The sequence below is a fragment of the Chryseobacterium sp. JAH genome (assembly GCF_001507335.1).
Taxonomy (GTDB): Bacteria; Bacteroidota; Bacteroidia; order Flavobacteriales; family Weeksellaceae; genus Chryseobacterium.
Map to the genome: position 1 here is coordinate 57,672 of NZ_LMAH01000006.1, position 57,671 is coordinate 115,342.

At 35.4% G+C, this 57,671-nt stretch carries 59 protein-coding genes and 1 tRNA gene (1 of these 60 only partly in view); 40 read left to right on the forward strand and 20 right to left on the reverse strand.

Annotation, left to right across the window (positions count from 1 at the left end; all coding sequences use genetic code 11):
• A protein-coding gene (locus AR685_RS12905; protein ID WP_059124827.1) for an alpha/beta fold hydrolase crosses the window boundary here: on the forward strand, positions 1–58 show its 3' end. It extends 632 nt beyond the left edge of the window; the window shows 58 of its 690 coding nt (coding positions 633–690); the start codon falls outside the window, past its left edge; the stop codon is at positions 56–58.
• Here the strand turns inward: AR685_RS12905 and upp are convergent, their stop codons facing one another.
• Both upp and der read right to left on the reverse strand, forming a co-directional pair.
• Complete coding sequence (upp, locus tag AR685_RS12910; protein WP_059124828.1) at positions 59–709, reverse strand: uracil phosphoribosyltransferase; 651 nt, start codon at positions 707–709, stop codon at positions 59–61. It abuts the gene before it with no gap.
• Between the two features lie 106 nt (positions 710–815).
• Positions 816–2,126 carry a ribosome biogenesis GTPase Der gene (der, locus tag AR685_RS12915; protein WP_047444519.1) on the reverse strand — a complete coding sequence of 437 codons (1,311 nt, stop codon included), beginning with the start codon at positions 2,124–2,126 and terminating at the stop codon, positions 816–818.
• 227 nt (positions 2,127–2,353) lie between these two features.
• Here der and AR685_RS12920 point away from each other — a divergent pair, with 227 nt between their 5' ends.
• The 4 genes from AR685_RS12920 to murA all read left to right on the forward strand — a co-directional run bounded on the left by AR685_RS12920 (position 2,354) and on the right by murA (position 5,332).
• Positions 2,354–2,818: a heme-binding domain-containing protein gene (locus AR685_RS12920; RefSeq protein WP_047444522.1), complete on the forward strand. Its 465-nt coding sequence runs from the start codon at positions 2,354–2,356 to the stop codon at positions 2,816–2,818.
• A gap of 7 nt (positions 2,819–2,825) precedes the next feature.
• Entirely contained in the window at positions 2,826–3,239 is a 414-nt protein-coding gene (locus AR685_RS12925) for a thiol-disulfide oxidoreductase DCC family protein (protein WP_059124829.1), read from the forward strand.
• Positions 3,240–3,356: 117 nt separating this feature from the next.
• On the forward strand, positions 3,357–4,025 hold the full coding sequence (locus tag AR685_RS12930; RefSeq protein WP_047444524.1) for a DUF4290 domain-containing protein: 669 nt from the start codon (positions 3,357–3,359) through the stop codon (positions 4,023–4,025).
• Positions 4,025–5,332 (forward strand): UDP-N-acetylglucosamine 1-carboxyvinyltransferase, encoded by a 1,308-nt coding sequence (gene murA / locus AR685_RS12935; protein WP_059124830.1) that lies wholly within the window; start codon positions 4,025–4,027, stop codon positions 5,330–5,332. The genes AR685_RS12930 and murA overlap by 1 nt, the downstream gene beginning before the upstream one ends.
• A 149-nt stretch (positions 5,333–5,481) precedes the next feature.
• Here murA and AR685_RS12940 read toward each other — a convergent pair whose 3' ends face one another.
• The 8 genes from AR685_RS12940 to AR685_RS12975 all read right to left on the reverse strand — a co-directional run bounded on the left by AR685_RS12940 (position 5,482) and on the right by AR685_RS12975 (position 14,292).
• On the reverse strand, positions 5,482–6,420 hold the full coding sequence (locus AR685_RS12940) for a DUF2207 family protein (RefSeq protein WP_059124831.1): 939 nt from the start codon (positions 6,418–6,420) through the stop codon (positions 5,482–5,484).
• 16 nt (positions 6,421–6,436) lie between these two features.
• A complete protein-coding gene (locus AR685_RS12945) occupies positions 6,437–7,474 on the reverse strand; it encodes a DUF2207 domain-containing protein (protein WP_059124832.1) in 1,038 nt (345 codons plus the stop codon).
• 11 nt (positions 7,475–7,485) lie between these two features.
• Positions 7,486–9,423 (reverse strand): DUF2207 domain-containing protein, encoded by a 1,938-nt coding sequence (locus tag AR685_RS12950; RefSeq protein ID WP_059124833.1) that lies wholly within the window; start codon positions 9,421–9,423, stop codon positions 7,486–7,488.
• A gap of 88 nt (positions 9,424–9,511) precedes the next feature.
• Positions 9,512–10,063 carry a LemA family protein gene (locus AR685_RS12955; protein ID WP_059124834.1) on the reverse strand — a complete coding sequence of 184 codons (552 nt, stop codon included), beginning with the start codon at positions 10,061–10,063 and terminating at the stop codon, positions 9,512–9,514.
• Between the two features lie 105 nt (positions 10,064–10,168).
• A complete protein-coding gene (locus AR685_RS12960) occupies positions 10,169–10,474 on the reverse strand; it encodes an NIL domain-containing protein (protein WP_047444542.1) in 306 nt (101 codons plus the stop codon).
• Positions 10,475–10,640: 166 nt separating this feature from the next.
• Positions 10,641–11,291, reverse strand: a complete 651-nt coding sequence (locus tag AR685_RS12965; RefSeq protein ID WP_047444545.1) for a YiiX/YebB-like N1pC/P60 family cysteine hydrolase — start codon at positions 11,289–11,291, stop codon at positions 10,641–10,643.
• The gene (locus AR685_RS12970) at positions 11,269–11,724 is read right to left on the reverse strand and encodes a DUF1801 domain-containing protein (RefSeq protein WP_047445215.1); all 456 of its coding nucleotides are present in this window, start codon (positions 11,722–11,724) and stop codon (positions 11,269–11,271) included. The genes AR685_RS12965 and AR685_RS12970 overlap by 23 nt, the downstream gene beginning before the upstream one ends.
• A 99-nt stretch (positions 11,725–11,823) precedes the next feature.
• A complete protein-coding gene (locus AR685_RS12975) occupies positions 11,824–14,292 on the reverse strand; it encodes a T9SS type A sorting domain-containing protein (RefSeq protein ID WP_165592818.1) in 2,469 nt (822 codons plus the stop codon).
• Between the two features lie 365 nt (positions 14,293–14,657).
• Here AR685_RS12975 and AR685_RS12980 point away from each other — a divergent pair, with 365 nt between their 5' ends.
• The 4 genes from AR685_RS12980 (at position 14,658) to proC (ending at position 18,360) form a co-directional block, all read left to right on the forward strand.
• Complete coding sequence (locus AR685_RS12980) at positions 14,658–15,863, forward strand: pyridoxal phosphate-dependent aminotransferase (RefSeq protein ID WP_059124836.1); 1,206 nt, start codon at positions 14,658–14,660, stop codon at positions 15,861–15,863.
• A gap of 15 nt (positions 15,864–15,878) precedes the next feature.
• Positions 15,879–16,361, forward strand: a complete 483-nt coding sequence (locus AR685_RS12985) for a hypothetical protein (RefSeq protein WP_059124837.1) — start codon at positions 15,879–15,881, stop codon at positions 16,359–16,361.
• 52 nt (positions 16,362–16,413) lie between these two features.
• Positions 16,414–17,451: a UDP-N-acetylmuramate dehydrogenase gene (gene murB / locus AR685_RS12990; protein ID WP_059124838.1), complete on the forward strand. Its 1,038-nt coding sequence runs from the start codon at positions 16,414–16,416 to the stop codon at positions 17,449–17,451.
• 105 nt (positions 17,452–17,556) lie between these two features.
• Positions 17,557–18,360, forward strand: a complete 804-nt coding sequence (proC, locus tag AR685_RS12995; protein WP_047444561.1) for a pyrroline-5-carboxylate reductase — start codon at positions 17,557–17,559, stop codon at positions 18,358–18,360.
• A 27-nt stretch (positions 18,361–18,387) separates the two neighbouring features.
• Here the strand turns inward: proC and AR685_RS13000 are convergent, their stop codons facing one another.
• Entirely contained in the window at positions 18,388–18,813 is a 426-nt protein-coding gene (locus tag AR685_RS13000; protein ID WP_317040577.1) for a VanZ family protein, read from the reverse strand.
• Positions 18,814–18,865: 52 nt separating this feature from the next.
• Between AR685_RS13000 and lnt the strand changes: the two genes are divergently transcribed.
• From lnt to AR685_RS13025, 6 genes are all read left to right on the forward strand, one after another.
• Complete coding sequence (gene lnt, locus AR685_RS13005; RefSeq protein WP_059124839.1) at positions 18,866–20,506, forward strand: apolipoprotein N-acyltransferase; 1,641 nt, start codon at positions 18,866–18,868, stop codon at positions 20,504–20,506.
• A 211-nt stretch (positions 20,507–20,717) separates the two neighbouring features.
• Positions 20,718–20,960 carry a 50S ribosomal protein L28 gene (gene rpmB / locus AR685_RS13010; protein ID WP_034760742.1) on the forward strand — a complete coding sequence of 81 codons (243 nt, stop codon included), beginning with the start codon at positions 20,718–20,720 and terminating at the stop codon, positions 20,958–20,960.
• 3 nt (positions 20,961–20,963) lie between these two features.
• Positions 20,964–21,146, forward strand: a complete 183-nt coding sequence (gene rpmG / locus AR685_RS13015) for a 50S ribosomal protein L33 (RefSeq protein WP_059124840.1) — start codon at positions 20,964–20,966, stop codon at positions 21,144–21,146.
• 19 nt (positions 21,147–21,165) lie between these two features.
• Entirely contained in the window at positions 21,166–21,318 is a 153-nt protein-coding gene (locus AR685_RS17880; protein ID WP_082002123.1) for a DUF4295 family protein, read from the forward strand.
• 106 nt (positions 21,319–21,424) lie between these two features.
• Complete coding sequence (gene ftsY / locus AR685_RS13020) at positions 21,425–22,378, forward strand: signal recognition particle-docking protein FtsY (RefSeq protein WP_047444575.1); 954 nt, start codon at positions 21,425–21,427, stop codon at positions 22,376–22,378.
• Between the two features lie 57 nt (positions 22,379–22,435).
• Positions 22,436–22,687 (forward strand): GlsB/YeaQ/YmgE family stress response membrane protein, encoded by a 252-nt coding sequence (locus AR685_RS13025; RefSeq protein ID WP_047444577.1) that lies wholly within the window; start codon positions 22,436–22,438, stop codon positions 22,685–22,687.
• A 67-nt stretch (positions 22,688–22,754) separates the two neighbouring features.
• Here the strand turns inward: AR685_RS13025 and sppA are convergent, their stop codons facing one another.
• On the reverse strand, positions 22,755–24,509 hold the full coding sequence (gene sppA / locus AR685_RS13030) for a signal peptide peptidase SppA (RefSeq protein WP_059124841.1): 1,755 nt from the start codon (positions 24,507–24,509) through the stop codon (positions 22,755–22,757).
• Positions 24,510–24,528: 19 nt separating this feature from the next.
• Here sppA and folK point away from each other — a divergent pair, with 19 nt between their 5' ends.
• The 5 genes from folK to fmt all read left to right on the forward strand — a co-directional run bounded on the left by folK (position 24,529) and on the right by fmt (position 30,551).
• Complete coding sequence (gene folK / locus AR685_RS13035) at positions 24,529–24,942, forward strand: 2-amino-4-hydroxy-6-hydroxymethyldihydropteridine diphosphokinase (protein WP_047444581.1); 414 nt, start codon at positions 24,529–24,531, stop codon at positions 24,940–24,942.
• A gap of 19 nt (positions 24,943–24,961) precedes the next feature.
• Positions 24,962–26,059 carry a flagellar motor protein MotB gene (locus tag AR685_RS13040; RefSeq protein ID WP_047444586.1) on the forward strand — a complete coding sequence of 366 codons (1,098 nt, stop codon included), beginning with the start codon at positions 24,962–24,964 and terminating at the stop codon, positions 26,057–26,059.
• Between the two features lie 51 nt (positions 26,060–26,110).
• Complete coding sequence (locus tag AR685_RS13045) at positions 26,111–27,556, forward strand: OmpA family protein (protein WP_047444588.1); 1,446 nt, start codon at positions 26,111–26,113, stop codon at positions 27,554–27,556.
• A gap of 75 nt (positions 27,557–27,631) precedes the next feature.
• Entirely contained in the window at positions 27,632–29,533 is a 1,902-nt protein-coding gene (locus AR685_RS13050; protein ID WP_059124842.1) for an ATP-dependent DNA helicase RecQ, read from the forward strand.
• Between the two features lie 70 nt (positions 29,534–29,603).
• Positions 29,604–30,551 carry a methionyl-tRNA formyltransferase gene (gene fmt / locus AR685_RS13055; protein WP_059124843.1) on the forward strand — a complete coding sequence of 316 codons (948 nt, stop codon included), beginning with the start codon at positions 29,604–29,606 and terminating at the stop codon, positions 30,549–30,551.
• A gap of 113 nt (positions 30,552–30,664) precedes the next feature.
• Here the strand turns inward: fmt and ribB are convergent, their stop codons facing one another.
• The 3 genes from ribB to AR685_RS13070 all read right to left on the reverse strand — a co-directional run bounded on the left by ribB (position 30,665) and on the right by AR685_RS13070 (position 35,583).
• Positions 30,665–31,786: a 3,4-dihydroxy-2-butanone-4-phosphate synthase gene (gene ribB, locus AR685_RS13060; RefSeq protein WP_059124844.1), complete on the reverse strand. Its 1,122-nt coding sequence runs from the start codon at positions 31,784–31,786 to the stop codon at positions 30,665–30,667.
• Positions 31,787–31,851: 65 nt separating this feature from the next.
• Positions 31,852–32,856, reverse strand: coding sequence for an LLM class flavin-dependent oxidoreductase (locus AR685_RS13065; protein ID WP_059124845.1), 1,005 nt, complete (start codon positions 32,854–32,856; stop codon positions 31,852–31,854).
• A gap of 597 nt (positions 32,857–33,453) precedes the next feature.
• Positions 33,454–35,583, reverse strand: a complete 2,130-nt coding sequence (locus AR685_RS13070) for a helix-turn-helix domain-containing protein (protein ID WP_059124846.1) — start codon at positions 35,581–35,583, stop codon at positions 33,454–33,456.
• Between the two features lie 64 nt (positions 35,584–35,647).
• Between AR685_RS13070 and AR685_RS13075 the strand changes: the two genes are divergently transcribed.
• The gene (locus AR685_RS13075) at positions 35,648–36,094 is read left to right on the forward strand and encodes a hypothetical protein (protein ID WP_047444602.1); all 447 of its coding nucleotides are present in this window, start codon (positions 35,648–35,650) and stop codon (positions 36,092–36,094) included.
• A 152-nt stretch (positions 36,095–36,246) separates the two neighbouring features.
• On the opposite strand, the gene AR685_RS13080 is transcribed toward AR685_RS13075, so the two are convergent.
• Positions 36,247–36,762 (reverse strand): gamma carbonic anhydrase family protein, encoded by a 516-nt coding sequence (locus AR685_RS13080; protein WP_059124847.1) that lies wholly within the window; start codon positions 36,760–36,762, stop codon positions 36,247–36,249.
• A 153-nt stretch (positions 36,763–36,915) separates the two neighbouring features.
• Here AR685_RS13080 and AR685_RS13085 point away from each other — a divergent pair, with 153 nt between their 5' ends.
• The 4 genes from AR685_RS13085 to AR685_RS13100 all read left to right on the forward strand — a co-directional run bounded on the left by AR685_RS13085 (position 36,916) and on the right by AR685_RS13100 (position 39,574).
• Positions 36,916–37,794 carry a NifU family protein gene (locus tag AR685_RS13085; RefSeq protein WP_047444605.1) on the forward strand — a complete coding sequence of 293 codons (879 nt, stop codon included), beginning with the start codon at positions 36,916–36,918 and terminating at the stop codon, positions 37,792–37,794.
• Between the two features lie 55 nt (positions 37,795–37,849).
• The gene (gene hemH / locus AR685_RS13090; protein ID WP_047444607.1) at positions 37,850–38,872 is read left to right on the forward strand and encodes a ferrochelatase; all 1,023 of its coding nucleotides are present in this window, start codon (positions 37,850–37,852) and stop codon (positions 38,870–38,872) included.
• A gap of 214 nt (positions 38,873–39,086) precedes the next feature.
• Positions 39,087–39,314: a hypothetical protein gene (locus AR685_RS13095; protein WP_047444608.1), complete on the forward strand. Its 228-nt coding sequence runs from the start codon at positions 39,087–39,089 to the stop codon at positions 39,312–39,314.
• On the forward strand, positions 39,314–39,574 hold the full coding sequence (locus tag AR685_RS13100) for a hypothetical protein (protein WP_059124848.1): 261 nt from the start codon (positions 39,314–39,316) through the stop codon (positions 39,572–39,574). The genes AR685_RS13095 and AR685_RS13100 overlap by 1 nt, the downstream gene beginning before the upstream one ends.
• Positions 39,575–39,847: 273 nt before the next feature.
• Here the strand turns inward: AR685_RS13100 and AR685_RS13105 are convergent, their stop codons facing one another.
• The gene (locus AR685_RS13105) at positions 39,848–41,059 is read right to left on the reverse strand and encodes a type IX secretion system plug protein domain-containing protein (RefSeq protein ID WP_059124849.1); all 1,212 of its coding nucleotides are present in this window, start codon (positions 41,057–41,059) and stop codon (positions 39,848–39,850) included.
• 61 nt (positions 41,060–41,120) lie between these two features.
• Between AR685_RS13105 and AR685_RS13110 the strand changes: the two genes are divergently transcribed.
• Both AR685_RS13110 and AR685_RS13115 read left to right on the forward strand, forming a co-directional pair.
• Entirely contained in the window at positions 41,121–41,759 is a 639-nt protein-coding gene (locus AR685_RS13110) for an MBL fold metallo-hydrolase (protein ID WP_059124850.1), read from the forward strand.
• 25 nt (positions 41,760–41,784) lie between these two features.
• On the forward strand, positions 41,785–42,372 hold the full coding sequence (locus AR685_RS13115) for a leucine-rich repeat domain-containing protein (protein ID WP_059124851.1): 588 nt from the start codon (positions 41,785–41,787) through the stop codon (positions 42,370–42,372).
• Positions 42,373–42,506: 134 nt separating this feature from the next.
• Here the strand turns inward: AR685_RS13115 and AR685_RS13120 are convergent, their stop codons facing one another.
• On the reverse strand, positions 42,507–43,061 hold the full coding sequence (locus AR685_RS13120; RefSeq protein WP_059124852.1) for a thioredoxin family protein: 555 nt from the start codon (positions 43,059–43,061) through the stop codon (positions 42,507–42,509).
• A 255-nt stretch (positions 43,062–43,316) separates the two neighbouring features.
• Here AR685_RS13120 and AR685_RS13125 point away from each other — a divergent pair, with 255 nt between their 5' ends.
• From AR685_RS13125 to AR685_RS13140, 4 genes are all read left to right on the forward strand, one after another.
• On the forward strand, positions 43,317–43,913 hold the full coding sequence (locus AR685_RS13125) for a TetR/AcrR family transcriptional regulator (RefSeq protein WP_047444619.1): 597 nt from the start codon (positions 43,317–43,319) through the stop codon (positions 43,911–43,913).
• 352 nt (positions 43,914–44,265) lie between these two features.
• Positions 44,266–45,426: an efflux RND transporter periplasmic adaptor subunit gene (locus AR685_RS13130; protein ID WP_047444621.1), complete on the forward strand. Its 1,161-nt coding sequence runs from the start codon at positions 44,266–44,268 to the stop codon at positions 45,424–45,426.
• 66 nt (positions 45,427–45,492) lie between these two features.
• Entirely contained in the window at positions 45,493–48,675 is a 3,183-nt protein-coding gene (locus tag AR685_RS13135) for an efflux RND transporter permease subunit (protein WP_059124853.1), read from the forward strand.
• Positions 48,676–48,836: 161 nt separating this feature from the next.
• Entirely contained in the window at positions 48,837–50,249 is a 1,413-nt protein-coding gene (locus tag AR685_RS13140) for an efflux transporter outer membrane subunit (protein ID WP_059124854.1), read from the forward strand.
• 372 nt (positions 50,250–50,621) lie between these two features.
• On the opposite strand, the gene miaA is transcribed toward AR685_RS13140, so the two are convergent.
• The gene (miaA, locus tag AR685_RS13145; protein WP_059124930.1) at positions 50,622–51,554 is read right to left on the reverse strand and encodes a tRNA (adenosine(37)-N6)-dimethylallyltransferase MiaA; all 933 of its coding nucleotides are present in this window, start codon (positions 51,552–51,554) and stop codon (positions 50,622–50,624) included.
• A 141-nt stretch (positions 51,555–51,695) separates the two neighbouring features.
• On the opposite strand from miaA, the gene AR685_RS13150 reads away from it, so the two are divergent.
• From AR685_RS13150 to AR685_RS13185, 9 genes are all read left to right on the forward strand, one after another.
• Positions 51,696–52,553 (forward strand): YicC family protein, encoded by an 858-nt coding sequence (locus AR685_RS13150; protein WP_059124855.1) that lies wholly within the window; start codon positions 51,696–51,698, stop codon positions 52,551–52,553.
• A 69-nt stretch (positions 52,554–52,622) separates the two neighbouring features.
• Positions 52,623–53,186, forward strand: a complete 564-nt coding sequence (gene gmk / locus AR685_RS13155) for a guanylate kinase (RefSeq protein ID WP_047444633.1) — start codon at positions 52,623–52,625, stop codon at positions 53,184–53,186.
• Positions 53,187–53,296: 110 nt separating this feature from the next.
• Positions 53,297–54,316: a quinolinate synthase NadA gene (gene nadA / locus AR685_RS13160; protein WP_059124931.1), complete on the forward strand. Its 1,020-nt coding sequence runs from the start codon at positions 53,297–53,299 to the stop codon at positions 54,314–54,316.
• Positions 54,317–54,369: 53 nt separating this feature from the next.
• Entirely contained in the window at positions 54,370–54,837 is a 468-nt protein-coding gene (locus tag AR685_RS13165; protein ID WP_059124856.1) for a hypothetical protein, read from the forward strand.
• 6 nt (positions 54,838–54,843) lie between these two features.
• On the forward strand, positions 54,844–55,227 hold the full coding sequence (gene folB / locus AR685_RS13170; RefSeq protein ID WP_047444637.1) for a dihydroneopterin aldolase: 384 nt from the start codon (positions 54,844–54,846) through the stop codon (positions 55,225–55,227).
• A gap of 25 nt (positions 55,228–55,252) precedes the next feature.
• Positions 55,253–56,614 (forward strand): DUF4403 family protein, encoded by a 1,362-nt coding sequence (locus tag AR685_RS13175; protein ID WP_059124857.1) that lies wholly within the window; start codon positions 55,253–55,255, stop codon positions 56,612–56,614.
• A gap of 30 nt (positions 56,615–56,644) precedes the next feature.
• Positions 56,645–57,019, forward strand: a complete 375-nt coding sequence (locus AR685_RS13180) for an RDD family protein (RefSeq protein WP_059124858.1) — start codon at positions 56,645–56,647, stop codon at positions 57,017–57,019.
• A complete protein-coding gene (locus AR685_RS18155) occupies positions 57,006–57,155 on the forward strand; it encodes a hypothetical protein (RefSeq protein WP_156122513.1) in 150 nt (49 codons plus the stop codon). The genes AR685_RS13180 and AR685_RS18155 overlap by 14 nt, the downstream gene beginning before the upstream one ends.
• Positions 57,156–57,204: 49 nt before the next feature.
• Positions 57,205–57,275, forward strand: a tRNA-Cys gene (locus AR685_RS13185).
• A 105-nt stretch (positions 57,276–57,380) separates the two neighbouring features.
• Here AR685_RS13185 and AR685_RS13190 read toward each other — a convergent pair.
• On the reverse strand, positions 57,381–57,671 hold the full coding sequence (locus AR685_RS13190; RefSeq protein WP_047444643.1) for a DUF3817 domain-containing protein: 291 nt from the start codon (positions 57,669–57,671) through the stop codon (positions 57,381–57,383).

Below are 57,671 nucleotides of genomic sequence, written 5' to 3' on the forward strand. Positions count from 1 at the left end.
AAAAGCGCAACCAGACTTATTACTCAATCTGATGCAAGATTTCTGGGATCTGCCTTAATTATCTCTGTAATTTTTCACCATAGCTCAAATCTCCTGCGTCTCCCAAACCTGGAGTGATGTAACCTTTTGCCGTTAAATTTTCATCAATAGCTCCCACCCAGATTTTAGCCTGTGGATATGCTTTTTCAATCGTTTCAACACCTTGTTTTGATGCGATTGCCACAACGATATGCAGTTGGGAAGGCGTTCCATTAGTCAATAAATCTTTGATAGCTTCGATCAGAGATGCGCCAGTTGCCAACATTGGATCCGCAACGATCAATGGTCTTCCATCGATATTAGGGCAGGTTAGATAATCCTGTTTAATGGAAAAATAATCGTTGGCATCATGCTTTCTGTAGGCTGCTACAAAACCACAATCAGCCTTGTCGAAGTAATTTAAAATTCCTTCAAATAAAGGAACTCCGGCTCTTAAAATCGTCGTAATAACTGGCTGAACGGCAATCTCCTGAACTTTTATTGTATCTAAAGGCGTTTGAATTTCTATTTCCTTTATTTCTAAATCTCTAGAGATTTCAAAAGCAGCAATTTCTCCGATGCGCTCCATATTTCTGCGGAATCTCATTCGGTCATGCTGAATTTCTACGTTTCGAAGCTCGTTAATCCATGAATTAACTAGGGAAAAAGTTTCAGAAAGCTCTACCGTCATAATTTTAATTATTCTTATAACAAAACTATGAAATATAAAATAAATCCCTTTCAGAAATTTTCTGAAAGGGATTTATTTTTATGATTTTAAATCGCAGTGAATACGATTATTTCTGTCTGAAATACACTTCAATCGGAACTCCGGTGAAACCAAATTCTTTTCTCAGCTGATTTTCTGTAAATCTTTTATATGCTTCTTTTACATACTGTGGTAGATTACAGAAGAATACAAATTGTGGCGACGGTGTCGGCAACTGTACACAATATTTAATTTTAATAAATTTACCCTTGTTTGCTGGCGGCGGAGTACGTTCGAAGATAGGAAGCATTACTTCATTCAATTTTGAAGTTTTGATTTTTTTCTTACGGTCTTCGTAAACTACCATGGCCATTTCTACAGCTTTCAGGATTCTCTGTTTCGTTAAAGCAGAAACAAAAAGAATTGGAATATCACTGAACTGCCCGATTTTCTCTTTGATAGACTGTTCGAAATCTCTGACGGTATTGGTTGTTTTATCTTCAATCAAATCCCATTTGTTCACAACGATGACGATCCCTTTTCTGTTTTTCTGAGCCAGACCGAAAATATTCATATCCTGAGATTCCCAACCTAAAGTTGCATCAACCATAATAATCACAACATCAGAAAACTCGATGGAACGAATGGATCTCATTACAGAATAGAATTCTAAATCTTCATTTACTTTAGATTTACGACGCATTCCGGCAGTATCCACCAACACAAATTCATGTCCGAATTTATTATAAAGTGTCTGAATACTGTCTCGTGTAGTACCTGCAACATCCGTTACGATGTTTCTTTCAGCATCAAGCAAAGCATTTGTCAAAGTAGATTTCCCTACGTTAGGACGACCTGCAATAGTAATTTTTGGAAGACCTTCAAAAGGGTCTTTATAATCTGTAGTCGGGAAGTCATTAATTACAGCATCAAGAATTTCTCCCGTTCCTGAACCTGTTGCAGATGACAACGTATAGTATTTTTCAATTCCTAACTGATAAAATTCTGTAGCGGCCAATTCTTCTTTTGAAGAGTCTACCTTATTAATTACATGATAAACCGGCTTGTTTGATCTCCTCAACATTTCGTGAATCTCGTAGTCGGTATCTGTAAGACCTTCTTCAACGTTCATCATAAAAATAATTGACGTTGCCTCATCAATAGCCAGCTGAACCTGTTTTGAAATTTCTTCCTGAAAAACGTCTTCACTGTTTACTTCATAACCACCTGTATCGATAACAGTAAAGTCTACACCACTCCAGTCAGATTTTCCGTAATGACGGTCTCTGGTAACACCCGAAGTAGAATCTACAATAGCTTCTCTTCTTTCAAGCAAACGGTTAAAAAGTGTGGATTTTCCTACGTTGGGACGCCCAACGATTGCAACAATATTTGACATAAAAAATGTTTAATAACCCTTGAGATGAACTCAGGATCAGATTATCAATGGGTTACTCCAACTATTGGAGCCCAATTTTTTTGCAAAGATAAGGTTTTAATATTTAATATTTAAATTCATTTATTCTAAATAGCTAATTAACAAATAAATACTCGATATTTTTTTCTAAATTTAAACCTTAGGCACGAGATGTGATTTACTTAATTATCTTTTTAAAATTGAGCTTTATGAAGAAAATACTTATTATTTTTTTGGTTGCGTTTGTTATCATTCAGTTTTTTCCGATTGACAAAACAAATCCACCCGTGAATGAAGGAATGGATTTTTTAAGAATTAAAGATACTCCTGAAAACACAGCTAATATGATTAGAACTTCGTGTTACGACTGTCATTCAAACGAAACGAAGTATCCTTGGTATTCGAGCATCGCACCATCATCCTGGTTTCTGAAAAACCATATCAATGAAGGGCGACAGCATTTAAACTTCTCTATCTTTGCGATGTACGAGCCCAAAAGACAGATTCATAAAATGGAAGAATGTATTGAGATGATCGAAAAGAGAGAAATGCCATTAGAGTCTTACTACATCGGTCACCAGAACGCCAAGTTGACTGATCAGCAAAGAAAAGAACTCATTACCTATTTCAAAAAACAAATAGAAGACACGCAAATAAAAAATGCAATAAAGTAATTAGATCATGGAAGAAAGATGGAAGGATAAACATATTGTATTTTTTGACGGCGAATGTGGCGTCTGCAACTTTTGGGTACAATGGATTTTGGAAAGAGACAGAAATGACCAGTTCATGTTTGCTTCACTACAATCAGAATTTGGACAAAAATTTCTTTCCGAAAGAGGTCTTGAGACTAAACAGTTTAATACCATGTATTTGTGGAAACCCAACTCTTATTATTTAATTAAATCACGAGCAGTTTTAAAAATTGCAGATTTGTTGGGCGGAATTTACAAGCTGTCTGTTGTCGGAAAACTGATGCCTACATTTTTAAGTGATAAAATTTATGACAAAATCTCTGAAAACAGAATGAAACTTTCTGCACAGAAATGCTTTCTGCCCGACCAGCATCAGAAAAAGAAATTTATTGAAGTTTAATTGGTTTGAATTTTGGTATTTGACAAAATAAGGAAAAGCTATAATTTTTAATTAAATTATGACAAACATTTAAGTTTTTCTGACGGTTTTTTTTATTAATCCATATATTTGCACATTATGGAATATAACACCCAAAGAACTCAGCTTAATATGCCGGAATACGGCAGAATCATACAACAGTTGGTTGAGCGTTGCAAAGAGCTTCCTACAAAAGAAGGAAGAAACGAAATGGCAATGGCAATCATTGATTTTATGGGTCAGAGAAACCCGCAACTACGAGACGAAGACAATTACAAACATAAACTTTGGGATCATCTATATATTTTGGCTAAACATGATCTCGACATTGATCCGGTATACCCTTTCCCAACAAAAGAAGAACTTGAGGAAAAACCAAAAAGAATGGAATACCCCAAACTTCAGGGTGACTTTAAATTTTATGGAAAAAGTATTCTTCAACTGATAGAAAAAGCAATTGAACTTGAACCAGGAGATGAAAAAGAAGCTCTGATTGAAGTGATTGCCAACAACATGAAGAAATCTTATAATGTTTACAACAAAGAACATGTGACCGATGATGTGATTTTCCGTCATCTGAAAGAACTATCATCCAACAGGCTTGATTTAACCAATATTGAATCTCTTGAAAAAAGTAAGATCTATTACGCAACCGCAAACCGGAACAATCTGAACAAGAACAATAATAACAGAAATCAAAGCAATACTAACAACAATATTAACAAAAGAAGATTCACAAATAACAACAATAATAAGAATAGAAGATAATGAGTGGGACATTTCAAATAAGAGGAGGAAAAAGACTGCAAGGTGAAATTACTCCACAAGGGGCAAAAAATGAAGCTCTCCAAATCTTATGCGCGGTTTTGTTAACGGATGAGGAAGTAAGAATAAAAAACATTCCGGATATTCATGATGTCAACAGATTGATTGAGATTTTAGGTGATTTTGGAGTTAAAGTGAATAAAAACGGTCATGGAGATTTTACTTTCAAAGCAGACAGCGTCAATTTTGATTACATTAAATCTGATGAATTTAAAAAAGACGGAGCTAGACTGAGAGGCTCAATTATGTTGATGGGACCTATGCTGGCTCGCTACGGTGAAGCATATATGCCAACCCCGGGTGGTGACAAAATCGGAAGAAGAAGGCTCGACACGCACTTCCAGGGATTGGTAGAATTGGGTGCCGAATTTCATTATGATGAGGAAGAATATTTCTATTCATTAAAAGCTAAAGAACTGAACGGAAAATTCATTCTTCTTGAAGAAGCTTCTGTAACAGGAACTGCCAATATTGTGATGGCAGCAGCTTTAGCAAAAGGAAAAACAAGAATTTACAACGCAGCATGTGAACCTTATCTTCAACAGCTTTGCAAAATGCTGAACAGAATGGGAGCCAACATTTCTGGAATTGGTTCGAATTTATTGACGATTGAAGGAGTTACTCACTTGAACGGAACAGAACACACAATGCTTCCGGACATGGTAGAAATCGGTTCTTGGATTGGTCTTGCAGCCATGACAAAATCTGAAATCACCATTAAAAATGTTAACTGGAACCAGCTTGGCGTTATTCCAAATACATTCAGAAAATTGGGAATCGAGCTTGAGCAAAGCGGTGATGACATCTACATCCCATCTCAGGAACATTATAAAATTCAGAAGTTTATCGACGGATCTATCCTTACGATTTCCGATGCGCCTTGGCCAGGATTCACACCAGATTTGTTATCAATCATTTTGGTAGTGGCTACACAGGCGAAAGGAAGTATTTTGGTACATCAAAAAATGTTTGAATCAAGATTATTTTTCGTAGATAAACTGATTGATATGGGAGCGCAAATTATCTTGTGCGACCCGCACAGAGCAACCGTAATCGGTTTGAATCAGGAATCACCACTCCGTGGAACAACGATGGTTTCACCAGACATCAGAGCCGGAAATGCACTTTTAATCGCAGCTCTTTCTGCAGAAGGAAAATCGATTATTCACAACATTGAGCAAATCGACCGAGGATATGAAAATATCGATGGAAGACTGAAAGCGATTGGAGCGGACATTGTGAGAATTTAATTAAAAAAGATGGAAGTGGGATGCTTGAAGATGGAAGTTTTTATTTAGTATTTAATTCCGAAACAGTTTTCCATTAAAATATAAAAAGCGTTCAGAAGTAATATTTCTGAACGCTTTTGTTTTTATTTAAGTTAATTTCAATGAAGTTGCTACCAGCCACCTCCGCCACCACCACCGCCGGAAGATCCTCCACCAGACGAACCGCTGGAGCCGGAACCTCCTGAGTAGGAAGAACTGCTTGAAGATCGTGATGATGAAGAAGATGAAGAAGAATAAGAAAAGCTACTCACAGGAGCAATGGTTGTTCCTTTCAATGTCGTGGTAAACGAATTGGCAAAACCATAATTGAAAGGGTTTTGAATTTCCCTATAAGGTTCGGCTGCATCAATTGTTTCCTGTAATTTATCCCTAAATCGTTTGCCCCAAATTCCTTCAACCCCGAAAACAATGGCGTAAGGAAGAAACTTCTCATACACATCGGAAGTCATTTCAGGAGGATTATGAAACTTTAATTGATTTTCTTCAGCTGCACCAAGGTACATTTTGAAACCTTCAATTTCAGATTTCATTTTTACCTTTTCAACACTTGGCTGATTAATAAAGTACCTGAATACAAATAGAGAAATAATTGCGAAAATTAAAAATTTAAAGCAATTAGAATCAAATGAAGAAATATCGTCAGAACCTATAAATGCTAAAAAAAACATAGGCATCATAATTGTTGATGCAAAAAATAAGACTACCAATACTGCCCATTTGTTTTTATCACTCCAGATCGCTACTAAAATCGCCGCAAAAACACCACCAAAGATCCCTAACGCAATTCCAACCCCAAGGACTGTAAATTCTTGAGTGATCAAAGAATTAATAACAAGTGTAAGAAAAAAACTCGCAAGAATAATCTTTAAAGCTTTGTAAATTAATTTACTATTTGAGTTTTTCTCAACAAAAATCTTATTCTCTTTGGAGATAAATTTTTCAAAATCTTCAACCGCATTTTTGAGTTTTGAATTGTAAGTACCATTAACGGAAACCTTTTCTTCTTTTCCAAAAAACTTTTTTAAAAGTAGCTTTTGATCACCCTGCAAAGCACTTTCGCTTTTATTAATTTTTTTTTAATGTGAATAATTTAGACAAATAAGTTTCCTTAATATCTTTCACCTCATCAATGTCAACAAAACCTTTTACAGATAGATCAACGAGATTTGCGGTCACCAAATTAGCATCAAATTGACCTTTATCAATATACCCTAAGGATGCAGGCGAGAGATCATTTGGCGCATTAAACTGTGGAATGACAATTGGTTTTTCAGGATCTTTTCCGTACTTCTTCCAATTATTATAATAGAAAAACAAAAGGTAAATTCCTGCTAAAAACAATGGTAAACTTTGCCAGTTTCTGCTAATCCATTTAGATAAACCGGAAGGCTCTTTTAAAACTCCAGCTTTGAAGCCAACAGCAACGGTAAGATTTTCGTGCGCATTTAAATCCTTAGCCTTAAAAACAATCTGTGTTGGAGATAATTTATCGTTGGTGCAGTTTTTATCTTTGCTTCCATGAACGCCTGTGTAGCAGGATTGTTGAAGAATATCTGCATTCTTTGGTAGATGAATCGTGGCACTAATTTGTTCTACCGGAAAAGACCAATCTGTGCCGTTCACATTCCAGTAAAACTCATCATACCCTTTGAAATGACCAATCTGATCCTGCGTTCGATAAACAATTTTGTAGGTGTAAAAACCCTCACTCAGCTGGTAATCTTTATCGCCAATATAAATATTAAAAACACCATTTTGCCTTTCGATGTGATAAGGCTCTTTTGTACCATCTTTTTCTACAGTAATTATTTTGTACGTAATCTTTTTCTTTCCATCATTGATATTTCTAATAGTTGGCAATGCACGGAAAATTCCCCGCCTGATTTCATAACCACGAGCATACACTTTGATGGTTTCTGTAACCGTAACATCAGCGTTTTCTACGATATTTATATCAGAATGAAAAGAAACAATTCTTTCACCATCTTCAATCCTATTATCTACAGTAACTCCTTCTGTGACTGAAGGCACTTGAACAATAGCTTCCTGCCCAAAAGCGAGAAAACAGAAAAATAGAAGAAATATTTGAATACCTTTTTTCATAAATAAAAATTTTACCAGCCGCCACCGCCACCGCCACCGCCGCCACCGCCGGAAAACCCGCCGCCGCCAGATCCTGAACCGGAACTGCTTCCCGAACTTGATGGTTGTGTAGCCGATGACTGTATCGATTGCGTCAGGCTGGAATTAAGAACACTTGCCATGGCAAAATGATTCATTGATGAGCCAACATACCAGTTGCTTTGATATTCGGTAGACATTTTCGTCAGCAGGGCATCAAATTTCTTTCCCCAAATTTCATCAACTCCCAAAACCATTGCAAAAGGTAAAAATTTCTCGAAAGATTCAGGGGTCATTGTAGGTGGATTATGAAACTTCAGCTGTTCATTTTCTGCCGCTCCCATGTACATTTTAAAGCCATCAATCAGGGATTTCTTTTTCAGTTTTTCTTCTGAAGGTCTTCTGATCAGAAACTGATAAATTATTAATGATGTAAATCCTAAGACAATAAAGATGTAACAGATATTAAAATTATTATCAATGGTAAATTCATTATGATTGAACATCAGTGCTCCCAAAACAATCAGAATAACGGTCGGAATAATCAGGAATATTTTAAATAAAACCGGGAACACTTTGAAAAGATATCCTGTGATTAAAAAACAAACCAACAGAATAACGTATAAAAATCCGCCGACAATAATCTTCTCAAATTCAGGAAACATTTTAAAACTTAAAATCAATCCGAGACCGTAAACAACAGTCATTAAAATCAATGGCAGATATAATTTGTTGGTATTATTTCCTTCATTCAATAATTTGTTATACTGATAGGTGAGAGAAGATTGAAAACTTTTAACAGTCTGTTCTATTCTTGAATTATATTGCCCATCAAATTCCACAGTGTCTACCGTTGTGAAAAGATTGTTCATCAAATTAATTTCCTCTACAGGTAATTTTTGATCTGCCTCTTTAAGTTTTTTTACCGTAAATTTTTTGGATTTAAATAAACCTAAAACGCCTGGATCTTCAGTTTCAATAATCTGAATATAGCCTTTAACAGCTAAATTAACCAAAGCTGCTGTAAGATATTTATTTTTAAAACTTTCACTGTTGATGAAACCCAAAGATGCCGGCGAAAGATCATCCGGCGAATTGAATTGTGGATAAATAATAGGTTTTTCTGGATCAACTCCATATTTTCTCCAAGTTGAAATATAATAAACGACTAAACCAAAAAACACAATAATTCCGGCAATTAAAATCCCGAATCTTTCCAGAAAAGTGGGTGGTGGCGGCGGAATCATTACCCCTTTTTTGAAACCCACTGCGATCGTTAAACCTTCTTCAGAACCCAGATTTGCAGCATTCCATTCGATGGAATGTTCCGAAAGTACTTTTACTGTACAATTTTGAGCTGTGCTTCCCTGGCTTCCTGTGTAACAAGAATTTTGTATAATCCCTGCACCTTGTGGAAGATTGACTGTCGCAGAAATCTGATCAACGGGAAAATCCCAGAAATTTCCGTTGACGTTCCAATACAACTCGTCATACTTTTCAAAAAAACCTATTTGTTTTTCTGTGGTATATTTTATTTCGTAGTCATAATCGCCCGGCTCGAGAATAATATCTTTGTTTCCGAAGTAAATTTTCAGAAAACCATCTTCATATTCTTCATGATAATCTTCATTAACGCCGTTTTTCTTTACAGAAATAATGTTGTACTGTACTTTCTGAGTTGTATTATTAATATTTCTTGTCAGCGGAAGTGATCGGAAGATCCCTCTCTTGATCTGATCCCCCAGACTGTGAACTTTTATATTTTCAGTGACAGTAATGCCTGAATTTTTATTCACAACAATATCGGCGTGAAAATTCATAATTCTCTCTCTTCCGTCGATGACAGAGAGTTGATCTACCCGCAAAGGTTCTTCCTGAGCAAAATTTAAACTAAAGAATAAAAGGAAAAGTAACTGTAAGAAATTTTTCATACATCGATTTTATTATTTGGTGGGTCGTATGATATTGCCTTTATTCATTGGTATTGATTTTTCAAACCAATCAAAGCGATTTCATTTCTTAAAATTTCACAGTCGGAACTTCTCTGTCTGCAATATTATCTAACTCAAAGAATTTGGCCTTTTCAAATTTGTACATATTGGCAACAACGTTGCTAGGGAAAGATTCTACCAATGTATTGTTTTCTCTAGCCGTTCCGTTGTAATATCTTCTTGATTTTTCGATATCGTTTTCAATGGCACTCAATTCTGCCTGCAGTTGCTGGAAGTTGGCATTCGCTTTCAAATCTGGATATTGCTCGGCTACAGCAAATAAATTGACCATTGCCTGATTCAGATTTTTCTCTGCTGCTTCTTTACCTTCCACAGAATCGGCTCCTACTGCCAAATTTCTTGCTTTGGTAACATTTTCTAAAGTTTCTCTCTCATGAGTTGCGTAGCCTTTTACCGTTTCAACCAAATTTGGAATCAGATCATGACGTTTTTTAAGCATCACATCAATACTGCTCCACGCTTCCTGAACGAGATTTTTCAGTTTTACAAGACGGTTGTAAATAGAAACACCGTACAGGACAATCAATACAAGAACTCCGACAATAATAAGTGCAATCATAATTTGTAATTTATTTTAATTTAAAAATAACGTTTTTCTCCGAGAATTGAATAAAAAAAGCGCTCAATAAATTGAACGCCCCTCAAACTATATGGACTTACAGCTTTATGAATACTTTCTGCAGGTATAATCGACCGTTGTATTCAAAAGTTTATTTTTATTCAGGAAAAATTCAAGCTCCTGAGATTCTTCTGTTGTTGCATTGACGTGTAACTGAAATGAACCAAAATTTGCTCCGTTCATATACTCAACATTTGCGCTCAGTACTCTATAGCAGATCCCCATTTGTTGGTAGATTGCATTCAAAAGATGGTCAAACTTCATTTTCCCATTCAGTTCTACTTCGATGATCAAATCTTTTTTGATAAGGTGTACATTCTTTGGCAAAGCCTGCAAATTTGGCGCAATCATAACTAAACATTTTTTAATTAAACAATACTTTCTGAATTACATTTTCGAATATTTAATAATTAATTCCTGACAAAAGTATAAAAAAATATTAGTCTACCAAATTAGTAGGGTAGTGTTTTTTTAATTTTAACATAAAAAAAGAGAAGCTCTGTGACTTCTCTCCTATTTATAGTTCTTTAATTCGTTGTATTTTATCAGACGCTGCCAACCCATTGGGATTACAGCCTGGCTCTCCTTCAGGAACTTTGAGATTTTTTTTCGCATAAAATTCTTCCCAAAAAGTATTTGTTTTACCTGTTTTTGGGTCGATAAAAGTCATAGGTTCCAGCTTAAAAATATGATCTCCCCTAAATGACCTTTCAATATAATCTGAACAGTAATAAGAGTTCTCATCTAAAATATAATTGAAATTGTAAGGTTTCCCCAACATAGAATTTGCTTTCCTGATTGCGCCAGAAATTGTGTTTTGAAACTCTGGTTTTAATCTGTATACCACTACTTTTTGTCCGTCTTTAGCCTGATCTTTTAAAAACTCATCTAGATCCTGTTTTTGGGAACCACCTTTAGGCGCAGCGTGTAGCACGAAAAGTCTATTTTTATCTTTTTGCAGAATTCCGATATGATCGAACGATGCACTTTTTTGTTTTTGAGTCACACTATTAATTGCGCCCGACAGTCCGCTTTCTTTGGCGGTTACAAAAAGTAAATCTCCATTTTTAAGACCTGAAGTTTGCGAATTTCTACAACTCAGAAAGAAAAACAGAATTGCAAGGGAAATAAATCTTAGTAAAAATTTATTTTTTAAAATTGGTTTCATAAATATTGATCCATTCGTCTACAGTCATTTTTTCACTCAGCTCAGCGAGTAATTCAAAAGGAATTTCGTCCATTTTCTTGAAACGGATGCAGGATTTTCCCATGTCCAGCTTTCTTTTAGAATGTTTTGGAAATTCTGCCACAAACCAATCCAAAAGTTCAGGTTTTGCATAAATACCCATATGATACAGCGCAATGAAATTCTTTTGGGACGCTAATGCCATAAAAGGAAGTGGAGTACCAGGCGTACAGTGATAGCCTGCAGGATAAGTTTCTAAAGGCACGGCCCAGCCAACCATTCCGCTGCTTATACCTTTGGAAAAACCTTTTGGTAAATGATCATTGATTGTATTTAAAAGCTTTTTGAAAACCTCCTGTCTATCTTCAGGAATTTGAGAAACATAATCTTCTACTGAAATTGCTGGAATTTGCATGACTTTAAATTTAGATTTCAAATTAACAAAAATTGTAGCACATAAAAAAGCAGCCATACTTTCGTACGGCTGCCCTAAAAATAATTCAAAAAAAATAGTTTATTTCTTAATAGCTTTAGAGACAGACTGAGTTCCATCCTTAAAGTTAACTTTTACTAAATACATCCCTTCTTTCAATTCACTTACATGAATTTCTTGGGAAGCATCATCAACTAATTTCACAATACGTCCTGCAACATCGTAGATCATTACAGACTTAATATCTTTTGTTTCTGAAATATAAATAACGTCTTTGAAAGGATTTGGATGGATGGATATTTTTTTCTTAGTTTCCAAGTCTGAAGTACTAAGATTCGCCTGTTCAACAGTAAAATTATCTACATAGAAATTATAATCCGGTGTATCATTTACAGTCCCTTCATTACCATAGAAAGCAAAGACTGTATTCGGGTTTGTATACGTTGGTAAATTCAATGAGTAAGCATTCAGTGAGTTAGAAGGTGTATTATTAACATCCCAAGTCTGAAGTACAATCCAAGTAGTACCTCCATCATTAGAAATCAAGAATTGTACGACATCATCAGATCCCATCGCTGAAGCCGCAGTACCACTAAAACTTGTTACACCGTAATCAAATTTAACTTTGTACGTACCTCCAGAAAGATTAAAAGGAACAGTTTTTAGCCATCCAATCCTAGTATTACTATAAAGCTCCATTCTAATAGCTCCTGTAGTGCCATTATTTAAGAAGCCATCTGCGACCCAATACGCACTAGTTCCTGTAGGACCCGAAGCAAGTGTGCCTCCAGAAAGTGCATTTTCCCAACAGCTACCAGGAACAGTACTAAAATCATTTGTATACACAGGAACAACAGAAGCACACAATGTCTTAAACGAAATTACAGATGTCCAAAGACTCTTATCAGTTGAAGAACACACAGAACGTACCCAAACATAATAAGTAGTATTTGAAGTCAATCCACTTATTGGAGCAGATGTTGTTGTGGATGTTGTAGAATTCGTAGAATTTAACACGGTACTTGCTGTAGGATCTACATTTGATGTGCTATAATACACTTCATATCCGTTTGTAGGAACTGGTGATGGAGCTGTCCATCCTATTGTAGCAGAAAATGAAGCTATATTTGCTGATGTAACAATTGTTGGTACAAAACATGCTGGTATTTGTTCCCAATAAACATCATCCCAATAATAAGACTTACCATCTGCTGTATTTTGAACTGCTAATCTTGCGGTTGCAGGAACGGTGTTAGGAACAATAACTGTATATTCAGAATTCGTGTACGTAGTATTGGTTAAGTTTAAAGTCTGTAACAAAACAAATGTAGATGGATCAGTAGGGTTGGTAACATATCCCACCTTTAAAGCACCTGTTGCTGGACTCACCTTCGCCTTGAGTCTCAACCAATGCGTTCCAGCGTTAATATTAGAAAACTGAGGTAATACTACAGTACTTGCAGTACCAGTTGAGACAACATATTGATAAATATTTCTTGTGCCAGAAGCAGGACTGGTAGCAGAAATCGTCATACTTCCAGTACCAGCATTTCTTACCCAACAATCAGGAACTATACTTCCCGTAGTGTAAGAATCAAAATTCTCCGCCATAGAAGTCACAGGACCACAAAGTGTTTTAAATGTTCCCGAAAAAGACCATACACTTTGACTGATTGAACCACTACAATTTGATCTTACCCAATAATAATAAGTAGTGTTTGCTAAAAGAGAGCCAAGTGTTGTAGAGGTTCCGTTGAACCCCGGAATAGTAGGCGCTGTAGCTGATGTAGGTGCTGTATTTGTCGTACTATAATAGATATCATAGGTCGAAGCAGTGGTACCGGCAGGAACAGTCCATGAAACTTGAGCGGAATTAGGAGTCAAAGTTCCTACAGGCTGTAAAGTAGGAGCTGCACACGTAGAATAAACGTCTGCTGAAAAAGCAAAAATATTTGAAACCCCAGTTGAAGTTCCAACTTTCGTCACGGTAATGCTTTGGATAGGTTTTGCGTAATTGGCAGCATCTATTGTTAATAAACTCTGATAAAGTCTAGGGTTAGTGGTATTTGGCTCCAAGACTCCTGTTGATCTTGTAATCCTTCCAATACCTTGTATGGCAAAATTAACACCACCATACCAATCTAATAAGGCCTGATTAGCAAACACCTGCGTAGTATTATCAGTAAAGGTAACCGTTACATCAACATTTGAAGTACCACTACCGCTTGTAGACAACATATACAGCTTGAATGCCGGTTGCGGAGTACTAAAAGTGAATGTTCCGCTTTGACCGATAGTTGCTAGTCTTAGCGAATTATTAGCGCTTAGGCTTCCCAGTTGATAACTAAGACCTGGTGTAGAGGCAACTGCTGACACAATAGTTCCATTCACAGGAATACCATAGGTTATAGGTGTACTTGTTGAAGTCAGCTGGAAATCTGTAGCGACAAATGCAAAATCAACACCATCCACATCTATAGAGGTCGAAACCGTTGAAGGACCCACTCCGTTTGCAATTACATCAGCATTATATCCTGATGAAATTGGCATTGTTTGGTAGTTCTGGCCCAAAATAGCCGAGGAAGAAAACACCAACGACAGACTGGCGATTCTAAAAAATCGATTTATTTTCATATTACTAAATTAAGATATGCAAAAATAGTAAAAAATCAATCAAAAACATTTAAAAATAAATTTTCAATATTATTTTTTTAAACATTAACACAAAAAATACATTTTTTTAACATTCAAATTTTTAACAAAATAAAACTAAAAGTCAAATAACAATAAAACAAAGTCAATATTTATAATAAAATTTTACATAAAATCCAATACAATACAAAACATCTCTTCACCAAATAGTATTTTACTTATTAAAAATTTAATCTTATTTTTGCGCATACAAATTTTAAATAATGCCGAATATCTCAAACAGAGCACAACAGATGCCACCTTCACCGGTAAGAAAACTCGTCCCATACGCTCTTCAAGCAAAACAAAGAGGGACAAAAGTTTACCACTTAAATATTGGTCAACCTGACATCGAAACTCCGGAAACAGCTCTTAATGCTTTAAAAAATATTGATTTAAAAGTATTAGAATACGCTTTATCTGAAGGAAATATTGAGTATAGAAAAGCATTGACTGAATATTATCACTCCTTAGATTTTACAGATTTAACTCCTGACAATTTCATCGTAACCAATGGAGGATCAGAAGCTTTAAATTTTGCAATTTCTACATTATGTGACGACGGTGACGAAGTAATTATCCCTGAGCCTTATTACGCAAACTACAATGGTTTCACAAGTACCTTCAATGTAAATGTTGTCGCTGTACCTTCTACAATTGACACAGGGTTTGCATTACCTCCGATTGAAGAATTCGAGAAAAAAATCACTGCAAAAACAAGAGCAATCGTCATTTGTAACCCGGGAAATCCTACAGGATATCTTTATACAAGAGAAGAGCTACAGCAATTGTCAGACATTGCTTTAAAATACGATATCGTTATCATTTCTGACGAAGTTTACAGAGAATATGTTTATGACGGAAAACAGCAAATCTCAATGCTAGCTTTTCCTGAATTGGCAGAAAACTGTATCATCATTGATTCAGAATCTAAGCGTTATTCCATGTGTGGCGTAAGAATCGGATGCTTAATTACACGTTCTAAAAAAATTCATGATGCGGCAATGCTTTTCGCACAGGCAAGACTAAGCCCTGTACTTTTAGGACAAATCGCAGCAACTGCCGCTCATCAAAATGACGGAGCCTACATCAGAGCGGTAAGAGAAGAATACACGCACAGAAGAAATGTTTTGGTAGATCTATTAAACGCTATACCAGGTGTAATTTGCCCGAAACCTAAAGGCGCATTTTATTGTGTTGCAGAACTTCCTGTGGATGATACAGAGGTATTTGCACAGTGGTTATTAGAAAAATATTCTTTAAATAATGAAACCATCATGGTTGCGCCAGCCGGAGGTTTCTACAGCAATCCTGAATTAGGAAAAAAACAGGTGAGAATCGCATACGTTCTGAAAGAGCAGGATTTAAGAAAAAGCGTCGCAATATTACAAGCTGCGCTAGAAAATTACAATTCAGATGCACGTTATTAATACAATTTAAATATCATGTCAACAGTAAAAACAGCTAGTTTGAGAATACTCTTTTCTGCGTTTTTACTGTTGATTTTTTTTTGCTGTAGTGAAAAAAGTGCCGACAACAAAAACTCCTCAACAAATCCAGAGGAAATCACATTCATTGCATTATCAAATGTTGGCGGACAATTAGGAAGCTACAATAATATCAAAATCACTCAAGACTCCATTCATGTTGAGCGAGGAATGACAGTCAATCAAAAACACAGTGAATGGCACCAGGCGATCAGCCCTACAATTTGGAAAAACTTAAGTTTTTCTTTCAAGATCAAAGATTTAAGTTTAATTGAAAGTTCACCCAGCATTCAGCATCTCGACGGAATGGATGAAACTTTTCAAATCAAAACTACAAAGAAATCTCACGTCTTCGTCAATTCTTACAACGACAAACATTACCGGCAATTTGAGGAATTTAAAATAAAAATTGGAAATATAATTCCTAAAAAATATCAATAGATTTTATTTCTCATTTCAGCTAAAAAAAACAATTCAAAACAATCCTTTTTCAATGCAAGAAAATTTTTCTTTAAAAGCTTATAATACTTTCGGTGTAGATACAAAGGCCAGATATTTCACAGAAGTAAATTCTGTAGAAGAATTAATTGAAACCCTCAAGCTATCTGACTCTACAACTTCTCATTATAAGTTTGCCGAAGGGCTCCCACTCCTTTTTCTGGGAGGCGGAAGCAATGTTTTGTTCACAAAAGATTTTGAAGGTTTGGTAATTCAGCTTCATTTAAAAGGAATTTCAGAAGAAACAATTAGTGATAATGAAGTCTTAGTAACCGCAAAAGCTGGCGAAAACTGGCATGAATTCGTGATGTTTTGTTTAAATAAAAACTATGGCGGATTAGAGAACTTATCACTAATCCCCGGAAATGTAGGAACTTCACCGATGCAGAATATCGGAGCTTACGGAACAGAAATAAAAGATGTTTTCGTAAGCTGCAGAGTTTTAAATCTTGAAACGCTTAAAGTTGAAGAATTTGATCTTGAAAAATGCAGATTCGGCTACAGAGATTCTATTTTCAAACAAGAGGGAAAAGGAAAATACGTGATTCTGGAAGTTAGTTTTAAGTTGACAACAAAAAATCATTTCATCAAAACTGAATACGGAGCAATCAAAACAGAACTGGAAAATTTAGGAATTCAAAATCCTAGCATCCAGGACGTTTCTAAAGCTGTAATCAATATTCGCCAAAGCAAATTACCAGATCCGAAAGTCATTGGAAATGCAGGAAGTTTTTTTAAGAACCCAACGATTCCTTTGGCTCAATTTGAAGATTTAAAACACAAATTTGAAAACATTCAAGGTTACCCAAACGGTAACTTTGTGAAAGTTCCTGCCGGTTGGCTGATCGAACAATGCGGCTGGAAAGGCAAGCAAATAAGAAACGTAGCTTCTCATCAATTACAATCTTTAGTGATCATCAACGCAACAGGAAACGCAACAGGGAAGGAAATCTTTGATTTCTCGACGATGATTATTGAGTCTGTCAAGGAGAAATTCGGGATTGAATTAGAGAGGGAGGTGAATATGATTTAAATATAAAGTTCACATTTCAATTGCAAAAAAAATCACTATTTTTATTGATTCATAGCCTGTGAATTTTAAAAATTAGAGATTTTAGCAGTGAAAAATAACACACAAATGAAAATCGCCATCATCGGAGCCGGAAACATGGGATTATCTTTCTCAAAATCGTTTCTGAAATACGAGCTGATAACACCCGAAAACCTTCAGCTGATCACAAGAAATGAAGCTAAGGTTCAAAAAATATCTGAAGAGTTTCCGAAATCTAAAATTTCGATTTTTAATAATGTTAGAGAATTAGACGCAGATCTAATTATCATTGCCGTAAAACCTCAGGACTTTCAGCATGTTGCACAGAATTTCACATTTAAACTAAATGAAAGCCAAATGATTCTTTCGATCATGGCAGGAATCAAGATTGCTAAAATCCAGAAACTACTCAATCATCAATCGGTAGTAAGAGCAATGCCAAATTCACCTACTCTTTTAGGAATGGGAATTACCGGTTACACTTCGGCAGAAGGAATTGCTTTCAATGAATTGATGAATATTGAGCGTCTTTTAAACAGCACCGGACGATCAGTTTATTTAGAAAACGAAGATTTACTCGACGGTGTTACCGCATTATCGGGAAGCGGACCAGCCTATTTCTATTACATCGTTGACGCCATGATAAAGGCAGGAACTCAAATGGGAATTGACGAAAACCTCTCTAAACTTTTCGTAAAACAAACCATGCTTGGAGCCTATCACCTGATTAACAATTCCGATAAAAATCTTGAAGAACTCATCAAAGATGTTGCTTCCAAAGGCGGAACAACCGAAGCTGCTTTGAAAACTTTTGAAGACAATAATTTCAAGGAAATCCTGCAAAAAGGAATTTTAAATGCAGAAAAAAGAGCCAAGGAACTGAATGGGTAGAGATTTACAGGAAAATTAAATTTTCGTTTACATAACTAAAATTTTTAAACGCAATTCAATAAATCGACAGATTTGCCAACCTAAATAAACACCAAAAGTATTGAGAATGATATCATCTACATCAAAAACTCCCAATCTTGAAAAATACTGAAGCGCTTCTACAATCACAACTGCAGAAACAAAAGCTATGATCAAACTTTTAAGATCTTTTAACTGAGGAAAAAACCACCCTAAAAACCCGAAAGGAACAAACATCACTATATTTCCGATAACAATTTTAATGATATCAAACCAACTTATTGTATCCTGAATAAACCAGACAGTCGAAACAACCGGCTTTATCCTTACAATATTGTCATCATATCGAAATCTTCCCATTCCGAAAAACATCAGATAGAGCAGAAAAATCGTGTATGGCCAAATGATGAATTTATAAAATTTCTTTAACATCATTTGCAAAGTTATTCATTTCAAAAGCATTAAATTTGTGTGTTAAAATAATTTAATGAAATACGTTTTACTTACGCTCATTTCAGCGATGCTTTTGTCCATTTCGTGGCCCACGTACGGAATTCCGTTTTTTATTTTTTTTGCACTTGTTCCGCTTTTAATGATGGAACATGGTGTTTCCAAATTTTCTAATTTCAATAGAAAAAGCTGGGTCGTTTTCGGACTTTCCTACCTCTGCTTTATTATTTGGAATATCGTGACAACTGGTTGGCTGTATGGTTCAAAAAACCCAGACGGCAGTCATTCTATACTTGCGGTTGTTTTTCCTGTACTAGTCAATTCATTTTTATATTCACTGGTATTTCAATGTTATCACTGGTACAAAAATGCACAGGGAAGCTATTGGGGACTCGCTTTTTTCGTTGCGATCTGGATGAGTTTTGAGAAATTTCATTTGAACTGGGAATTTACATGGCCTTGGCTGAACTTAGGAAATGTTTTTTCAGATTACCCACAGTTTATTCAATGGTATGATACTTTAGGTTCCACCGGAGGAAGTTTTTGGATTTTACTGATTAATGTCTTGATATTTTATACCATCAGAGTTTTTGAAGCAGGAAGAAAAAGAAAAGATCTCATCAGAAATTCATCGATTATTGCTTTACTGATCATTCTTCCGATAATTATTTCTTTGGTTAAATTTAATAACTTTGATGAGAAACCAATCGGCCAGGTTAATGTTCTGATGCTACAACCAGCACTTGACCCCTATGCGGAAAAATATTCCAAAGACAGCGCTACCATCGTTAAAGAACTTTTGGTACTTGCTGAAGAAAACACCAAAGGTAAAATAGACTATTATATAGCCCCTGAAACCGCAATTCCCGGAAGAGGCTCTATTTCAGAAACAGCATTTGAAAAAAGCGGACTTTTGAATGATGTAAAAGGATTTTTAACAAAACATCCAGGCTCTGTTTTTACAACAGGAATCTCATCTCACCGTCTTTATAAACCTGGAGAAAATGTACCCAAAGAAGCCTATCAGATCAATCCCCAATTATGGGTTGAAAGTTATAATTCTGCGGTACAAATTATTCCCAATCAGAAAGTAGAGGTTTATCACAAGGGCAAATTGGTTCCAGGTGTTGAAATATTCCCTTACATGAGCGTTTTTAAGCCGCTTTTGGGTGACGCTATGATCAATTTAGGCGGAACTGTAGCATCTTTAGGAACAGACAAAGAACGTGTGGCTTTTTCAAATCCATTCAACAAAGGAAAAATAGCACCAATCATTTGTTATGAAAGTATTTATGGAGAATTCGTTACCGAATACGTTAAAAAAGGAGCTAATTTCCTGGCAATCGTCACAAATGATTCTTGGTGGGGCGTTACAGAAGGACACAAGCAACTTTTATCTTATGCACGACTGAGAGCCATTGAAACAAGAAGAGAAATTGCTAGATCTGCCAACAGCGGAATTTCTGCTCACATCAATGCTAAGGGCGAAATTTTAGAAGATACTTTTTACGGCGATCAAACCGCTCTGTTTGCAAAAGTAAATCTTTATGATCAAGAAACTTTTTACGTAAAAGCAGGAGATCTTCTAACCAGATTTTCAATATTTTCTTTAGGCTTTCTGCTGTTTTATTTTTTAATTAAAAAATTTCAGGATAAATGGCAGAAAAAGAAAGCCTAATTGAAAAAATATTTTCTACGATATTTTTTTAAACACAATAGTTTGAAACAGCTAAATACCGCTGTATTAAAGTAATATTAATTTAAAATCGGTTCAGGATAAAAATAAAAGACAAATATTTATTATAAAAGTTTTACATAAAACTTGTCTGTCTAAAAAATTATTCGTTATTTTGCAACCTCAAATATTATACAAATAAGAACATCGAGATATGTCAAGAATTTGCCAGATAACAGGAAAGCGTGCAATGGTTGGTAACAACGTTTCCCACGCTAATAACAAAACGAAGCGTCGTTTTGAAATTAACTTATTGGAGAAGAAATTTTACCTTCCAGAGCAAGATAAGCACGTTACTTTAAAAGTTTCAGCTCATGGATTGAGAATCATTAACAAGATTGGAATCGAAGAAGCTATCGAAAGAGGCATCAGAGAAGGATTGATTAAAAAGAACTAAATCATGGCAAAAAAAGGAAACAGAGTTCAAGTAATTCTTGAATGTACAGAGCACAAAGAAAGTGGTATGCCAGGAATGTCTAGATACATTTCTACAAAAAATAAAAAGAACACTACAGAGAGATTGGAATTGAAAAAATACAATCCGGTTCTTAAGAAATCTACCCTTCACAAAGAAATCAAGTAATTTATAAATATAATTTACCATGGCAAAGAAAGTAGTAGCAACCCTACAAAGCGGACAGTCAAAAAAAATGACTAAAGTTGTGAAAATGGTGAAGTCTTCTAAATCAGAAGCTTACGTTTTCGAAGAAAAAGTAATGAATGCAGACGAAGTTGACGCTTATTTGAAAAAATAATCTGTTACTTTATTTACAATACAGAAACTACTCATATTTTGGGTAGTTTTTTTGCTATCTTTGTATGTACAAGACAAAGTAAGCTTATAAAAATGAAAATTCTAAGATGAGTTGGTTTAAAAATATTTTTAAAAAAGAAGAAAAAGAAACTTTAGATAAAGGTTTGGAAAAATCGAATCAGGGGTTCTTTGAAAAAATGACAAAAGCCGTAGTCGGCAAAAGCAAAGTAGATGACGAGGTTCTTGATGATCTTGAAGAAATACTTATCGCTTCCGATGTAGGCGCGTCTACCACCATCAAAATCATCCAGAGAATAGAAGAACGTATCGCGAGAGATAAGTACGTCAACACGAGCGAACTGGACCGCATTCTTCGCGAGGAAATCTCAGGTCTGTTATTAGAAAACCCACAGGCAAACACTGGAAACATCGACACTTCAAAAAAACCTTATGTCATCATGGTCGTAGGAGTAAACGGTGTAGGAAAAACAACCACAATCGGAAAATTAGCTCATCAATTTAAAGCTGATGGAAAAAAAGTAATTCTGGGCGCAGGAGATACTTTCCGTGCTGCTGCTGTAGATCAGCTGACGATTTGGAGCGAAAGAGCCGGAGTAACAATTGTGAAGCAGGAAATGGGCTCTGACCCAGCTTCGGTTGCTTTTGACACTGTACAAAGTGCCGTCGCTCAAAATGCCGATGTAGTAATCATAGATACAGCAGGAAGACTTCACAATAAAATTAATTTGATGAATGAGCTTTCTAAGATTAAAAGAGTAATGCAGAAAGTAATTCCTGATGCTCCGCACGAGATTTTATTGGTATTGGATGGCTCAACAGGGCAAAACGCATTTGAACAGGCAAAACAATTCACTGCTGCGACTGAAGTTAACGCTTTGGCAGTTACAAAATTAGACGGAACCGCAAAAGGCGGTGTGGTCATCGGAATTTCTGATCAGTTTCAGATTCCCGTGAAATACATCGGTGTTGGCGAGAAGATGCAGGACTTACAATTATTTAATGGTACAGAGTTTGTAGATTCATTCTTCAAGAAGAGATAACTCATCTTTATTTCTTGAAAAATAAACCAAATTAATTAACATTAAAAAATTTAAACTATGGGGATTTTAACATGGATCATTTTCGGCCTTATCGCAGGCGCAATCGCAAAAGCACTTCATCCTGGAAATGACCCAGGAGGTTGGGTGATAACAATCATCATTGGTATATTGGGAAGTATGCTTGGAGGATGGATAGGATCTATGATATTCGGAGTGGATGTTACAGGATTCAACCTTTCAAGTTTCCTTGTAGCAATTGGAGGTTCAGTTCTTCTACTTGCAATTTATAGGATGGTAAGTAAGAAATAACAAACTATAACAAAATAAAAATCCGGATTTGAAATTTCAAATCCGGATTTTTTATGAACAATATAATTTAGTTGATTTTAATTTGATAAGGCATTTCCATTTTAACCTCAGACTTCAGTTTCTTATCTGTAATCTGCTCTAAAATTTCATAGTTTGCTTTACCAATTTTATTTTTGATCACTCTTGCAGAGATATCATCTTCATTTAAATCTGAAAATATCTGCTCAAAAGCTGTCATTTTCTTTGGATATGAAGAAACATTATATTTTTTTAAATTTGCTTTCTGTGCTGCAAATTTTACGGCATCTTCCAAACTTCCTAGTTCATCTACTAAACCGATCTGCTTTGCACGAGTGCCACTCCACACTCTACCACCACCGACAGCATCGATATCTTCAAAAGATTTTTTCCTGTTTTGCGTTACAAAGTGTACAAATCTTTTATAAGTTCCCTCAACACTTCTGGTCATTAAATTTACTCCATAAGGTGTCAATCCGTTTAATGAAGAATAATACGCTGCATTGGCATTGGTAGCAACAATATCAGAACGCACGCCGTTTTTGTTGGCCAAATCTTTGAAATAAGGTAGAACTCCAAAAACACCTATAGACCCTGTAAGTGTATTGGGTTCAGAGTAGATTTTATCTGCAGCCATGGCAATATAATAACCACCGGATGCCGCATAATCACCGAAAGAAACAACCAAGGGCTTTTTCTTTTTTAACTGTTGAAGTTCGAACAAAATCTCATCCGAAGCATTTGCGCTTCCTCCTGGAGAATTAATTCTCAATACCACAGCTTTTACTTTTTTATCATCCTGAAGATCTTTAATATATTTAATGTATTTCTCAGAATAAATATCACTGTACCCATCACCGCTATTAATAGAACCGGAAGCATAAAGTACCGCCACTTTTTCTCCTGATTTATCATCATCAGAGAAAGAGTCTATATATTTTGTTAGAGAAATTTTATTTAATTTATCATCTCCCTTCAAACTCAACTTTGTTCTGATCATCTGATCATACTCACTTTTTTGAATCAGCTTGTCGGTCAATTTATATTGCACACTTAAATCAGGAATCATTCCGTATAAACTGTCTACTACAGTTCTGAACTGATTCACATCCATCTTTCTAGACGCAGCAATTTTAGAAGATGTATTATTCCAGATATCATTAAGAAGCGTACTTAATTGCTCCTTATTTTCAGGTGAAATATCGTTTCTTAAAAACGGTTCAACCGCAGATTTAAATTTTCCGTGACGGATTACTTCAATACCTATTCCGTATTTTTCCGCAAAATCTTTAAAGAAAGTAACTTCTGTTGAAAGACCTTTCAACTCAATACCGCCAGAAGGATTCAGATAGTAACGGTCAGCAACAGATCCTAAATAGTAAGAAGATTGAGAAACAGTATTACCATAAGCATAGACAAATTTTCCACTTTTCTTAAAATCCTCAATTGCAGACCTCAAATCATCAATCTGTGTAATTCCTGCATTAAGATTGTCAACCTCAATACTAATTCCTTTGATATTATCATCTGCTTTCGCTTTTCTTACCGCTTCTAAAACATCATATATCAAAATGCTTGTATTTTTCTTGTTTACACTGAAGATACTTTGCTGATCCTCTGTGGGACTGTCGATGATATCGGTATTCAGATTAATCGTTAAAACAGAATTCTTTTTTACACTCACAGATTTCTCATCACTCATTGACCCAAAAACTATCATGATGATAAAAAAGAAGAAAAACACCGCACACAGTACCACAATTGCTACTATATTTGCCAAAACATTTTTAAAGAAACTCTTCATAAAATAATCATTTTTCAATATGTCGCAGCATAAGGTCGTTTTGTTACTTGGAAGTAACATTGGTGATAAAAAAAATAATATTAATACTGCATTAAATAAACTAAAGGAAGCAGGAGATCTATTAAAAAACAGTGAATATTTAACATCTGAGGCAGTAGAATTTGTAAGTTCCAATAATTTTTGTAATATTGCAACAATAATGTTTACTCATTTTTCGCCTATTCAGTTACTTAATTACATAAAGAAAATTGAAATTGACATGGGTAGAGTTAATGATTCAATAGTATCAGGTGGTTATACAGATAGAATTATAGATATAGATATCATTACGTTTAATGGGTTGAAATTCACTTCCAAAAGATTAGAAATCCCTCATAAAAAACATCTTTTCGAAAGGGAATTCTCCAGAATATTATTAAAAGATTTTATTTAATCATAATAAAAAACATTGTATGAAATTAGGTTTACTATTATTGGTGACATTACCTATAGCTACTTATGCTCAAGACAGTATAGCAGTTAGTACTTCAGACCAGTACCCCAATACGTTCTCTTCTGGTTCTGCAAATATTCAAAAATTTGACAATAAAGCAAGAAAATTCAATGATTGGTCTATATCAATTGGTGGAGGTCCTGCTTTTATGACTTTTGCTGATGTAACTTCATTTCACGAAGACAAAATCAATTGGGGTTGGAATGCTTATGCAAGTGTAGACAAGCAAATTACACACACTTTTGGTTTGAGTTTACAATACCAAATGGGTGAAACCAAGCAACAAGCTCAACTTCCGACCAACCCTGCTGCCGGAATTGCCAATGCGTGGACTAAATTCCATCAGGTTTCCCTTTTAGGAGATGTGAATTTTTCAAATCTTTTGAGAAGGGTTGATAACAAATCACCTTTTAGATGGGCTCTTCATGGTTATTTAGGTGGAGGTTTGATGGGTTTTAAAACAGAATTAATAGACGCTGATGCTTCTAGATGGAGTACGAACCCACCAAGAATCCCTATTATGAACGATCAGAAACTTGGCATAGAATCATTCTTTATGCAGGCAGGTCTTGGTTTGAAATATAATGTATCAAAATTGATTGATGTTGAAGCAAGGGTAATGTATATTAATAGCTTCGATGAAGAATTTGACGGTGGCGGTGAAGGCAGATCTCTTGATACGCCAGCCGGAGACAGAATAAATTACAACCTGATAAATGACTCATACTCAGACGCGATGATGGCATTTAATCTTGGATTATCATTTAAATTAGGGAAACATCAAACACATCTATCTTGGCACGATCCTTTACAGGAAATATACTATAGAAGCCATGTACTAGAAAACACCGCAGCTGAGTTTGTGGTATGTGAAAAAGGTGACAATGACAACGATGGTGTTTGTGATGACTGGGACAGAGAATTGAACACACCTTCCGGGGCAAGAGTAGATGGTTCTGGAATAGCTTTAGATATGGATCTTGACGGTGTAATTGACTTATATGATAAGTGCGTTACAGTAGCTGGATCTACCGATAATAATGGTTGCCCAAAGTAATCAGATTATCAAAAAAAACAAACATTTAATAACTAAATAAAAAAATACACTATGAAATTAAGTTTAGCAATTGTTGCATTGGCTTTAGCAGTTCCAACTGCAGGGTTTGCACAGGATTCAATAGCGGTAGTTTCAAATGAAGGATATCCAAATACATTCTCATCAGGCTCTGCGAATATATCCCCGTTTACACAAAAATCTAAAAGATTTAACGATTGGGCTATATCTTTTGGAGCAGGTGTCCCTTTAATGCAGTCAGCAGATTTGACATCAATAAAAAACGGTAACGGAAAAAATCTTTTTGGTTATTCTGCTTACGTAAGTGTTGATAAAGCAATTACACATGCATTTGGGATCAATCTTCAATATGATAGAGGTGAGACCAGACAGGGATATTTCAACACTAAAGATCCTGCTGTAAACGGACAAGAAGGAGCTAGAACCCAATATGATGCAATCTCTGTATTGGGAGATATTAACTTTTCAAATCTTCTAAGGAGAGTTGATAATAAATCTACATTCAGATGGGCACTGCACGGATACGCAGGTGTAGGAACATTAGCATATAGAGCTTATTTAAAAGATGCTGCAGGTCAGAGATTAATGACTGAGGTTAAGCCTTTTAAATTTGATTCATTCTTTGGTCAAGCCGGTGCTGGACTTAAATTTAAAGTAAACAGAAGAATAGATCTAGAGACTAGATTGATGTATGTTGTAACTACTGATGATCAATTTGACGGTGGTGGTGCACAATACAGCACAATCAACAAAAGAGAAGATCAGGTTTCTGACAACTTCTTCAATGCTACAGTAGGTCTATCTTTGAAACTAGGAAAACACGAATCACACTTGATGTGGCACGATCCATTGCAGGAAATTTACTATAAACTAGATGTTTTAGCTGATAAAAACCAAGATATCGAAGTTTGTAAGAAAGGAGATACTGATAACGACGGTGTTTGTGACGATTGGGACAGACAGCTTGATACTCCTGCCGGTGCAAGAGTTGATGGTGCTGGTGTTGCTCTTGATGCAGATCTAGATGGTGTAATTGATCTTTACGACAAGTGTGTAACGGTACCTGGACCCGTAGAAAATGACGGTTGTCCGCTTACTCCTACTACACCAACAGGTCCTGTAGTTGAGACTGAAAGAACTATGGAAGGAATTGAGTTTGACTTAAATTCTGACAGAATCTTACCTTCAAACACACCTATTCTTAATAATGCTGTTAGCTATATCAATTCTTCGAACGGTGCTTATACTGTAATTGGAGCAACTGATACAAGAGCTTCTGATGCGTATAATCAAAAATTATCTGAAAGAAGAGCAAACAGTGTGAAAAACTATTTGATTAAAAATGGTGTAGATTCTTCTAAAATCAACGCAGTAGGTAGAGGTGAAAAAGACCTTAAATATCCTGAGTGTGACCCAGCTACTAAATGTCCTGAGTGGAAAAACAGAGCAAACAGAAGAGTTTATTTCGAAGCTAAATAATAAACTTCTTATATATTTTAAAAGTCACGCATTGCGTGACTTTTTTTGTTAAATTAGTTTCTATATTTTTACAGGATGATTTCTTCTCACGATTTCCAGGAACTGAAAAATAAAACCCTTAAACATTTTTGGGGCTATGATACCTTTAGAGATTCTCAGGGCGATATCATCGATTCTGTCATCACGGGAAATGATACTTTGGTACTTTTACCAACCGGTGCGGGGAAATCTCTTTGTTATCAACTCCCGGCTTTGTTAAGAGAGGGTGTTTGCTTGGTTATTTCTCCTCTGTTAGCATTAATGAAAGATCAGGTCAATCAGCTGAAATTTAGAGGAATTGAAGCGGAGTATTTATCCTCAGAACTCGATGATTTCGATGCGGAAGTTATTTACAACCGCTGTAAAGATGGTTTAACAAAACTACTCTACGTTTCACCGGAAAGGCTGACCAATTTTCAGTTTATTCAGCAGATGGAGGAAATTCAACTTTCATTTATTGCAGTCGATGAAGCGCACTGTATTTCAGAATGGGGACAAGATTTCAGGCCGAGTTATCAAAACATAAAAGATTTCAGAAAAAATAATCCTGAAATTACTTGTCTTGCGTTAACCGCTACAGCTACGCCAAAAGTTTTAGAGGAAATTAAAAACAAGCTTGAATTAAAAAAGCCTAATGTCTTCCAAAAAAGTTTTAAGCGAAGCAATATCAAAATTTTTTTCGAGGAAGTTTCCGACAAATATCAGAGGATTTTTAACATTTTGAAATATGCAAAAGAATCCGGAATCATCTATGTACGAACAAGAAAAGATGCAGAGTTGCTCACAGAATATCTTCATAGAAATAAGATAAGCAACGTAGATTACTACCATGCAGGATTAACAACGAAAGAAAAAAACGAAAGACAGAATTTCTGGAACAACAGTGATGAGAATGTATTAATTTCTACCAACGCATTCGGGATGGGTATCGATAAAGACAACGTTCGTTTCGTTATCCACTTCTCCCCTTCTCAGTCGATTGAAAATTATTATCAGGAAATTGGTCGTGCCGGAAGAGACGGAAAGAAAAGTTTTGCGTTCATGCTTTGGGATCAGCAGGAAATTCTAAATTTTGATCAGATTCTTAGAAATCAAATTCCAAATAAAGCTGAATTTTTGAAGATTATCTCCTATTTATATTCTAAATTTCAGGTAGCTGAATTTGAACTTCCCGAAAAGGTTTTTCAATTAAATATTTCCGGAATTCAAAACTTCACCAAACTTTCAACTGCTAAAATTAAAAACGTCTTAAATTTTCTACATACTCAGGAAATCATTTATTATAACAGCAATAAAAGTTTGTCATCTTTGGAACTTTCAATAAAAGCTGACGAAATTGATCAGATTCCTCAGAAAGATGCCTATTTTGTTGAGCTTCTTTTACGCACCGTCTCAGGCATTACGACACACAAAGTAATGTTCAGTGAGCAAAAAGTCAGCGATAAAATCGGAGTAAGCATTCATTTAATCAAAGAAAGATTAAAAGAACTACAACAGAAAAATTATCTTGAATACATCGACGGTGCTTTGGCAAGTGTAAAATTTCTCAAACCAAGAGATGAAAGGGTGACAAATAGTATGTATTGGAAACTGTTTGAACAGATTCAAAAAAATAAAATTCAAAAGTGGGAAGAAATGAAATTCTACATCGAAGATTCTACCTACTGTAAAATGAAATTGATTCTTGCTTACTTTGGTGAAAAAAATTCAAAAAACTGTGGACAGTGTACAGTTTGTGAAAAAAATAAAAAATCTATTTTTGGAAAAAATATGTCTTCGGAAATTGTCAATCTACTAGCTGAAAAACCGGCAACCATTGAAGAACTTTCGATTCAGTTAAATTTTCATGCAAAAGAAGATATTTTAGAAAGTCTCATCTTTCTTCTTGATTCAGGAAAAGTAAAAATGCTGAACTTTCGAACGTACGCGCTGAAATAAGCAATCCTAAAGACTTTCCATTTTTAATCTTTTATTTTTTAAATAAATCAAAGACCTTTATCTTTGCATCATGAAATCATTGAAAGTCGTTTTTTTTGGTACACCCGAGTTTGCAAAGACAGCTTTAGAAGCTATCCATCAGTCAAATCACGAGGTAGTAGGCGTTGTGACCGTTGCTGACAAAGCGAGTGGACGCGGACAGAAAATCAATCAATCAGCTGTAAAGGTATTTGCCGCTGAAAATAATCTACACATCTTACAGCCCGAAAAATTAAGAAACCCAGAGTTTTTAGAAGAAATAAAAAGTTTAAATGCTGACGTTTTCGTTGTCGTTGCGTTCCGGATGATGCCGAAAATCTTGTTTGAAATGCCTGAACTGGGAACTTTCAATCTTCATGCTTCTTTGCTTCCTGATTATCGTGGAGCTGCACCCATCAATTATGCAGTGATCAATGGTGAAGAAAAAACCGGAGCCACTACATTTTTCATCAATGAAAAAATTGATGAAGGAAACATTCTTTTACAAGAAGAAATCGAAATTTTACCCGATGAAAATGCTGGAAGTCTTCACGACAGACTTATGGAAATGGGCGCAAAATTAATCGTAAAAACGCTTGATGGCTTATCTGAAAATTCAATCACAGAAAAACCTCAACCCCAGGTTGAATATCCAAAAAACGCCTTTAAAATCTTTAAAGAAGATACCAGAATTGACTTTAGTAAAAATTCAAAAGAAGTTCATCAGTTTATTTTAGGAATGTCACCTTATCCCGCAGCTTTCACTACTTTGAAAATCGGGGAAGAACATAAAGGCCTGAAAATTTACGGTGGAAAATTTGAAGTTGTAAATCATGGAAAAACTTCCGGAACTTTAGATATTTCAAAAAACGAATTTAAAATTTACACAAAAGACGGAATTTATTTTCCTCTGGAACTACAATTAGAAGGAAAGAAAAGAATGAATGTGAAAGATTTCCTCAACGGATTTAGAAATTTCGACGAAATAAAAATGGCTTGATTTTATCAAGCCATTTTTTATTTTGAACTGTGAATCGCAAATTTTGCTTCACAAGAGAATTCTAACAATATCAAAAATTGACAATAAAGTGAATTCATAATTAAAATTTCACTTTACAGCTGCACCATCTCCGTTACCTCAACATCATAACCACCAACTTGTGGTTTTACGTTAGGATTCTGAGTGATTACTTTAAATTTATTAATTCCTAAATTCTTTAATATCTGAGTTCCGATACCGTAATCACGGTAATTGAAAGATGCAGTCGGGTGTTTTTGCTGACCATCCTGATAATTCAAGAACTGCTGTAGCTTTCTCAATGTATTTTCAGAATTGGACACGTTATTAATAAAAATAATCGCTCCTTTTCCAGCTTCATTGATCATGCCGGTTACTTTTTCCAATTGAGGCTTTTCACCATTGTTTAATCTGGTTAAAACATCAAAATAAGAATCAGAAGACTGTACTCTCACCAACACAGGTTCGTCAACCGTCCAAGATCCTTTCGTTAAAGCAAAGTGAATCTGATCGTTAGAAGTTTCTCTGAAAGCTAAGAAATCAAACTCACCATAAGCAGTTTTCACTTCTCTTTCTTCAATTCTTTCAATTAAATTTCCCTTTTTAAGCTGATAATGAATCAAATCTTCGATGGAAACGATTTTCATATCATGTTTCTGTGCGAAAGCATACAGTTCCGGCAAACGAGACATACTTCCGTCTTCGTTCATGATTTCACAGATCACACCACCCTCTTTTAAACCTGCCAAACAAGTTAAATCGACAGCAGCTTCAGTATGTCCTGCTCTTTTCAAAACTCCACCTTTTTTAGCACGCAACGGGAAAATATGACCCGGACGCATAAAGTCAGTAGGCTTAGCCTTTTCATCCATCAAAGCCAAGATTGTTTTCGCTCTGTCACCTGCAGAAATTCCGGTAGAAGTACCGTCACCCAAAAGATCGACAGATACAGTAAATGCAGTCTCTTTAGGATCACTGCTTCTGCTTACCATGATATCCAAACCAAGTTCGTCGCACCTTTTTTCAGGAAGCGGCATACAAATTAGCCCCCTTCCGTGATACGCCATAAAATTGATAAGTTCTGGAGTCGTCAATTCGGCAGCACAAAGAAAATCTCCTTCATTTTCTCTGTCTTCATCGTCCACTACTATGATTATTTTACCATTTTTAAGGTCTTCAATAGCCTCTGGAATAGTATTTAATTTAAAATCAGACATTTTTACTTTAATTTTCGCAAAGATACTCATAAAAATAAGCATCAACAATTAATATGGATGGTTTGTTACGCATTGAATAAAGAGTCTGCAGCTCTTTTAATAATCCTGTAAGATTCTAATCTTTTTTGATGATCATAGATATGAGAATTGATCATTAATTCATCCACCTGATATCTTTCGTGAAAGGCTTTAAGCTGCTCAGTGATCTCCTCTTGATTACCGATGAAACTGAATTTCAGTTTCTGCAAAACCATCGATTTTTCCATTGCCGACCAAATGGCATCCATATCCTCCACCGGCGCAGGAAAAGGTTTTCTGTCATTTCTGATGATATTGGTAAATGCCTGAAACAATGTCGTAGAAAGCAAATGCGCTTCTTCAGAAGTTTCTGCGGCTACTCCATTCACACAGGCGATAATGTAGGGTTTGTCTAAATATTGTGAAGGCTCAAAATGTTCTCTGTAAATTTTAAAAGCCATTTCCATCTGTTCCGGAGCGAAATGTCCTGCAAAAGCATACGGAAGACCCAATTCAGCGGCCAACCAAGCACTGTCAGTACTTGAACCTAAAATATACATTGGAATATCTAAACCTTCACCTGGAATCGCACGCACCAATGCGTTTGAGTTTTCTTCAGAAAAATATCGCTGTAATTCTAAAATCTGTCTGGGGAACTGTTCATTGATAATGGCGGGATTTCTTCCCAAAGCCTGAGCCGTTAAACCATCGGTTCCGGGAGCTCGTCCCAAACCTAAATCTATTCTTCCGGGGAAAAGTGATTCCAGGGTTCCGAATTGTTCGGCAATCACCAATGAACTGTGATTGGGAAGCATAATTCCACCTGAACCGACTCGGATTTTTTTTGTTCCGTTGGCAATAAACCCTATCAGAACCGAAGTTGCCGAACTGGCAATGCTTTCCATATTGTGATGTTCGGCAAGCCAGAATCTTTTATAGTTTAAATCTTCAGCAAAGTTTGCCAAAGACAAACTGTCCTGAAAAGTATCATTAATGCTTTTTCCTTGCTTTACGGGAGCAAGGTCTAAAACAGATATTTCAAAGTTTTTCATATGTATACATTTTTCTTTTAGGAAAATGAAATACAAATTTAAAGTTAATAAATCGCATTGGTTACTTTTTGTAATTGATAGGGTGGATTGTATAGTTCATGAAAAAACTATTAGATATTTATTTAATTCAAAATCTAAAATTATAATGAAATCAATAATAGAAGAATACAAAGATTTGCAATAGAAAATTTAATGGATGTCTTCAAACTTCAAGACAAAAAAAAACATTTTCATAAAGATTAGTTAAAAATGAACTTATAATCCTCAGAAATAAAATTGCAGCACATCCATCAAACTACAAAGATATTAAGCAAAACTCCGAGCATAAATTTGATGTGTATGAAATATGTCGTTCCGATCTTGAAATAGGTCAAATCAAACTATTAAGAAATCAAAACAACTTTGAAAAATATGATTTAAATAATTCTATTAAAGATTTTGATGAACTTATTGAAGAGATACTCTAACAAATAATAGGTAAAATAATTAAAAAGTTATTTAAAAATCAGGGTAAGCACTATATTAAATATCAAAAAATCAATCTAATAAGAGGTTGAGCAATTATTACTGGAGACACCATAATAAAGTTTACCTAAATTAAGACCTCCCTTTCTCTTTCAAAAAATTAAAATGATTTATCAAAATCCTGATTTCATTAAAATCAAAATCATTAGGCAATGCCGTTTTCCATTCGTTTAAAGTTTCTTTCGGATCAGTTTTAAAAGCTTTTTCGAATGTTTTAATTTTATCTGAAGTGATTACTCTCGACAAATCAAGCAAACCCTGCTCGGCAAATCTTGCCAAATGCCCCAAAACCGTTTCTTTGACCAAACCTCTTTCCAAAGCGATTTCTGAAATGGTTTTTCCCTGTTCAAACAATTGGAAAGTCAGAACCTGAGACGGAACTTTCGCAATCTTCATGCTGACTTCTTTGTCGTTTTTTTCGTCTAAAAGTTTCGTTTCCAGAAGATGAGCGGTTTTCAGACCATTCAGATATTCTTCAATATCTTCCAGCCAGCTTCTCAATTCTTCATTATAATTTTTCAGACCTTTCACTCCTTTTATTTCGGAATAAAATTCTTTCAGCGGACTGAAAACTTTATCCTTCACTTCACTGAAAAAGAAATTAACAGCACCTTTGGTCTTACTTTCAATCTCGCTCCATTCCTCAGTTTGGTTAATGAAATTGTTTACTTTCTGGAAAATAATCCGTTCTAATTTTTCAAAAATCTTACCCAAATTAACAACGTCACGTTTCAGTTGAAGATACAACTGCTTAGATTTCGCATGATCGATGCTTTTGGTGGTAATCGAAAGATTATTCCACAACTCCACTTCTCTTAAAAGCCATTGAGAATCTACAGAACGAAGCACTTTTCTGATGCTGTAATCATATTTTTCTCTGTTCAGAATTTCTTCCACATTGTCATTGGCAAAAGTTGCGCCTTGAAACTGCAGAATTCTGTTGTCTTTAAAAATAACTTCAGGAGTGATTTTAGATTTTAAAACAATACCTTCCAAAGTTCGGCAACGCGATAAAGCAACATACACCTGACCTGCAGTGAAACTTTTTCCCGCATCAATAATCACTTTATCAAACGTCAAACCCTGACTTTTATGAATCGTGACCGCCCAAGCTAATTTTATTGGAAACTGCTCGAAACTTCCTAAAACTTCTTCTTTAATATTTTTTTCTCCGTCTAAAGAATATTTTTTCTGTTCCCAGACTTCTCTTTTTACGGTAATCTCTCGCTCACTGCCTTCAAGAACAACTTTAATTTCTTTTTCATCTAAAGCTGAAATTTCACCCAATTTTCCGTTAAAATATTTCTTCTCTCCTGAGATATCATTTCTGATAAACATAACCTGAGCGCCAATTTTCAACTCTAAGAACTGCTCGTTTGGATATTGGTTTTCTTTAAACTCACCAAAAAGTTTTGCTTCAAATGTAGAAGGAGAAACTTTTATCTCTGCCAACTTTTGCTGATTGATATCGTCTGCCAATTTGTTGTGCGAACAGAGATAAATGTAAGAATCTTCACCCGCATTAAAACCTGGATTAAATCTTTCATTTAAATGTTCAAAATCAATATTGGCAACATCGCCGTCACGGATTGCGTTGAGAATTTCAAGAAATTCCTCATCAGTTTGACGGTACACTTTGGTCAGTTCAATGGTTAATAATGGGATATCTTTGATCGCAAGACTATCAAAAAAGAAAGGAGACTGGTAAAACATTTTTAAAATATGCTCATCTCTCACCACAGGCGGAAGCTGATACAAATCTCCGATGAATAACATCTGAATACCTCCAAAACGCTGATTATTTCGTCGGATAAAACGAAGTGAAAAATCCATCATATCCAAAACATCGGCGCGCAGCATCGAGACTTCATCAATAATCAGAACTTCAACCTCTCGCAAAAGCTTGAGTTTGTCTTTTCTGTATTTAAAATGTTGTTGAAGATCTGCAATATTATTTCCTAAACTTCCATCAACCCTGTCTGTTGTCGGCAAAAAAGTACGCAAAGGCAATCCAAACATCGAATGAATAGTTACTCCACCTGCATTGATTGCAGCAATCCCTGTAGGCGCTACGACGATGTGTTTTTTCCGTGTTTTTTTTACAAATTCGTTAAGGAATGTTGTCTTTCCCGTTCCTGCTTTTCCGGTAAGAAAAACACTTCGGTTGGTATGTTCTATTAAGTCAAAAAAATGATTATTCATCGCTGCAAAATTACAAAAAATGAAAGTAAGGAACGAAATTTGATGACCACTAAAAAAAGTAATTATGAAAAACTTAATGCTAAAAATTCCTGCAGTTGTTTTATTTGCAATTCTCACCATGCTTTCGTGCAAATCTGCACAAAGCAATGATCCTGCAGATATGCCAAAAGATATTTCGGAAAGACCAGCTGATGAGAGTTCTCAGAAGTATGATGAAGCACAACTTGATAAATTAAAAGCTTCAATAGAAGCAATGGTTGCTAAAGAAAAATGTACCAATGCTGCAGATTGGGCATTCTCTCCTATTGGAACAAAAGCTTGTGGTGGCCCTGTTTCCTACATCGCTTATCCTAAAAAAAGTGATGCGACGATACTTCCTAAAATTGAAGAATACACACAGAAGATGTCTGAATTTAATAAAAAATACAGCATTACCTCAGACTGTATGATGCCTGCCGAGCCTAGCGGCGTGAAATGCCAAGCTGAAAAAGCAGTTTTGATTTATCCTTAATCAAGTAATTTTAATTATAAAAGAAGCTCTGACTAAAATTTAGTTCAGAGCTTTTATATTTTTGCATGATTAAAAATAGGTTTTGGCTAAAGCCACAGACTTACTCTTTATATTAAAACGAGCCAAGCCAGTTTCTATCGAATAATTTCATTTTATTCTTTATACCAAGAAGAATATTTCACATAATTATCGGCAATTCTATTCACTTCGCCTTCCAATAATGCTGAGGAAATATCTTTTATTTTTCTTGCAGGAACGCCGCCCCACACTTCACCAGATTTGATATGCGTTCCCTGTGTTACTACAGAACCTGCGCCAACGATGGAATTCTCTTCAACCAAACAATCATCCATGACGATAGATCCCATTCCGATCAAAACATTATCTTTAATTCGGCATCCGTGAACGATGGCATTATGACCAATAGAAACGTTATTTCCTATTTCCAAAGGGAATTTCTCATACGTGCAATGCAACATGGCATTATCCTGAACATTGACCTTATCTCCCATTTTGATGTAATTCACATCACCTCTTATCACTGCGTTGTACCAAATACTGCAATCTCTTCCCATCACAACATCCCCAATAATCGTTGCTGTTTCTGCCAAAAAAGTATTTTCTCCGATCTGCGGTGCTTTTCCTAAAAGTTCTTTTACAAGTGCCATTTATATTAATTTGAAAATTTATTGATAAGCCAGTTTGAAAATTTAAATAGTTAATCACAAATTCTAAATTACAGTGATAGCAAAAATCTAACTCCCAAGCTCGGTCTTCTAAGTTCTAAATCCGTATTTTTGTATCTCAAATTTAAAGAAAAAATGCATACTATTGTTATAGAGCCAACAGAAAACCCAAAAGTGATGAAATTTGTAGCTGATTACAATTTGATTCCCGGGTCTTTAGAGTTGGACAGAAATTCAGATATATCAGAAATTCCTTTAGCACAGGAAGTATTCAATTATCCTTTTGTGGAAAGAATTTTCATTACTGCTAATTTTGTTGCGGTTGCAAAACAAGATACCGTAGAATGGGAACATATTGCTGAAAACCTGAAAAATGTAATTGAGGACGAACTTCTAGCAAACCCAAGAATTTATCTTCAGAAGAAAAAGGAAATGGTTCAGATTTATGCAGAAATGACACCGAATCCCAATGTAATGAAGTTTGTTTCGAGCAAAGTACTGATGGAAGGTTTTGTGGAGGTAAAATCAAGAGAAACATCGGATGGAGTTCCTTTGGCTCAGGCGATTTTTAAAGATTTCGATTTCGCAAAAGAAGTTTTCATTTCAGACAATTTTGTTGCAGTAACCAGAGATAATTCTGTGGAATGGCATCAGGTAATGATGGCTGTTCGCGGTTTTATCGCTGAGTATCTTCAAAGTGGTGGGGAGATTTCGAACGTGGTTGCACAGAAACACGAAAGTCCGGTAGAGAACATCATCAACAGAGAATATACAGACAACGAGCAGAAAATTTCTGATATATTGAATGAATACGTTGCTCCTGCAGTAGAAAATGACGGTGGAAAAATTTCATTGATAGAATATGATGAAGCCAACAAGACTGCAAAAATGCTTTTACAGGGAGCCTGTTCAGGATGCCCAAGTTCTACTGCCACTTTAAAAGGTGGAATCGAAAACATTTTAAAACAATTTGTTCCCGATTTAGTACAACACGTAGAAGCAGTAAACGGATAAAAACATAAGCAATGAGTAAAATTACTCATTACCCATTTCTTATTACCTATATATAATGAAAGGAATATTATTAGTCAATCTCGGTTCACCAAGATCAACATCTGTACCTGATGTACGAGAATATCTTGATGAATTTTTGATGGATGAAAAAGTGATTGATTACCGATGGTTTTTTCGTGCACTTTTGGTTCAGGGAATAATTCTTAATACAAGACCCGCAAAATCGGCCGAAGCCTATAAAACAGTCTGGACAGATGAAGGTTCGCCCTTGATCGTCATTACGCAGAAAATCCAGAAAAAACTTCAGAAATTGGTGGATGTTCCGGTAGAAATCGGCATGAGATACGCTCAACCAAGCATTGAAGCAGGAATTCAGAAATTGGTTGACCAGGGCGTGACGGAAATTGTTTTATTTCCATTGTACCCGCAATATGCAATGAGTACGACTGAAACTGTAATCGAAAAAGCAGAGGAAGTAAGAAAAAAGAAATTTCCGGGAATTAAAATCAATTATATTCAACCTTTTTATAACAGAGAAATTTACATAGACTGCCTTGCAGAAAGCATCAGAGAAAAACTTCCTGAAAATTTTGATGCATTACAGTTTTCTTACCATGGAGTTCCGGAGAGACATATATATAAGACAGATCCTACGAATACCTGTAATCTGAACGATTGCTGTTCGCGTGAGAACAATCCGAGCCATCAGTTTTGTTACCGTCATCAGTGTTTTGACGTGACCAATTCTGTAATTAAAAAATTAGGCTTACCAAAAGAGAAAGTGATGGTTACTTTCCAATCAAGGTTAGGAAAAGACAAATGGATGGAACCTTATACTGATGAGACTTTGGAAACCATCGGCAAAAAAGGAATTAAGAACCTTGCGATTGTTTGTCCGGCTTTTGTTTCCGACTGCCTAGAAACCTTAGAAGAGATTTCGGTTGAAGGAAAACATCAGTTTGAGCATGGTGGCGGAGAAAATTTCCATTATATTCCTTGTTTAAATGATGAGGACCGCTGGATTGACGTGGTAAAAACACTCTGCGAAGAAAAACTCAATGAGTTTTATTTTGTTTAAATTTTAAATTTTAAAAATACATAGGACATTTGAGCAATCAAATGTCTTTTTTTGTTTTTTCTCACTCACCCCCTTAAAAAACACCTCATTATTAAAATAAAAATACAATTATTCAAATTTTTAATAAATTTAATAGGGGTTAGTTTGTTTATTTAATATTTTTTCATACTTTTACTCTATCAAAAGATAGGGCCGATTTAAAAATTTAGAAATAATGGACTCAAGTATAGAAATTCTAAAAAGAAAAATTGAAAGTTTCACTCCGGAACTTGCAGAAGCGTTCATTAAAATCGTTGACAATTTAGATACGATTCCAAAATCTAATGTTCCGCAATTTCAGTTGGATGAAGTTTTTAACAGAATTCAGTTTCACTCTGAAAACAATAAGACTAAACTTGATTTCTTTGAAAGCATAACAGAACTTGAAAAAAGCTGTGCGTAATGAAAGTTTTATTGTCATCAATTGCAAAGAATGACATCCGAATGCTGATGAGGGTTTTTAATGCCGAGGAACACAATAAAGACAAGTACTTTTTGGATGATTTAAAAAAATCCATCAATACTATTTTGAGTAAATACGAGAAATTAGATATAAAAAGTAAGGAAATTCAGGTATATAAAACCGAAAAATTCCCAGTTGATATTCATTATTTATTTGAAGACAACGATAGCCTTTTTATCACTGCCATTTTTAAGAATTAAAAAAAGATATTTAATTGACGACTTTTTTTGACATTATTATATAGTTTGATTTTATCTGTAAAGGTCTTGTACACCTTAAAACAGCAACCTTACAAATGGAAAATTTGTAAGGTTTTTTATGTTAAAAAAAAATAGATTAATAGACATTAATAACAAATATGTCGCTGTCTACGGAGATAGAATTCTAATAACATATCTTTACTAAAACATTTCGCTCCTCTGAATCAAAGTATACTTCGATATCTATTTTTTTAGTTAGTTGATTTCTAAGAATTATTTTACAGGCGTTCTGAATTCCCCATACCCCAACAATCCGTCATAATTTCTTCCAAATGGCTTGTAGTATAAAAATGCCTGATACAGATTTTCTGTCTGCCAGAAATTCCCGTTGATCTCTCCCAAATTCAATGAACCATCAGCTTCTTTCGTTGCAAGAATGTAGTTGTAGAAACCTTGTTTCAGGAAAATTTTTGCGACATACTGTTTCTTCGCTGCGTCATATATCATCTGTGATTCTTTGCTGGCTTTAAAATCATTAAATCCTCCCAAAATATAAAGCTCTTTTTCCATAGAATCAGAATCTAGAGAAAAATGCACCCAAGAATAATCTGCTTCTCGCTCTGCATTTCTTTCCAATCCTAAATCATTTCTTCGGTAATAAAAAGCACCATTGACGTCTGGCTGATATTGATAGTTTAAGGGATATGCCCAAACAGGATGAAGATAAGTATGATTGATACCGTCTTTCAAACCCGTTTCTTGTACCATGTCTGCCGGCATGTTCATATTCTTATTATCAAAATAATAAAATTCATTATTCCCTGGAAATACTATACTCATCTGCTGAAACAAAATCTGACTTCCCAAAGTAGAGCTTGGTTTAAGATTTTTGATGGTCATATTCTGATTGTTATTCTGCATCACATTCAGCGTCATAGAATTGACATTTGAAGACAAATCACCACCTTTAGAAGTCGCCTGCACTTCTACCCTTTGGTTAACGTTGGGATTTCTTGCGTCCGCAATTCTTGAAATATTTAGAGCTAAATTTGCCTGATCTTCCACTAAAGAAAATCTTTTGGTAAAAAGTGGTTTGTCAGCAGAGTCTTTATAAACAATGATTTCAAAATTTCCAGAAATCTTAGGTCTGATTTTATCATTTGGAAAACTCAGTTTATAATGAGTGTATGGCTGTAGTGTGTTGAAAGAATATTCAAACTGATCAAGCAAGGCATTCATACTTCCCGTTGCAATTTCAGTGAAGAAAAGATTATCGTCCTGCCAGTTTCTGTCGTAATGCCTAATGGTGTACCTGTAGATAGTACTTGAATTGGTCAAATCATCAAAACTTAAAACCAACTGCTGATTCATACTGATCACCGGCGTTTCGTCGTTCGTCTGAGGATTAAATAGCTGTACACTTTGAATGTTCTGCCCGAAAGCTAAAGAACCTAAACTGAGTAAAAATATCTGCAACGTTTTCATTATGACGAAGATAACGAATCTCTAAAGAATATCGTATTTTTGATAAAAAAATATTCAGAATATGTTTCAAATACAGGCCTTCGTGTTCAATTTTGCGAGTGAAAATACTTATGTTCTTTTTAATGAAAATAAAAATGCATGGTTGATTGACCCTGGAAATATGAATGAACAGGAAACGCAGGCAATTTCAAATTTCATCTCTGAAAATGATTTAAAAATCCAGAAAATACTCTTGACACATGCTCATATTGACCATGTTTTGGGTTTACAGTGGGCTTCTGACACATTTAAAGTTCCTGTGACGATGCATCAGGAAGATCAGGAAGTTTTAGATATGCTTCAGGCAAGCGGAGCAAGGTTTGGTTTTCAAATCCCTGCGGTAAAAGTTGAAACCGAATATATAAATGAAGGTCATGAGATGGATTTCGATGGAGAAAAATTTAAAATTTATCATGTTCCTGGACATTCTCCGGGCAGTGTTGTTTATCATAATGAAACTCAGAAATTCATAATTTCAGGTGATGTTTTATTTGAAGGAAGCATCGGAAGAACCGATTTATACAAAGGAAATTATGAGCAATTGATTGAAGGAATTAAAACAAAGCTTTTTGCATTGAATGAAGAAACACAGGTTTTTTCAGGGCATGGAAATCCTACGACGATTGGTTTTGAGAAACAGTACAATCCTTTTTTGAGATAAAAAGACGAACGAAATATCACGAAAGATGTATCTCTTCAAAAAAACTAAATTTTCATTATTAAATGATGCAATTCAAAATCCAAAGAATTGCAAAAAACTAAGTCTAATATTTATAAAACACAATCTAAAGCATGAAGGTGCTATCTTTTCAAAATTAGTAAACCTAAAAGTATTAGAGATTCAAGCTGATCCAATCATTTATGATTTGGATGATTTTGAACTTCCTGAAGAAATAGCCAACTTAAAAAAATTAAAAAAAATTTCACTTCTAAATCTTCCATTCCAAACCTTTCCTCAATGGACAACTAATATAAAGTCATTAAAATATTTAATGATTAGAGGAAATAAAATAAGTTCAATTCCTGATTCAATATGTCAATTACACAATTTAAAAACGCTGCGTATTGAAAACTGCAAACTGAATAAATTACCTACAACATTGAGTCAAATGCAAAACTTAAGAATTTTAGGACTTAGTGATACAGACCTAATAGATCTGAGTCCAGAGTTATTTCCTAATAATTTAAAAGAAATAAACTTATCTGGTAGGCAAAAATACGAGCTACATGAATTAGAAAATTTAAAAAATACAATGAAAAAAACTAAGATATAGCCTAGTTTTTCACTTTGCACAAGTTATCTTTTCCTAATCCGAACGTATAAAACTTTCAAATTATAATAATACACCTAAAAACAAAAACCGCCAGAATAATCTGACGGTTTTTGTTTTATTATGAATTAAAATATTTATTTCCATTTAATATTACAACCCATGCTTGGACGTTGAATTTCTTCCTGTGGTTCACCAATTAAAAGATTTTCAAAAGCGATAATCAAATCTTCACCGGTCACTTCTTTATGATTTCCCGGTCTCGAATCATCCATCTGGCCTCTGTAAATTAAATCTAATTTATCGTCAAAGAAAAAGAAATCAGGAGTACAAGCTGCGTCATACGCTTTTGCAATCGCCTGGCTTTCGTCATACAAATATGGAAAATCAAATTTTCTTTCAATCTGAAATTCAATCATTTTTTCCGGAGAATCTGCAGGATATTTCTCTACATCATTTGAACTGATGGCGATAAATTCGATCCCCGCCTCATTATAATCTTCATATAATTCTGTCAGTTTATCGATGACGTGAAGCACAAACGGACAGTGGTTGCATATAAAAAACACCAAAGTACCTTTTTCACCTTTTAAATCATCTAATGACTGAACTTCATTGCTTTTTGAAGGATTCGGAAGTTCAAAAAACGGCGCTTTGGTACCTAATGCCAACATATTTGAGGGAGTATTCATATCTTCTTTATTTGCATACAAAGATAAAGATTTCTTTTAGTAGTTACTAAAAACAATAATTAATTGAGTTAGACTATTTAATCTATTAATTTTTACAATAATTAAATAATAGTGTACCTCAATACCCATTCTATCAGCAGTCCGCTAATTATCAAAGTTATTCAACTTCTTTGTCATAAATTAAATTTAAAAAATTATTTGGTTAGTATGCATAAATGTTTGTAGTTTTGCTAACACTGTTAGTAAAATAAAATCATGGGATTACATGAACGTCGTCAAAGAGAAAAAGAATCTATCCGTGCAAATATTTTGCAGGCTGCATTTACTTTGGCTAAAACTGACGGTTGGGCTTCACTTTCAATTCGTAAAATCGCTGATGCTATAGAATATAGTGCCCCAGTTGTGTACGATCACTTTGAAAACAAAGAAGCTATTTTATACGAAATCTCTATCAATGGTTTTCATTGTCTGCAAATAGATTTACTAAAAGCTCAAAAAAAACATGAAAGTCCGGAGGATCAGTTGATCGCAATTGTAGATGCTTATTGGAATTTTGCCTTTAAAAATAAAGAGTATTACCAATTGATGTTTGGTTTGGGAATGCAGTGTAGCGGAAAAGGTTTAATGAAAGAAGAGTTTTCTTCTTTTCAGGATATGATTTACGACTGTACTTTTGAAATTATTAAGAAGAAAGGTTCAAACCCAGATAATGCATGTCACTCTTCTCACGCTTTGTTCTCTGCAGTTCACGGATTGATTTCGATTATGATGATGAGAAATGATGATATTCCTTCAACAATGAATAAAACAACATTAGACGAAACAGTTTCGGCCTTTATTAAATCTTTGTAAATTTTTTTTGAACCAAAAATTAACACCGTTAGGAAACTTAACACGAAATAGTTTACTCTTTTCTTATTTAAAATAAAAAATAAATATCTTATACAATGAAACATAATTTCTTTACTCTAATCCTTGCGATTCTATTTCCTTATCATTAACACTGTTAATAAAAAAAACACTGTAACAACAATGATATTTATAAAACAAACTTAATACCGCAATTATGAAAACATCAAAATAATCTTCACACAAATTCTGTTATTTTTTTTCTTGTTTATTAACACTGTTAGAAATAATAACGCAAATTTAATATAATACAACATTACTCAATCTAACACTTCATTAAAAAATAAAACTTACAATGAAAACAACCGCAAAAACAAAATTAATCGTACTTATATCGAGTATCATTTTTTTACAAAGTTGCACAAAAGCGGCAGAAGGCACTAATGCTGCTCCACCCGCTCCAGAATTACCCGTATTTACCGTTACTACGTCACCCGCAACTATTTACCAAGAATTCCCTACCGCATTGGAAGGAAAAAACAATGTGGAAATCAGATCGCAGGTTGACGGATATTTAGATAGAATATATGTAGAAGAAGGTGCTTATGTAAGAGCCGGACAAGCATTATTTAAAATTGATTCCAGAGCTTACGGAGAGCAGATGAACATGGCTAACGCTAATTTACAGGTTGCCAATGCCAATATTCAGAAAGCTAAAGTTGAGGTTGACAGACTTCAGCCGTTAGTTGCTGCAAAGGTAGTTTCTGATGTACAACTGAGAACTGCAAAAGCCAATTATGCCGCAGCCGTTGCAGCAGGATCACAGGCAAAAGCTTCAGTTGGCGGAGCTAGAATCAACGTAGGATTTACAACTATCACAGCACCAGTTAGTGGTTACATTGGAAGAATTCCTTACAAAAAGGGAAGTTTAATTTCAAGAACAGATGCCAATCCGTTGACCATGTTATCAGACATCAGTGAAATTTATGCTTACTTCTCTTTAAGTGAATTGGATTTCATTGGTTTCCAGAAAAAATATCCGGGAGCGACCTTAAACGAGAAACTGAAAAACATGCCGATGGTAGATTTGGTTATCGCAGATAATACCACTTATCCTGAAAAAGGTAAAATGAGCATTGTAGACGGACAGTTTGATAAAACCACAGGTGCAATCAGCGTTCGCGCAGTATTCCCTAATGCAAACGGAGCTTTGAGAACAGGAAATACAGGTAGAGTTCGTATGCCACAGTTATTTGTCAACACGTTGGTTATTCCTCAGGAATCAACCTTTGAAATACAGGATAAAGTCTACGTTTATGTAGTCGGGAAAGATAAAAAAGTAACCTCAAAACCTGTAACGATCTCAGGAAAAACAGAAAGCTATTACTTTATTTCTGAAGGAGTTGCTGCAGGTGACAAAATCGTTTACACAGGAATCGGAGCGTTGAAAGATGGGGTTACCATTCAGCCGAAAGCGATTTCTTCTGACAGTCTTTTAAGAGCGAGACCTTTGTAAAAAGCGTTAAACTTTTAATACAAAAGTCAGAAAAGCGTTTAAACAACATTAAAAAATAAACTTCTTATGTTAAAAAAATTCATAGATAGACCGGTACTTTCTACGGTTATCTCCATAATATTGTTGCTGTTGGGAGCGATGTCGGTTTTCAACCTTCCGATTACGCTGTTTCCCGATATCGCACCGCCGAGCGTTCAGGTGACGGCATTTTATCCGGGAGCGAATGCAGAAGTTGTTGCCCGTTCCGTGGCTGTTCCTATTGAAGAAGCCGTGAACGGTGTTGAGAATATGACGTACATGACGTCTAACTCAAGTAACGACGGATCCATGACTCTGAGTGTATTTTTCAAGCAAGGTTCTGATCCGGATAATGCAGCGGTCAATGTTCAGAACCGTGTTTCAAAAGCAATGAGTCAGCTTCCGCAGGAGGTTGTACAGGCTGGAATTTCGACGCAGAAAGTTCAGAACAGTATGATTATGTTTATGGGATTGTCAAGTGATGATCCAAAACAATATGACGAACTTTTCTTACAGAATTATTTGAAAATCAACGTAATTCCGCAGATACAGCGTATTCCGGGAGTTGCTCAGGCGCAGGTTTTCGGAACGAGAGATTATTCGATGAGACTTTGGCTGAAACCAGACCGTTTGGCGGCTAATAATCTTTCTCCACAGGAAGTTTTAGCAGCAGTAAAAGATCACAACTTAGAAGCTGCTCCTGGTCGTCTGGGACAGGGAAGCAAGGAAACTTACGAATATATCTTAAAATATAAAGGTAAGTTAAATAAAAATGCAGACTACGAAAACATCGCCATCAAATCAAACAGTGACGGTTCGTTTTTAAGATTAAAAGATGTTGCAAGAGTAGAATTTGGTTCTTATACATACACCGCAGCCAACAGAATGGACGGTAAGCCTGTAGCAGGATTTGCCATTTTACAGACTGCAGGTTCTAACGCCAACGAAATTTTAACTGATATTGAAAAGCAGGTTGAGCAAATGAAAACTACCCTACCTAAGGGAGTTGAGCCAATCATTATGTACAATTCAAAAGACTTTTTGGATGCCTCGATTCATCAGGTTGTGGAAACCTTGATCATTGCATTTATCTTGGTATTTATTGTAGTGTATATTTTCCTTCAGGATTTCAGATCTACATTAATTCCAGCGATTGCCGTTCCGGTAGCAATTATCGGTACATTCTTTTTCCTTCAGATGTTTGGCTTCAGTATCAATATGTTGACATTGTTTGCCTTGGTACTCGCAATTGGAATTGTAGTGGATGATGCGATTGTCGTTGTGGAAGCCGTCCATTCAAAAATGGAGCAGACAGGAATGCCAGTCGAACAGGCAACTACGAACTCAATGAGTGAAATTTCGGGAGCAATTATCTCTATTACTTTAGTAATGTGTGCGGTGTTTATTCCGGTTGGTTTTATGCAGGGTCCTGCGGGAGTTTTCTACAGACAGTTTGCCTTTACTTTGGTGATTGCGATTATGATTTCAGCGGTTAATGCATTGACTTTGAGTCCGGCTTTATGTGCTTTATTATTAAATGATCCTCAGGGAGAATATGGTGAACATGGTCAGAAAAAAGGTTTTGGAGCGAAGTTTTTCAACGCTTTCAACAAGAGCTTCAACAACATGACCAGAAAATACATTTACAGCCTTAAGTTTTTAATTAAAAATAAATGGGTTGCCGTTACAGGTTTAGCGTTGATCACAGCAGCAAGTGTTTTCTTGATTAATAAAGCTCCAACAGGATTTATTCCAACAGAAGATCAGGGATTTGTTTTATACGCAGTGAATACGCCTCCTGGAAGTTCATTAGACAGAACGCACAGAGCCACTGAACAGATTGATAAAATCATCAACGGTGAAAAAGCCAAAAACCATCTTTGGGTAGCCGATGGAATGAACTTTATCAGTAATTCTAACGCTTCTCCGTATGCTGCAGGCTTTATTAAACTGAAAGATTATGAAGACCGTGGCGAAGTGAAAGATCCCGATCAGATAGCAGCTGCCTTAACAGGGAAAGTTGCCCAAGTAAAAGATGCCAACGCATTTTTCTTCAACTTCCCTACCGTACAAGGTTTTGGTAACGTTTCAGGGTTTGAATTTATGTTGCAGGATAAAACCAACGGTTCGTTTGAGCAATTGGGAACCACAACTCAGACGTTTATCGGTGAATTGATGAAGCGTCCTGAAATTGCTTTTGCATTTACAACGTACGCAGCAGGAAATCCTCAATATACAATTGATGTAGATACAGATAAAGCCAATCAGTTAGGAGTTTCTGTAACCGAATTGATGCAGACGATGCAGATTTATTACGGAAGTAGTTTCGTTTCAGACTTCAACAGATTCGGAAAATATTACAGAGTAATGGCTCAGGCAGATATTCCTTACAGAACTGATGCGAATTCTATGGAAGGAATTTATGTTAAAAATAAAACCGGCGAAATGGTTCCTGTAAAGACTCTAGTGACTTTAAAAAGAACTTTTGGACCAGAAACGGTTTCAAGAAACAACTTATTCAACGCCGTAACTATTAACGGAACTCCAAAACCTGGTTACAGTACCGGAGACGCCATTAAAGCAGTAGAAGAAGTTGCCCAAAAATCACTTCCTCGTGGATATGGTTACGAATGGACAGGAATCACCCGTGAAGAAATCAAAACCGGTGGACAGACTGCTTTTGTATTTATGCTAAGTATCTTGTTTGTGTACTTCTTATTGGCAGCTCAGTATGAAAGTTACATTCTTCCTTTTGCGGTTATTTTAACCATACCAACAGGTATATTCGGAGTATTTGCTTTCACAGGATTGGCAGGAATTGATAACAATATTTACGTGCAAGTTGGATTAATCATGCTCGTCGGATTGTTGGCGAAAAATGCGATTCTGATTGTGGAATTTGCCGTTCAAAGAAGAAAAGCAGGAAAGACATTGATTGAATCTGCTCTTCAGGCTTCGAGATTACGTTTGAGACCAATTTTAATGACTTCATTTGCTTTCATCATTGGTATGTTACCATTAGTTTGGACTCAAGGTGCAGCAGCAAAAGGAAATCACTCTATCGGAATCAGTACCGTTGGTGGAATGTTTACGGGGGTTGTCTTCGGGATTTTCATCATTCCGGTGATGTATGTGATTTTCCAGTATTTACATGAAAAAATGCCAAGCAGAAAAAATAAAAGACTTCAAAGACAAAAACTGGAGGAAGAACTTTTAGCAACAGTACATTAATAATAAATGATTAACAAAACTTTGAGATCTGAAATTCGCACAAAATTTTTTCTTCAAATTTAATTTTTAAGATTTTCTAAAACAAGCAGAATATTTTCTCCTACTAAAGACAACTTTGCTTATCACTCAAAGTTTTGTGATCAATTTAAATATATAGCCTTATGAAAAGAGTAAAAAATATAATCATCGCTTTTGGGATTGCATTAGGTGCCGTTTCCTGTGTGCCGAAACTGGCCTATCAGGAAACGAAACCCGAACTTCCCGAAACATTCAAATACACCGCAACCGCCGACACAGCAAGTGTTGCCAACCTTCAGTGGAAACAGTTTTTCAACGATCCTATTTTACAAGGTTTAATTGAAAAAGGAATTAAAAACAATTACGATTTACAGATTGCCTTAAAACAAGTCGCTTCTTCACAGGAAAAACTGAAACAGGCAAAATATCTTCAGTATCCTGATGTTGGTTTCGGAGTTTCTGCACAGATTTCAAAGCCTTCTAAGAACAGCATGAATGGGCAAAGCTTAAATTTATTTTTAGGTCAGAGTCACGTTGAAGATTATAATGCAGCATTCAACTTATCTTGGGAAGCAGACATTTGGGGCAAAATAAAAAACCAGCAGGAAGTTTCAAAAATGCAGTATCTGCAGACTTATGAAGCGACAAAAGCAATTCAGACACAAGTAGTTGCTGCGATTGCTCAGGGTTATTACAATTTATTGATGCTTGATAAACAATTACAGATTGCAAAATCAAATTTAGATTTAAGCACCAACACGCTTTCCCTTACTGAAAAATTGTGGCAAAGCGGCGACACGACCTCATTGGGAGTTCAACAGGCGACTGCCCAAAAGCAATCAACAGAACTTTTGATCACTCAATTAGAACAAAATATTGCAATTCAGGAAAATGCCCTGAGTATTTTGGTCGGTGAAAATCCGAATAAAGTCAACAGAACCATTGAAATGTCCGATACATCTTTACCACAAGACATTTCTGCGGGACTTCCAGCAGCGATGGTGAGTCGTCGTCCGGATGTTCGCCAGCAGGAATTGGTTTTGTTGGAATCAAATTCAATCGTAGGAATTGCTCAGGCAAATATGTATCCTTCATTGAAAATTACCGCAACAGGTGGCGTGAATTCATTTAAAATTGATAATTGGTTTTCAATTCCTGCATCATTGTTCGGTTCTGTTTTAGGAGGATTGACTCAGCCTATTTTCCAGAAAAGACAGTTGAAAACAGATTTAAATGTTGCTAAAATTCAGAGAGAGAAAAATGTTTTGGCGTTCCGTCAGTCTGTATTAAATGCTGTAGGTGAAGTTTCTGACGCATTGGTTTCTAATGAAAGCCTGAAAGTTCAGGAACAAAAAGCCAGCGAACAGGTGACAACCTTAAAAAACGGAATCAAAAGTGCCGAAATGCTTTATAAAGGAGGAATGGCCAATTACTTAGAAGTAATTACCGCTCAGGGAAACTCTTTGCAGGCTGAACTTAATCTTGCGTCCGTAAAAAGACAAAGATTGAGCAGTATTGTCGATTTGTACAGAGCTTTAGGTGGCGGATGGAAGTAGTAAATTAATTATATTGTTTGAAGTGCGGTCTTTCGGGATCGCATTTTTTTGTTTTTAAGCAAAAACATTTTTAGCATCTGAATTGTCATTCAAAGCATAGACTGAAGGTCTACGAACGAAGTTCTGAAGTGAAGCGTGGAATCTAGACTAGATTTGTAGAGTTCTGTAATTGCGTTTTTGAGATTCCTTCGGAATGACAAAGTGTGCGTTAATTTAAACGCAAAGTTTTATTTTTAGTATGAATATTATTAAGGAGCAAAGATTGGAATCAAGAAATTAATTCTGATGAAGCAACTCCCTTAGGCGACTTTGTCGCCACTTTTTGCACCTTAAAGATCATACATTTTTTAGATAAATCTTTGCGATAAAGAATCAGATTGAAGCTTTAGAATCAATATATTCAATCAAACCATTAAAATCTTCCTCCGAATATCCCGCTTTTATATAATGAATATTCTCTTCCTTTCTATACCAGGTCAGTTGGCGTTTTGCAAACCTTCTGGAGTTTTTCTTAATCTCAGAAACCGCGAAATCAAGATCCCATTCTCCGTCAAAATATTTAAAAAGCTCCGAATAACCAACAGTATTTAGCGATGCCAAATTTCTTCCTTCGTGAGATTTTCTTAGCTCATCCAGATTTTTAGCCTCATTGAGCAAACCGTTTTCCATCATTTTATCGACACGCAGATTGATTCTTTCATAAATCGTTTCCCGTGGCGCCTCAATGCCAATTCTTATCGTTTTGAAATTTCTCGGATTTTTGTCATGAGAAATATTTTCAGAATATGTTCTTCCGGTTTGCCAAATGACATCAATCGCCCGAAGCAACCGTCTCTGATTATGAATATCTACATTTTGGTAATATTCAGGATCTAAATCTTTCAGCATCTCCTGAAGTTTTTCGATTCCCTCATTTTTCCAGATCGCTTCCAGTTTTTCCTGATTTTCTTCGTTGGCTTCAGGCAAATCGTTCAAACCTTCGATCACCGCTTTTTCATACATCATGCTTCCGCCAACCATAATGACAATATCATATTTTTCGAAAAGCCGATCCAGTAATTCCAAAGAATCATGCTCAAACTGACCGATAGAATAATAATCTCTTACCGAAAGCTGACCAATAAAATGATGTTTTGCCAGCGAAAGTTCATCTTCCGAAGGTGCAGCAGTTCCGATTTTCATTTCTCTAAAAAACTGTCGGGAATCACAGGAAATAATTTCTGTATCAAAATGCTTAGCAAGCTCAATAGCAAGTTTTGTTTTGCCAATTCCGGTGGTACCTACAACTGAAATCAGGGTTTTCATGGAATGATGGATGTTTGATGATAGATATCTGATGCCTGATGAATAATTTGTGAAATGAATCTCAAATCTCAAACTGCAAATTTCAAATCAATATTAAATCTGCTAAATTAAATGTTTATCTTTGTACAACAATAAAAAACTATGATTTTATCAATGACCGGCTTCGGTAGAGCCGAAGGTGTTTTTGAAGGAAAAAAAATTTCGATCGATATTAAATCGCTGAACAGCAAGAGCTTTGATTTAAATATCAAAATTCCTTTGCGTTATAAAGAAAAAGAATTTGAAGTAAGAAAAATTCTAAACGATAGAATCATCCGTGGAAAGGTAGATTGCTACATCAATATTGAGAATCTTGAAGAAACGAATGATGTAAAAATCAACAGAAGTTTGATCGATTCTTACATAAATGAGCTTAAAAATATCGCTTCTGATGGACCGGATTTTGAATATCTGAAAATGGCCGTTAGACTTCCTGACGCGATCACTTCAAGACCAGACGAATTGACTGAAGGTGAATGGGAAGCGTTAGCTAAAATCGTAAATAACGCAGTCGATAAATTCCAGGAATTTAGAAAAACGGAAGGAAATATTCTTCACGAAGAATTGGAAAGAAACATCAAAAATATTGATAAATCTCTGACAGAAGTTGTTCCTTACGAGCAGGTGAGAATTGATGCTGTGAAAGAACGTTACATGAAAACCTTAAAGGAATTTGAAAATGTTGACGAAACAAGGTTCTATCAGGAAATGGCTTATTTTACTGAAAAGCTAGACATTCAGGAAGAAAAAGTACGACTTTCCCAGCATTTGAAATACTATTCTGAAGTAATGGAAAACGAAGATTTCAACGGAAAGAAACTTGGTTTTATTTCTCAGGAAATCGGAAGAGAAATCAATACTTTAGGTTCAAAAGCCAATCACGCAGAAATTCAAAAATTAGTCGTGATGATGAAAGATGATTTGGAAAAGATTAAAGAGCAAACGTTAAACGTTTTGTAACCAGGTAAAAGAGCCAAGTTAGAAGTAAAAAGTTGAATAAAAATCAATTATAATTTATCTCTTATCATTATGAATAAGGTTATCATATTTTCAGCGCCGTCGGGAAGCGGTAAGACAACACTGGTAAAACATTCTCTGGAAGCTATTCCGGAACTGGAATTCTCTATATCATGCACAACGAGACAACCAAGAGGAAGTGAAATTCACGCGGTTGATTATCACTTTATCTCGCCTGACGAATTCAGACAGAAAATTGCTGAAGAAGCTTTTGTGGAATTTGAAGAAGTGTATACCGATAAATATTACGGAACTCTAAAATCTGAGGTCGAAAAGATTTGGAATCAGGGAAAAGTTGTTATTTTTGATGTAGACGTAAAAGGCGGAATTTCATTAAAAAAATATTTTGGAGAAAAAGCATTGTCGATTTTCATAGAACCGCCTTCGATTGCCGAATTGGAACGGAGATTGATCACAAGAAATACCGATGATGCCGAAACCATCAGAACCCGCGTAGAAAAAGCTGAAGAAGAGCTTACTTACGCCATAGAATTTGACGAAATCGTGATTAACAGCGATTTGAATCAAGCAAAAATAGAAATAGAAAGTTTAATAAAAAGTTTTATTGGAAAGTAAAAGTTAGAAGCGGAAGGATGGAAGTTTGATTCGTGGAAAAATCAAATTTAATCACAACTAACTTCTTATTTATTACTTTTAATTTTGATAAAACAAAAACACAGGTCGACATGAGCACCGAAACATTAGAAAAAGCTAAATCTACACTTCCAGTAAAAGGATTTTTAGATCTAAAAGATATCGCTATTCCTCAGGGAGAAGATTTGGTAAAAGCCATTCTCCAACTGAAAGAAGAAAAAAATGCCGTTATTCTTGCGCATTATTATCAACCGGGAGAAATTCAGGATATTGCTGATTTCCTGGGAGATTCTCTTCAATTGGCAAGACAGGCAAAAGACACCGATGCCGACATGATTGTATTCTGCGGAGTACATTTCATGGCAGAAGCTGCAAAAATTCTGAACCCGACTAAAAAAGTTGTTCTTCCCGATACAATGGCAGGATGTTCTTTGGCAGACGGCTGTTCAGGAGAAGGTTTGAGAAAAATGCGTGAGCAACATCCAAATGCTTTGATTGCAACCTACATCAACTGTAATGTAGAAACAAAGGCAGAAAGCGACATCATCGTAACTAGTTCAAACGCTGAAACGGTGATTGAAGCTCTACCGACCGACCGACCGATTATTTTCGCTCCGGATAAGAATTTAGGAAGATATTTATCTAAAAAAACCGGTCGTGATATGATTCTTTGGGACGGGAGCTGTATCGTACACGAAGCTTTCTCAATGGAAAGAATTGCCCAGCAGTTGGCAGATAATCCTGACGCAAAAATGATTGCACACCCGGAAAGTGAAGAAGCGGTTTTAAAACTGGCTCACTTCATCGGTTCGACTTCTGCTTTGTTGAATTTTGTTGAAAAAGACGACTGTCAGAAATTCATTATCGCAACTGAGGAAGGAATTCTTCACGAAATGAGAAAACGTGCACCACACAAAGAACTGATTCCTGCGTTGGTTTTTGATGAAAGCTGTAACTGCTCGGAATGTTTTTACATGAAGAGAAACACAATGGAAAAACTGTACTTGTGTATGAAATATGAACTTCCTGAGATTATCATTGAAGAAGAGCTTCGACTGAGAGCGCTGAAGCCTATTGAGGCAATGCTCGATCTTTCGAAAAGCATTAAATAAATTTCAAAGCGGGTTTTTACTCGCTTTTTTTAGATCGAAAATATAATAATTTGATGTCCCCAAAGGAAATAATAATTCAAGCCAGAAAACTTCATGATGAAGGACGATATAATGATGCCATACAACTACTTTTGCCATTACAAAATATTAGTCCTAAATTAGAAGAACATCAATATATATCTATATCCTACAGTTACTATTGCCTGAATGATTTCAGACAATCTTTTTATTATGCAGAACTGGTTTCAAGCAAAAATAAATCAAATGAATTTGCATCTCAACTAAAGTATTTTTGTCTTGTTGATGAAAATAAAATCGATGAGGCATTATCAGAAGTCGTCAACTTCCTGAATGAATTTCCAGCAAATCTTTATAAAATTACGTTAGAAGAACTTTTAGTAGATGTAAATGAAAATCGAATTCAAGGTGAGTTTGCTGCTAAAATATTATTGTTAGCCAATAAAAACAACGTTATAAATCAGGTAAATCTCAATTCGATTGACAAAGACCGTTTAAATTAAAAAAACATGAGCAAAATATTTTTAGAAGACGTAAAAATCTACGCTTACCATGGCGTCCTTCCCGAAGAAAACATTATTGGGACATACTATATTTTAAATGCAGAAATTCATACCGATTTGTGGGATGCTGCGGTTTCTGATGATTTGAATGATACAATAAGCTATGCAGAAATCAATCAGATTATTCATGATGAAATGAAGGTTAAATCTAAATTGCTTGAGCACGTTGCAGGAAGAATTATCACGAAAATCAGAGAGAAATTCAATCAGATCTCTTACATTAAATTGAGAATTACCAAAACCAGTCCGCCAATGAAGGGTGAAATGAAAGGTGCAAGCATTGAACTTGAAAAAAGTTTTTTGTTAGGCAGAATTACAGAAAATGAGTAATTTTCAGTTTTAAAATCAAAACACAGTGAAGATATTCAACATTTTATTTCTATTGCTATCTATTGGTATTTTGGGGCAGAGCAATACTTCTGGCGATGCCATTTATAATTTTCCGAAAATAAAATCGAGCATTACGATGCCGGTGACTCTTCCGCTGTCGGAAATCAGCAAAATGATCAATGCTTCGGTAAAAGATTTGATTTTTCAGGATGATTCTTACACAGACAATGATAATGACCAATTCAAAGTAAAAGTTTGGAAAACCCGACCGATACGACTCGTTGGAGATGCCAATCAGAATATTTTGATTGAAGTTCCATTGAAAATTTGGGCAGAAAAGGGAATTGGAACTTTGGGAGTATACACCTACCAGGAAACAACTTTTGAAACGGTGATGTATTTTAAAACCGCTTTAAGTTTTAAAAATAATTGGACGGTAAGCACTTTCACACAACCTATGGGTTTCAAATGGGTAAAAAAACCTGTCTTAGATTTTGGTAAAATTGAAATTCCCATCACCTCTCTAGTTGAAAAAAGTTTAAAAGAACAACAATATAATTTTTGCAAAACCATTGATCAGCAAATGGCTTCGCAATTGAATTTCCAACAGTACGCAGTTTTAGCCTGGAATGCTTTTTCTCAACCTTTCAATATTTCGGAGGAATATAATACCTGGCTGAAAATCACACCTATCAACGTCAACATTACTCCGCTTAAATTCTACGGAAATCAGATTAACACCAATATCGGCATCGATATTTTCTCTGAAACCTACACCGGAACAAAACCCGAAGCTTCGCAACCAGCAAAAGCAGTGATGAATTTTAATTTTATTCCACTTTTGGCAGACCAGTTTCTAATGCAGACCACTGCAAATATTCCGTTTTCTGAAGCCACGAATATCGCCAAGAAAACGTTTCTCAATAAAGAATTTGACATAAGAGATTCTAAGGTGAAAATTACAGATATCAAAGTATACGGTGAGGCAAACCGTATTATGATAGAAGCAGATACAGAAGGTTATGTGAAAGGAACCGCTTTTATTTCCGGCATTCCTGTTTACGACGAAACCAAAAGAAAAATAGTACTTTCAGACACAAAATTTAAGCTTAAAACAGCCAACATTCTTCAAAAATTAGCCACTTCTCTTTTCAAAGGAAAAATCGTAAAAATGATTGAGGACGAATACGGAATTCCTACCGCTGAATTGGAAACTACATCTCGAAAAAGCATTGAAGAAGCTTTTAACAAAGAATATTACAAAGGTCTGAAAATGACTGGTAGAGTATCTAATCTGAAGCCAAAACAAATTCTACTGAATGATTCCGGAATTACTGCTGTAATTGACACCAATGCGAATTTGAGATTTACGCTGAAAGGATTTTAAACTTATTATAAAAACTAACCAATAGTAACCATGAGAAAATATTTAAAAATAATCGACAGGCACAGAGCTACAAAATGGGCAAGATTGGGAAGCATTGTGATTGACAGAGTCGTTTTCAATATGTTCTTTTTTGCTTTTGCTATCATTGGAGGCTTTATTGATGGACTTCTGGGGATTTACTATTTTACAAAATTCTTCGACCAACTTAAAGGAATTAGTAGACTGGCAGATATTGTTATGACAAACATTATCTTTTTTGTTTATATTTTCCTACTGGAATATTTTACGAAAGGAAGAAGCATAGGGAAGTTTGTGATAGGATCAAAAGTCATCATGACCGACGGAACAGAACCAACACTAAAAAGATTATTTGATAAGAAACATTTGCAGATTGGTACCATTTGACGGTCTATCCTTTCTAGGCGAGAATGGATGGCATGACAGTTGGAGCGATACAAGAGTAATCTCCATCAAAAATTATCAGGCTGAAAAACAGGCAAAAAGCGATATTGAAAATTTGGGAAAGAAAGAAATCGCTTAAAAACTTTGTTTGAATAATAAAAACTTCTATATTTGCACCACTTAAAAATGGTACTTTGGCCGAGCGGCTAGGCAGTGGTCTGCAACACCATCTACAGCGGTTCGAATCCGCTAGGTACCTCACAAAAACCCTATTCTACTGATCATTCAGAGTTTAGGGTTTTTTTTATCACTTTTGGTGATGCTTTATCAGAAAGCACAGACACAATGGTTTGTTTTGACTGAATTACAGGTTTCTCTTGTACTCTTTTTTTAATTTTTTATCCAAAATAAAAGGAATAAAAGGTAACACTGATCCAACAAGGTAAATAAAAACTCTTTTCAAGCTCCATTTATACTGAAAAGTCGCTATAATTAAAACCACCATGAATACAAGAAATAAAACTCCATGTATCCAGCCAAAATATTTTACCGGCTCCGGAATATCAAATACATACTTCAGTGGCATTGCAACGAAAAGTAAAATAAGATATGAAACACCTTCAGTAAGAGCTATGTTGCGATATGTAGTAAGCAT

Coding starts and splice junctions, on each gene's coding strand:
- AR685_RS13040 (WP_047444586.1), top strand. CDS start 24,962: ATGAAATTAGGTTTACTATTATTGGTGACATTACCTATAGCTACTTAT.
- ribB (WP_059124844.1), bottom strand. CDS start 31,786: ATGTCTGATTTTAAATTAAATACTATTCCAGAGGCTATTGAAGACCTT.
- AR685_RS13190 (WP_047444643.1), bottom strand. CDS start 57,671: ATGCTTACTACATATCGCAACATAGCTCTTACTGAAGGTGTTTCATAT.
- folK (WP_047444581.1), top strand. CDS start 24,529: ATGTCGCAGCATAAGGTCGTTTTGTTACTTGGAAGTAACATTGGTGAT.
- AR685_RS13140 (WP_059124854.1), top strand. CDS start 48,837: ATGAAAAGAGTAAAAAATATAATCATCGCTTTTGGGATTGCATTAGGT.
- upp (WP_059124828.1), bottom strand. CDS start 709: ATGACGGTAGAGCTTTCTGAAACTTTTTCCCTAGTTAATTCATGGATT.
- AR685_RS13150 (WP_059124855.1), top strand. CDS start 51,696: ATGATTTTATCAATGACCGGCTTCGGTAGAGCCGAAGGTGTTTTTGAA.
- AR685_RS12975 (WP_165592818.1), bottom strand. CDS start 14,292: ATGCCAATTTCATCAGGATATAATGCTGATGTAATTGCAAACGGAGTG.
- AR685_RS12985 (WP_059124837.1), top strand. CDS start 15,879: ATGTCAACAGTAAAAACAGCTAGTTTGAGAATACTCTTTTCTGCGTTT.
- AR685_RS13000 (WP_317040577.1), bottom strand. CDS start 18,813: ATGATGTTAAAGAAATTTTATAAATTCATCATTTGGCCATACACGATT.
- AR685_RS13025 (WP_047444577.1), top strand. CDS start 22,436: ATGGGGATTTTAACATGGATCATTTTCGGCCTTATCGCAGGCGCAATC.
- AR685_RS13050 (WP_059124842.1), top strand. CDS start 27,632: ATGATTTCTTCTCACGATTTCCAGGAACTGAAAAATAAAACCCTTAAA.
- fmt (WP_059124843.1), top strand. CDS start 29,604: ATGAAATCATTGAAAGTCGTTTTTTTTGGTACACCCGAGTTTGCAAAG.
- folB (WP_047444637.1), top strand. CDS start 54,844: ATGAGCAAAATATTTTTAGAAGACGTAAAAATCTACGCTTACCATGGC.
- AR685_RS13085 (WP_047444605.1), top strand. CDS start 36,916: ATGCATACTATTGTTATAGAGCCAACAGAAAACCCAAAAGTGATGAAA.
- AR685_RS13095 (WP_047444608.1), top strand. CDS start 39,087: ATGGACTCAAGTATAGAAATTCTAAAAAGAAAAATTGAAAGTTTCACT.
- AR685_RS12955 (WP_059124834.1), bottom strand. CDS start 10,063: ATGATTGCACTTATTATTGTCGGAGTTCTTGTATTGATTGTCCTGTAC.
- AR685_RS13080 (WP_059124847.1), bottom strand. CDS start 36,762: ATGGCACTTGTAAAAGAACTTTTAGGAAAAGCACCGCAGATCGGAGAA.
- murA (WP_059124830.1), top strand. CDS start 4,025: ATGAGTGGGACATTTCAAATAAGAGGAGGAAAAAGACTGCAAGGTGAA.
- AR685_RS12945 (WP_059124832.1), bottom strand. CDS start 7,474: ATGAAAAAAGGTATTCAAATATTTCTTCTATTTTTCTGTTTTCTCGCT.
- AR685_RS12920 (WP_047444522.1), top strand. CDS start 2,354: ATGAAGAAAATACTTATTATTTTTTTGGTTGCGTTTGTTATCATTCAG.
- AR685_RS12965 (WP_047444545.1), bottom strand. CDS start 11,291: ATGAAACCAATTTTAAAAAATAAATTTTTACTAAGATTTATTTCCCTT.
- rpmB (WP_034760742.1), top strand. CDS start 20,718: ATGTCAAGAATTTGCCAGATAACAGGAAAGCGTGCAATGGTTGGTAAC.
- murB (WP_059124838.1), top strand. CDS start 16,414: ATGCAAGAAAATTTTTCTTTAAAAGCTTATAATACTTTCGGTGTAGAT.
- proC (WP_047444561.1), top strand. CDS start 17,557: ATGAAAATCGCCATCATCGGAGCCGGAAACATGGGATTATCTTTCTCA.
- AR685_RS17880 (WP_082002123.1), top strand. CDS start 21,166: ATGGCAAAGAAAGTAGTAGCAACCCTACAAAGCGGACAGTCAAAAAAA.
- AR685_RS12930 (WP_047444524.1), top strand. CDS start 3,357: ATGGAATATAACACCCAAAGAACTCAGCTTAATATGCCGGAATACGGC.
- hemH (WP_047444607.1), top strand. CDS start 37,850: ATGAAAGGAATATTATTAGTCAATCTCGGTTCACCAAGATCAACATCT.
- AR685_RS13105 (WP_059124849.1), bottom strand. CDS start 41,059: ATGAAAACGTTGCAGATATTTTTACTCAGTTTAGGTTCTTTAGCTTTC.
- AR685_RS13115 (WP_059124851.1), top strand. CDS start 41,785: ATGTATCTCTTCAAAAAAACTAAATTTTCATTATTAAATGATGCAATT.
- AR685_RS13100 (WP_059124848.1), top strand. CDS start 39,314: ATGAAAGTTTTATTGTCATCAATTGCAAAGAATGACATCCGAATGCTG.
- miaA (WP_059124930.1), bottom strand. CDS start 51,554: ATGAAAACCCTGATTTCAGTTGTAGGTACCACCGGAATTGGCAAAACA.
- der (WP_047444519.1), bottom strand. CDS start 2,126: ATGTCAAATATTGTTGCAATCGTTGGGCGTCCCAACGTAGGAAAATCC.
- nadA (WP_059124931.1), top strand. CDS start 53,297: ATGAGCACCGAAACATTAGAAAAAGCTAAATCTACACTTCCAGTAAAA.
- AR685_RS12925 (WP_059124829.1), top strand. CDS start 2,826: ATGGAAGAAAGATGGAAGGATAAACATATTGTATTTTTTGACGGCGAA.
- AR685_RS13070 (WP_059124846.1), bottom strand. CDS start 35,583: ATGAATAATCATTTTTTTGACTTAATAGAACATACCAACCGAAGTGTT.
- ftsY (WP_047444575.1), top strand. CDS start 21,425: ATGAGTTGGTTTAAAAATATTTTTAAAAAAGAAGAAAAAGAAACTTTA.
- AR685_RS13045 (WP_047444588.1), top strand. CDS start 26,111: ATGAAATTAAGTTTAGCAATTGTTGCATTGGCTTTAGCAGTTCCAACT.
- rpmG (WP_059124840.1), top strand. CDS start 20,964: ATGGCAAAAAAAGGAAACAGAGTTCAAGTAATTCTTGAATGTACAGAG.
- AR685_RS13075 (WP_047444602.1), top strand. CDS start 35,648: ATGAAAAACTTAATGCTAAAAATTCCTGCAGTTGTTTTATTTGCAATT.
- AR685_RS13135 (WP_059124853.1), top strand. CDS start 45,493: ATGTTAAAAAAATTCATAGATAGACCGGTACTTTCTACGGTTATCTCC.
- AR685_RS12980 (WP_059124836.1), top strand. CDS start 14,658: ATGCCGAATATCTCAAACAGAGCACAACAGATGCCACCTTCACCGGTA.
- gmk (WP_047444633.1), top strand. CDS start 52,623: ATGAATAAGGTTATCATATTTTCAGCGCCGTCGGGAAGCGGTAAGACA.
- AR685_RS12950 (WP_059124833.1), bottom strand. CDS start 9,423: ATGAAAAATTTCTTACAGTTACTTTTCCTTTTATTCTTTAGTTTAAAT.
- AR685_RS13120 (WP_059124852.1), bottom strand. CDS start 43,061: ATGAATACTCCCTCAAATATGTTGGCATTAGGTACCAAAGCGCCGTTT.
- AR685_RS13110 (WP_059124850.1), top strand. CDS start 41,121: ATGTTTCAAATACAGGCCTTCGTGTTCAATTTTGCGAGTGAAAATACT.
- AR685_RS12960 (WP_047444542.1), bottom strand. CDS start 10,474: ATGATTGCGCCAAATTTGCAGGCTTTGCCAAAGAATGTACACCTTATC.
- lnt (WP_059124839.1), top strand. CDS start 18,866: ATGAAATACGTTTTACTTACGCTCATTTCAGCGATGCTTTTGTCCATT.
- AR685_RS13165 (WP_059124856.1), top strand. CDS start 54,370: ATGTCCCCAAAGGAAATAATAATTCAAGCCAGAAAACTTCATGATGAA.
- sppA (WP_059124841.1), bottom strand. CDS start 24,509: ATGAAGAGTTTCTTTAAAAATGTTTTGGCAAATATAGTAGCAATTGTG.
- AR685_RS12970 (WP_047445215.1), bottom strand. CDS start 11,724: ATGCAAATTCCAGCAATTTCAGTAGAAGATTATGTTTCTCAAATTCCT.
- AR685_RS13125 (WP_047444619.1), top strand. CDS start 43,317: ATGGGATTACATGAACGTCGTCAAAGAGAAAAAGAATCTATCCGTGCA.
- AR685_RS13130 (WP_047444621.1), top strand. CDS start 44,266: ATGAAAACAACCGCAAAAACAAAATTAATCGTACTTATATCGAGTATC.
- AR685_RS13180 (WP_059124858.1), top strand. CDS start 56,645: ATGAGAAAATATTTAAAAATAATCGACAGGCACAGAGCTACAAAATGG.
- AR685_RS13065 (WP_059124845.1), bottom strand. CDS start 32,856: ATGAAAAACTTTGAAATATCTGTTTTAGACCTTGCTCCCGTAAAGCAA.